Source organism: Sphingomonas sp. KR3-1, from assembly GCF_040049295.1.
GTDB lineage: Bacteria > Pseudomonadota > Alphaproteobacteria > Sphingomonadales > Sphingomonadaceae > Sphingomonas.
On sequence record NZ_JBDZDQ010000001.1, the window covers coordinates 1,393,980 to 1,450,977 of the forward strand.

Genomic DNA, 56,998 nt, shown 5'->3' on the forward strand with positions numbered 1-56,998 from the left:
GGGCAAGTCGAACGTCCTGCTCTGGGTCCAGCGCCGCCAGATCGGCCAGTTCGTCTCGGTCCAGATCGGCAACTGATACCGCCCGCATCGGGCTGACGGATGCCCGTTTCTCCTCTATCCCGGGCGCTCAACAAGGGAGTCGCGGGATGGTGGGAGAGACGGGCATCTTCATTGGCGCGGGAGCCGGCGGTGCCGACCCGCAATCGCTGGTCCTGAAGCGCGCCAACCGGCACGGGCTGATCGCCGGCGCGACCGGCACCGGCAAGACGGTGACGATCCAGGGCATCATAGAGGGCCTGTCGAACGCCGGCGTCCCCTGCTTCGTCGCGGACGTGAAGGGCGACCTCAGCGGCCTCGCCATGGCCGGATCGCCGACCACCAAGACGCACGAGATCTTCGCCGCCCGCGCCGCCGAGATCGGCATGACCGGCTGGGCCTATGCCGACAGCCCGGTGCAGTTCTGGGACCTGTTCGGCGCGCAGGGCCATCCGATCCGCACGACCATCTCGGAGATGGGCCCGCTGCTCCTCGCCCGGCTGATGGACCTCAACGAAGTCCAGGAAGGCGTGCTCACCATCGCCTTCACCGTGGCGGACAAGGACGGGCTGCTGCTGCTCGACCTCGACGACCTGCAATCGATGCTCGCCCACTGCGCCGAGCGCGCGGACGAGCTCACCGCCACCTATGGCAACATCTCCAAGCAGTCGGTTGGCGCGATCCAGCGCGCGCTGCTCCAGCTGCGCAGCCAGGGCGGCGCCAGCTTCTTCGGCGAGCCGGCGCTGTCGATGACCGACTTCCTCGGCACCGACGACAAGGGCCGCGGCGTGGTCAACATCCTCGCCGCCGACAAGCTGATGGCGAGCCCCAAGCTCTACGCCACCTTCCTGCTCTGGCTGCTCTCCGCGCTGTTCGAATCGCTTCCCGAGGTCGGCGATCCCGACAAGCCCACGCTCGCCTTCTTCTTCGACGAGGCGCATCTGCTGTTCGACGATGCCCCCAAGGCCCTTCTGGACAAGATCGAGCAGGTCGTCCGCCTGATCCGCTCCAAGGGGGTCGGCGTCTATTTCATCACGCAGAACCCGATCGACGTGCCCGACAGCATTGCCGGCCAGCTCGGCAACCGCGTCCAGCACGCGCTGCGCGCCTTCACCCCGCGCGACCAGCAGGCGGTGAAGGCCGCGGCGACCACCTTCCGCGCCAATCCGGACGTCGATGTCGAGAAGGCGATCACTGAATTGAAGGTCGGCGAGGCGCTGGTCTCGCTGCTCCAGGACGACGGGTCGCCGAGCCCGGTGCAGCGCACGCTGATCCGCCCGCCGGCCACCCGCGTCGGCCCGGTCACCCCGGCCGAGCGCGGCGTGCTGGTCCAGACCGATGCGATCGGCGCCAAGTACGACACGCTTGTCGACCGCGAATCGGCCGAGGAGCTGCTCGCCGCCAAGTCGGCCGAAGCCAGCGCCGCCGCTGCCGAGGCGCAGGCCAGGACCGAGGCCGACAAGGCCGCCGCCGCCCAGGCCAAGGAAGACGCCCGCCTCGCCAAGGAAGCCGAGCGCCAGCGCCTCGCCCAGCAGAAGGATGCCGACCGCCAGGCCCGGCTCGATGCCCAGGCGCAGAAGGCGGCCGAGCGCGAGGCGGCGAACAATCCGTGGAACCGCGCGATCACCTCCGCCACCCGCTCCGCCTCCTCGGCAGCGGGCCGCGCAGTGGCGAACGAAGTGTCGAAGGCGATCTTCGGCTCGTCGCGCGGCGCGGGCGCCGGGATCGTCGGCGGCCTCGTCCGAGGCGTGCTCGGCGGGTTGTTCAAGGGGCGGTGAAGCGCTCCTTCTCCCGCTGGGAGAAGGAAGGGGCCCGCCGCCGAAGGCGGTGGGAAGGATGAGGGTGCGCACGCCTTAAGCTGATGAGCTCGTCGAAGGTCCGCCCTCACCCAACCCTCTCAAAGGGAGAGGGCTATTCGCTCTCCGCCACCACCGCCGGCGCCAGGAACTCGCGCCACAGCATCACCAGCACCGCCATCACCGCCGGCCCGATGAACAGCCCGAGCAGGCCGAGCGTCTCGACCCCGCCCAATATGCCGATCAGCACCCAGAGGAACGGCAGCTGCGTCGCCCCGCCGATCATCGCCGGGCGGATGAAATGGTCGGCTACGAAGATGATCGCGGTGCCGATCGCCACCACCACCACCGCGCCGGCCACCGATCCCTGAAGCAGCAGCAGCAGCGCGGCCAGCGCGAACACCACCGGCGCGCCGAACGGGATCATCGCCGCGATCGCCGTCGCGCCGCCGAGCAGCAGCGGGTGCGGCACGCCCGCGACCAGATAGACCAGCGCCATCAGCGCGCCGACGCCGAGCCCGACCAGCACCAGCCCGTCGATCGTGCCGCGCACCGAGCGGATCGCCTGGGTGCCGACGCGCTCGCCGGTCGGGCCGAACAGCCGCAGCACCGCGCGGCGCCCCTGCTCGAGCAGCGCATCGCGGTCGCGCAGCACGAAGAACAGGGTTAGCAGCGTGAAGCCGAACACCACCGCCCGGTGCGCGACATTGGCGCCGATCGTGCGCGAATGGGTCAGCCAGGCGCTGCCGCTCAGCAGGCGCAATTGTTCCGCGGCATCCTCGGGCCGGGCGAGATGCGTCTGCCACCAGCCGCGCACTGCGTCGGCGCCCATCGGCAGTCGCTCCACCCAGTCGGGCACCGGCACGCCCTGTGCCTGGGCGAGCGTGATCCAGCTCGCAATGTCATGCGCCTCGCGCACCGCCTGGGTGATGCCGAAGGCGAGCGGCACCAGCACGATCAGCGCCGCCAGCGCAGTGATGATCAGCGGGATGACGATCCGGTGCGGCCCGTTCAGCCACACGCGCAACCTGAGGTGCAGCGGATCGACGGCGATCGTCAGCACCACGGCCCAGAGCAGCGCCGGCACGAAGCCGTGCGCGATCCACAGGCCGATGAGCAGAAGTGCCGCGACCAGCGCGAGACGGGCGGCGCGCTGCGCGGTTTCGGTTTTGGTATCCATCGCCGGAGCGTAGCAGCGCGCGCGCATCGCTCAACTTCTTCCAGCCGTCGTCCCCGCGAACTAGCGCTCAACCCGGCTTCAGGCTGTCATACACCGCCGCGACGAAGCGGTCCTCATCGCCTTCCATCCCTTCGCGCCAGGCCGCGGCCGGCTTGCTGGCGACAATCTGGTCGGCGCCTTGCCCGGCGGCGATGCCCTTCGCCACGGCGGCGCGCACGGCGGCGAGCATCGCGCGATACTTCGCCAGCGCTGCCTTGTCGCCGATCGGGCCATGCGCCGGCACCACCACGGTCTTGCGGTCGGCCCTGTCCAGCACCGTGCCGACTGCCGCGATCATCCCGTCGATGCTGCCGCCCGAGGCGCGGTCGATGAACGGCCAGATCCCGGCGAAATAGACGTCGCCCATGTGGACGACATCGGCGCGCTTCAACCAGACGATCGTGTCGCCGTCGGTATGCGCGGCGGGCGCGTGGCGCAGCGACACGGTCTCGCCGCCCAGCTTCACCTGATAGCGCTCGTCATACACGATCGTCGGAAGCGCCGCCGCGCTGCCGGCCGGCACGGTGACCTTGTAGGCGGGCATGTATTGCGAAACGCTGCGCCGCACGCGGACCTTGCGCTGCGCGATCACCGTCGCGCCCTGCTTCGCCAGCGCCTCGTTCCCGCCGGCATGATCCATGTGCCAATGCGTGTCGATCACGGTGGTGACCGGCGCCTTGCCGAGCTTCGCCACCGCCGCGACGATCTCCGGCGCGTCGCCCGGCCGCTCGGCATCGACGATCAGCGTGCCCCTGTCGCCCGGGACGATCAGCACGTTGCCGCTATGCCCCTCGAGCACCCAGGCCCCCGGCGCGACCTGGCGCAGCGGCGGCCCATCCGGATCGGATGCCGCGCCCGCCAGCAACAACCCTGCGATCAGCAAATATGCCATGCGCCTCTCCCTGCATCATCCTGCAGAGACGATAGCGCGACCTTGCGTTCAGTCGAGCCCCGCGGCGACGTCCTCCAGCTTGGCGAGAAACTTCGCCCAGCCATAATTCGCGCCGTTGTAATTATTGTCGTTGGTGAAGCCGGTCTGCTCCATCCGCAGCCGCGTGCCGCTGCCCACCGGCTCGATCGTCAGCGTCACCACCGATTCGAAGCGCGGCATCGCCTCCTCGCCGCCGCCGGTGTTCCAGCTGTAGGAAAGCTGGCGGCCCGGCTCGATCTCCTGCACCTCGCAGTCGATCCGCCCGCTCCAGCCGGGATAGGCCTGGCTCTGCAGCGTGAAGCGGTGCCCATGCGCCAGGGCGAAGTCGTTGGGCATCAGCCATTCGGCGATCAGGTGCGGCTGGGTGAGCGCGCGCCACAGCTTGTCCGGCGCGTGCGGAAAGTCGCGCTCCATCACCAGCGTGCGCGTCTCGGTCATTGGTCCATCCTCTTCAGCAGGTCCTCAAGCCGGTCGAAGCTACCGGCCCATAAATTCTCGTGCAGCCGCATCCAGTCGAGCAGCGGCGCCAGCCCCTTGGGGTTGGCGCGGTAATGCGTCTCGCGGCCCTGCGGCCGGTCGAGCACCAGCCCCGCGCCGCGCAGCACCGCGAGATGCTTCGAGACTGCCGGCTGCGAGATCCCCGCCCCGTCGGTCAGCGCGCGCACGGTCAGCTCGCCGCGCGCCAGCCGCTCGAACAGCGCGCGGCGCGTCGGGTCGCCCAGCGCGCGGAACAGCGAATCGGCGGTGGCGAGGGCGGCAGGCTGCATGGGCTTATTCATAACCCAATGGTTATTCAAAGCAACCGGCATGCAAAAAACGCTGTCCTACACGGCGCCGCGATGTCAGGCTCAAGCGATGACCAACCCATTCCTTACCAAGCTCGCCGCCCTGCCGGGCTCCTCGCGCGCGGGCGCACGCACGCGCGTGAATGTCGCGGCCTTTGTGACTTTCCGCGCGGGGAACTGAGCCGATGACCCCTGACAAGACTGGCGAATCGACCCGCCCGATGGCCGAGCTGACCCTGCGCGGCATCATCCTCGGCGCGCTGATCACGATCCTGTTCACCGCGGCCAACGTCTATGCCGGGCTCAAGGTCGGCCTCACCTTCGCCACCTCGATCCCCGCCGCGGTCGTCTCGATGGCGATCCTCAAGGCTTTCAAGAGCGGCACGATCCTCGAGAACAACATCGTCCAGACGATCGCGTCCGCCGCAGGCACGCTCGCCGCCATCGTCTTCGTGCTGCCCGGCCTGATCATGGTCGGCTGGTGGTCGGGCTTCCCCTATTGGACCACCGTCGCGGTATGCATCACCGGCGGCGTGCTCGGCGTGATGTTCTCGGTGCCGCTGCGCCGCGCATTGGTTACCGGCACGGACCTGCCCTACCCGGAAGGCGTCGCCGCCGCCGAAGTGCTCAAGGTCGGTTCGGGCTCGGGCGCCGGCGACAAGGAGAATGCCGCGGGGCTGCGCACGCTGATGATCGGCACGGTCTTCTCCGGCCTGTTCGCGCTGCTCGCCAAGATGAAGCTGGTCGCCGAGGAAGCCGGCAAGAACTACGCGATCGGCGGCACCGCCACCGGCTGGTCGACCAGCTGGTCGATGCTGCTGATCGGCGTCGGCCATCTCGTCGGCATCTCTGTCGGCGCCGCGATGTTCTTCGGCATGCTGATCTCCTGGACGGTGCTGGTGCCCTGGTTCGCGCATGGCGGGGATATCAGCGCCGGCGTCGATGCGCTGGTCGGCGGCACCTTCCGCGGCCAGGTGCGCTTCATCGGCGCCGGCACGATCGGCGTCGCGGCGATCTGGTCGCTGCTCAAGATCATCGGCCCGATCCTCGCCGGCCTGCGCTCCGCCCTCGCCGCCTCGCGCGCGCGCCAGGGCGGCCAGGCGCTCGATATCACCGAACGCGACATGCCGATCGGCGTGGTCGGGCTGATCACCCTCGCCACGCTGGTGCCGATCGCCTGGCTGCTGTGGACCTTCTCGGCCGGCGGCCCGGTCCACGATCACCCGATCGCCGTGATCGGCGGCTCGCTCGCCTATGTCCTGGTCGTCGGCGTGATGATCGCGGCGATCTGCGGCTATATGGCCGGGCTGATCGGCGCGTCGAACTCGCCGGTCTCGGGCGTCGGCATCCTCGCCGTACTCGGCGCCTCGCTGCTGCTCGTCGCGGTGTTCGGGCATGAGGCCGATGCGGGGCGCACCAACGCGCTGATCGCCTATGCGCTGTTCACCACCGCGATCATCTTCTCGATCGCGACGATCTCGAACGACAATCTCCAGGACCTCAAGACCGGCCAGCTGGTCGGCGCGACGCCGTGGAAGCAGCAGCTCGCGCTGGTGCTGGGCGTGGTGTTCGGCAGCCTCGCCATCCCGCTGGTGCTCGATCTGCTCAAGAACACGCTCGGCTTCGTCGGCATGCCCGGCGCCGGCCCCAACGCGCTGTCGGCGCCGCAGGCGGCGCTGATCTCGTCGATCGCCAAGGGCGTGCTCGGCGGCGATATCGACTGGGGGCTGATCGGATTGGGCGCGCTGATCGGCGCCTGCGTGATCCTGATCGACGAGCTTCTCGGCAGGGCGGGCAAGATGCGGCTGCCGCCGCTCGCCGTCGGCATGGGCATCTATCTGCCGATGGGGCTCACCTTGCTGATCCCGGTCGGCGCGGTGATCGGGCATTTCTACGATCGCTGGGCGAAGAAGCAGGCCAATCCCGAGTTCGCCGAGCGGATGGGCGTGCTGGCCGCGACCGGGCTGATCGTCGGCGAATCGCTGTTCGGCGTCGCCTTTGCCGGCATCCTCGCCTGGGCCAACCGCAATTCGCCGATCCCGCCCAACGATGCGCCGCTAGCGATCATGCCCGACAGTTTCGAGAGCATCGCGATGTGGGTCGCGCCGCTGCTGTTCTTCGGGCTGATCGCTGTCTCCTACGCGATGACGCGCAAGCTGGTCCGCGCCACGCCTGCGAGCGCGGGTCCGGAGACGCCGGCCGAGGGCGAGGCGAACTATCGGTGAGGCCGTCGAGGCGGGGGAGACCCCGCCTCAGCGCATCTGGGCGAGCAGCGAGCCGATCGGCACGAAACCGAATGCGACCGAGCTGTCCGCCACGCCGTACGGGATGAACAGCTTGTCGCCATGCTTGATGGCGCCGCAGGTGTAGACGACGTTGGGAACATATCCCTCGCGGTCCTGGTCGGCGGCGGCGAGCAGCGGCTCGGCCGAGCGGGCGAGGACCTTGGAGGGATCGTTCTTGTCGAGCAGCGCGGCGCCGATCGAATATTTGCGCATCGCGCCGACGCCGTGGGTGAGCATCAGCCAGCCCTCGTCGAGCTCGATCGGCGGGCCGCAATTGCCCATCTGGACGAGCTCCCAGGGGAATTTCGGCTTGATCAGCAGCTCGCCGCCTTCCCAGCGGGTGATGTCGTCGGAGCTGTGGAGGAAGATGTTCTCGCCGTCCTGCCGGCCGAGCATCATGTACTTGCCGTTCACGGTGCGCGGGAACAGTGCCATGCCCTTGTTACGGCTCGCGCCGCCCGACATCGGCACCAGGTCGAAGCTGCGCCAGTCGCGGGTGCGCAGCAGCTCGGACTGGATCTGCGAGCCGTTATAGGCGGTGTAGGTGCCGATCCACTCTTCCTGCCCGTCCTCGTGGCGGAAATGGGTGATGCGCAGATCCTCGAGGCCGTTGGACTGGGCCTTGGTGATCGGGAAGATGACGGTGCCGGACAGCGTGGAGTCGCGGTGGCGATAGACGGTCACAGGACCCTCGGGCACATGCTCCTCGTCTTCCTCGCGGGCATCCGCGGCGGTGGCGAAGGGCGGCTCGGGGGCGAGCGTCAGCTCGTTGTGCTCGGTGATGATGCCTTCGCGGAAGGCGACCGAGGAGATGTGCCCCTCGCCGACGGCGCGCAGGCTCATCAGGATGCGGAGCGATCCGGGCGGCATGCCGGTCTGGTCGTAGTGCGGCACGGCGCTGGGGTTCATCAGCGCGGCGGCGGCATAGCTGTACTCATGGCAGAAATAGGCGCCGATCAGCTGGCGCTTCTCGTCGCCGATCTCGCTGCCGTCGAGCCCGAGCATGCCCTCGATCTCGTCATAGCGCGTCATGAAAACGCGGCGGGTCTGCCAGTGGCGCGCCTCGAAGTCCTTGAGGACGATCTCCAGCTGCTGGCGCGCCTCGCCCGGCGACATGGCGAGCACTTCGGTCACCAGCCGCTCGCTGCGGCTCGGTCCCGACCCGTTCGATGCCCAGGCGATATGGAAAGGCCGCACCACGACGCGCGAAGGATCCGCGCGCAGCCGCAACTCATGATTGAAAAGTTCGAGCATTCGGCTCCCAGCCATTGTCCCCGCGCCGGGCGAAAGTCGTTACGCCACTGCGGCTCGAATGGGTGTTGCCACGTTTCCGGTTGCTTTTGAAAGAGCCGAAATCGCGCAATTGGCGAGCTGGAGCGCCAAAATCGACTCCGCGCCCTGGTTGCGGTTGAGCCCATGGGGCATCAGCCCGTCGAAACAGCCGCCATCCTGCGGGCTTGCGAGCGGCAGATCGAGATCGTTCACGCCAAGGTACCAGCGATAGGCGCGCAGCGCTTCCTCGTTCCAGCGCTCGTCGCCGGTCGCTTCCCAAGCCGCGACACAGGCTTCCACCGTCGCCTGCGCCTCGAGCGGCTGCTGGTCGAACTGGAGCGGCGGCGCAAATTCGCGGCCGAAGCTCTCCGAACCGACGGCGCGGAACCGCCCCTCGGGCGAGGTCTGCTGCGCGACGATCCATTCGAGCGTCTCGAGCCCGACGCTGGTGAACTCGCTCCGCCCCAGCGCAGTGCCGGCCCGCAGCAGCGCCTCGGGCAACCGGGCATTGTCATAGGCCAGCACGATCTCGAACCAGCTCCATTCGGGCCGGCGATTGCTGTCGAGCAGCTCGATCAGCTCGGCGCCGAAGCGCGAGAGGATCTCGACGCTGAGCGGATGGCCGGGATGTGCATCGAGCATCGCCGCCGCGCCCAGCATCGCAAAGGCGCGGGCACGCGGCGATCCGAGCTCGAGCGCGATCGAAGCAGTGGAGTCGAACAGCGCCGAGGCCCAGTCGCGGTGCTTGAGCGCCTTGGCGTCGCGCGCAGTGACGCCCAGCGCCCAGAGAGCGCGGCCGTTCGAATCTTCCGAGCCGACATCCTCGCACCAGGTCCGGTCGAAATTCATGAAGTTGCGGAAGCGCCGGACATCGGGATTCCAAGCATATTGGACGAAGGCGGCGTAGATGCTCGTCCACTTGTCCCGCAGCATTTCGTCGATCTCCTCGATCTTCGACATCAGGATCAGCGCCCGGGCATTGTCGTCGATGCAATAGCCGTGGCGCCGATCGGGCACCGAGAAGATCGAGTGCTGCAGCATCCCGGTCGCATCGCTCATCCGCTCAACCGCGGCGATGTTGGGCTTGAGCGCCGACAGCTCCTTCGCCGGACGGGCGAAGCGGCGCGGCTTGGCGGCAATGATGCCGGCCAGCTGGCTCATCGCGGTTTCGGCAAGGCGCGGCCACAGCATCGTGCGGCCACGGGCATAGGCACGCTTCGCGAGCGCGGTGCGCGCATCCTTGTCGGCGAGCAGCCGCGAGATCTCGCGGGCAAAGGCGCCGCTGTCGTTGAACGGCACCAGCACGCCGTGATCCTCGGCGAGGATCTCGGTCGCGTGGACATAGGGGGTCGAGACCACCGGCTTGCCCACGGCCACAGCATAGGAAAGCGTGCCGGAGGTGATCTGCGCAGGATTGGGATAGGGCGTCGCATAGACGTCCGCCGCCTGGAGATAGTCGAGCAGTTCATCCTGCTCGACGAATCCATCGACGAACGCGACATGCTCGGCCACGCCGAGCGCAGCGGTCTGCGCCTTCAGCCGGTCGCGATAGGCTTCGCCCTCATGCGCGACGAGATTGGGGTGAGTCGCGCCCAAGATCACATAGAGTGCATCGGGCCGCGCCGCGGCGATCGCCGGCATCGCTTCGATCACCGTCTCGATGCCCTTGCTCGGCGCGAGCAGGCCGAAGGTGAGGATCACTTCGCGGCCCTGCCAGCCGAAGCGCGCCTTGAAGTCCGCGGGATCGGCGAAGGGCCGGTCGGGCACGCCGTGCGGGATCATGACGATCTTCTTGTCGTCGGCACCATGGACGCGCTTCAGGATCTCGCGGCCCTTCTCGGCCATCACGATCACCCGCGACGCACGGCGCAGCAGCGCCTCCATCACCCGGCGCTGATCGGCATTGGGGTTCTCGAGCACGGTGTGCAGCGTCGCGGTGACCGGGATCGTGATCCGGTCGAGCAGCGCGATCAGATATTCGCCGGCGGGGCCGCCATAAATGCCGTACTCGTGCTGGATCCACAGCGCCTGGGCACCCGATGCCTCGATCTGGCGCGCGGTGTCGAGATAGGCGGCGCGGTCCTGCTCGGGGATCGCGCGCGTGACTGCCTCGGGATAATCATAGCGACCGGGATGGTCGTCCATCGCATAGACGTCGACCTTGAGATCCGGGAAGCGCTGCTTGAGCGCGGTATAGGTGTCGGTCGTGTAGGTGGCGAGGCCGCACTTGCGCGGCAGGAAGTTACCGATCAGCGCTATGTGGTGGACGTTCGGGGCTTTCATTGCGCCGATCTTTCCTTTCGCTGCCGCAAAAACTATTTTGCGTAGGGTTATTCCGTTCGCCTCTCCAAACTCCCTGATTTCAATAAGGTTTCATCATGCTGCAACACAGCATGATACGACTCGGACGAGCCGTTGTAAATCTGGCGTTCAGCCGCGGCCGCGATAGCCGGCAACGCCCTGATCGGGTACCCAGACACCTTCCGGCGGCGCACCAGACTGCCAGAAGACGTCGATCGGGATGCCGCCGCGCGGATACCAATAGCCACCGATCCGGAGCCATTCGGGCTGCATCTCGTCGAACAGCCGCTGGCCGATGCCTACCGTGCAGTCCTCGTGGAAGGCGCCGTGGTTGCGAAAGCTGCCCAGGAACAGCTTCAGCGACTTGGACTCGACGATCGTGTCGCCCGGCACATAGTCGATCACCAGATGCGCGAAATCCGGCTGGCCGGTGATCGGGCAGAGCGAGGTGAACTCGGGTGCGGCGAAGCGGATGAGGTAGCGCGTGCCCTTGCGGGGATTGGGCACATAGTCGAGCTCGGCCTCTTCCGGGGTAGCGGGAAGGGTCGAGGCTTTTCCGAGGTGTTTGGCGTCCATGCCCGCCATTTAGGAGCCGCACCCGGCATCGGCAACGGTTGGACGGAGCGGCCCAAGGCGTTTGCGTGCCGGTTTGCATCCTTCTAGGACGCGAACCATGGATAGCCTCGTAACGACCGATTGGCTGGCCGGCGCGCCGAACGTGCTGGTGCTGGACGCAACCTACACCTCGACGATCCCCGGATCGCCGCCGCGCAACCCGCGCGCCGAATTCGAGGCAGAGCATATCCACGGCGCGCGCTTCCTCGACCTCGATACGCTGGTCGACGACACCAGCCCGCTGCCGTCGACCGTGCCGACCGTCGCGATGATCGCCGAGCGGCTGCGCGCGCTGGGCGCGGACACCGAGACGCAGATCGTCCTCTACGACAACAGCCCGCACCACACGGCCTGCCGCGCCTGGTGGGTGCTGCGGCTGGCGGGCGTCGACGTGGCGCTGCTCGATGGCGGCATGGCCAAGTGGAAGGCAGAGGGCCGGGCCTGCGCCACCGGCCCGCACCACGCCCAGCCCGGCAGCTTCGAACCGCGCACACCCAAGGCGCAGGTCCGTACGCTCGAGCAGATGAAGGGCGAGACCGGCCAGATCGCCGACGCCCGCTCGGCCGCGCGCTTCACCGGCGAGGAGCCCGATCCGCGCGCCGAAGTCGCCGCCGGCCATATCCCCGGCTCGCGCAGCGTGCCCTATCCGCGCTTCTTCAACCCGGATGGCACCTGGAAGCATCCCGACCATATCCGCAGCGTGTTCGAGGAGAGCAGGATCGACCTTGCCCAGCCGCTGGTCACCACCTGCGGATCGGGCATCACCGCGGCGATCCTGGCGTTCGGCGCGCACCTGCTCGACAACGAGGCCGCGCTCTACGACGGAAGCTGGACCGAATGGGGCTCGCGGCCCGAGACCGCCAAGGCATTGGGCCCGGCATGAGCAAGCGCGACAAGACCAAGGTCGTCACCGCCGGCCGCCGCAAGGAATGGACGCAGGGCATCGTCAACCCGCCGGTGTGGCGCGCCTCGACGATCCTCTATGACGATGTCGCGCATCTGCGGGCGAACGGCGCGGCGGACACGCACCACAAGCTGTTCTACGGCCGCCGCGGCACGCCGACGCAGTGGTCGCTCGCCGATGCGCTGACCGAGCTCGAGCCCGGCGCCGAGGCGACCCTGCTCTATCCCTCGGGCGTCGCGGCGATCGTCACCACGCTGCTGGCGCTGCTCTCGCCGGGCGACCATCTGCTGCTGCCCGACAGCAGCTATGACCCGACGCGCAACTTCGCCAACGGCATGCTCAAGCGGCTGGGCGTCGAGACGAGCTATTACGACCCGCTGATCGGCGAAGGCATTGCGGCGCTCTGCAAGCCCAATACCAAGGTGATCTTCCTCGAAAGCCCGGGCAGCCTGACCTTCGAGGTGCAGGATGTGCCGGCGATCGTCGCAGTGGCGAAGGATCGCGGCATCGAGACGGTGCTCGACAACACCTGGGCGACGCCCCTGCTCTTCCCGGCGATCGAGTTCGGCATCGACTATACGATCCTGGCGGCAACCAAATATGTCGTCGGCCATTCCGATGTGATGCTGGGCTCGGTCACCGCGGCACAGGGCAAGTACCAGGCGCTGCGCAGCGCGACCTACCAGCTCGGCCAGACGGCGAGCCCGGACGACGCCTGGCTGGGCGCGCGCGGCCTGCGCACCATGGCGATCCGGCTCGACCAGCATGGCCGCGCCGCGCTCAAGATCGCCGAGTGGCTCAAGGCCCGCCCCGAAGTGGCGCGGGTGCTCCACCCGGCATTGCCCGATTGCCCGGGGCACGAGATCTTCCACCGCGACTTCAAGGGCGCGGCCGGGCTGTTCTCCTTCGTGCTGGACGGCGGCGACGAGGCGGCGCGCGCCGCGCTGATCGACGCGCTCGAGCATTTCGGCATCGGCTATAGCTGGGGCGGCTATGAGAGCCTGGCGATCCCGGTCGACCCGCAGCGCCACCGCACCGCGACGCAGTGGACCGCGGAAGGCCCCGCGGTGCGCCTGCAGATCGGGCTCGAGGATCCGGACGACCTGATCGCCGACCTCGAACAGGGCCTTGCCGCGTTCCGGGCGGCACGCGGATGATGCAGCGCTTCGGCGACTGGCTGGCGGGGCACAACCTCCCCTCGCCACCCGAGCTCACCGAGGCGGGCATCGCTGTCGCGCTCGCCGTCGCGGCACTGGCGCTGGGCTGGTTCGCCGGGCGGACGCTCGGCCGGCGGATTGCGGCCTTCTGGGCGCACCATGTCGAGCATGCCGAGATCTTCACCGGGCGGGTCTGCGAGATCGTGCGCCACGGCGTGGCGGCAGTGCTGCTCGGCCTGGCGCTGGCCGGCTATCCCTGGCACGTGCTCGCCGCGCTGGCGCTGGGCTTCGCCACGGGATCGGCGGCGGCGATGCTGGTGGTCGCGGTGCTGCGCGGGCTGAACCTGCCGCGCTGGCTGGCCTGGACCGTCGCCACGCTCGCCTTTGCAGCGATCCTCAGCCGGACGATCGGCCAGTTCGCCGCGGCGCAGGACGCGCTCAACAAGGTTGGCTTCCAGATCGGCGAGCGCAATATCACCCTGCTCTCGCTGCTCTCGATCGGCGTGACGGTGCTGCTGCTGTTCGCGGCGGTGCGCCTGTTCAACCGGCTGCTCGCGCACTGGATCGCCAGCGCGCGCGGCTTCGATCCGGCGCAGAAGCTGCTCGTCCAGAAGCTGACCAGCATCGCCGCGGTGATCGTCGCCTTCTTCGTCGGTATCGACCTGCTCAAGATCGACCTGACCACCTTCACCGTCTTCTCGGGCGCGTTCGGCCTGGCGATCGGCTTCGGCCTGCAGAAGACGATCGGCAATCTGATCGCCGGGATCATCCTGCTGATGGACCGCTCGATCAAGCCGGGCGACGTGATCGTGGTCGGCGAGAGCTTCGGCTGGGTGAACAAGATCGGCGTGCGCGCGGTCAGCGTCGTCACCCGCGACGGCAAGGAGCATCTGATTCCGAACGAGAATCTGATGACCCAGGAAGTGGAGAACTGGTCGTACACCGATCGCAACGTCCGCGTCCGCATCCCGGTGACCGTCGCCTATGATTGCGACCTGAAGCTCGCCCAGGCGCTGATGCTGCGCGCCGCCAAGGAAAGCCCGCGCGCGCTCAACAACCCGCCGACCAATGTGCGGCTCACCGCGTTCGGGGAGAGCGGCGTCGAGCATGAGATCCTCACCTGGATCAGCGATCCCGAAAGCGGCGTCGGCAATGTGAAGAGCGACGTGCTCAACCGGCTGTGGGTGATGTTCCAGGAGAACGGGATCAAGCTGCCGGTGCCGCGCCGCGACATCCGGATCACGTCGAGCGACGCGAAGCACGACTAGCTTCCTACAGCGAAATTTTCCGCGACTCGGCAAAATGGCCCCAGTGCGCGCCCGCAGCACGTTTTGGCCGCGCTTGGGTTGACTCACTTCGGGCAAACGCCGCGCATCTCGCAACATCCTTGCGCGCGCGGGATCCTATCGTTCCAACAAATCAAAGAGCGGCCGGCGCGCAGCACTCCGGCGACACGAGCCAAGCAGGCGAAATCCTACATTGCAAGCGCATCCGCTCCCCTTGGCCATTGCCCTTGCCCGGGGGCGCTCCTTATCTTGAGCGCGTGCCTGCCTCTCCCGTGACCGCCCGCATCGCCGACGGCGTCGCCTCGATCCCGCCGGAGGATTGGGACGCCTGCGCCGGCACCCGCAATCCGTTCGTCAGCCACGCCTTCCTCTCGATCCTTGAGCGCTCGGGATCGGTGAGCCCGCGCGCCGGCTGGCAATCGCTGCCGATCGTGATCGACGGCGCGGACGGGCGGCCCGCCGCGATCGCCCCGGCCTATGCCAAGAGCCACAGCCAGGGCGAATATGTGTTCGATCATGCCTGGGCCGATGCCTGGGAGCGCGCCGGCGGCAACTATTATCCCAAGCTCCAGGTCGCAGTGCCGTTCACGCCGGTGCCCGGCCCGCGCCTGTTGCTGCGCGACGGGGCGATGGCGCCCGGGCTGATCGCCGGGATCGAGGCGGTTACCGACCAGAACCGGTTGTCCTCGGCGCATGTCACCTTTCTCGACGACGATCAGCTGCCGCTGTTCGAGCAGGCCGGCTGGCTGATCCGTGCGGGCACCCAGTTCCACTGGGCGAACGAGGGCTATCGCGATTTCGACTCCTTCCTCACCGCACTCGCCAGCCGCAAGCGCAAGGCGATCCGCAAGGAGCGCGCCGCGGCGGTGGAAGGGCTGACCATCCGCCACCTCAGCGGCCGCGAGATCACCGAGGCGCATTGGGACGCGTTCTGGGAATTCTACCAGGATACTGGCAGCCGCAAATGGGGACGGCCCTATCTCAGCCGGCTGTTCTTCTCGCTGCTCGGGCAGGAGATGGCGGACCAGGTGCTGCTGATCCTCGCCTATCGCGGCGATACGCCGATCGCCGGCGCGCTCAACCTGATCGGCGCCGACGCGCTCTATGGCCGCTATTGGGGCTGCACCGAGGAAGTGCCCTTCCTCCATTTCGAGCTCTGCTACTATCAGGCGATCGATGCCGCGATCGCGCGCGGGCTCGCGCGGGTCGAGGCGGGCGCGCAGGGCGAGCACAAGCTGGCGCGCGGCTATGCGCCGGTCACCACCTGGTCGGCGCATTATCTCCCCGATCCGGGCTTCCGCCGCGCCGTCGCCGACCATCTCGAGCAGGAGCGCGAAGCGGTGGCGCAGGAGCAGGAATATCTCGGCGAGCTGACGCCGTTCCGCCGGGGCGGGTAGGAAGCTCAGACGACTATCCCAGCCGTTGAGTGAAACAGAAAAGGGCGGGCATCGAGCCCGACCTCTTCTAACCCACCCTAGCCCCTCCCTTGCAGGGAGGGGAATGAGTGAGGTCTTTAGTGCCTTGCCTTCCTGTGCCGTGCCTTCGCCGAGGGGCTGGGGCTCGGCGAGGGGGTCGGCGAGAGCATCGGCAGCGGCGATGCCTCCGCGTCCGGGCTCGCCTCGGGATCGGGCAGGCTGCTGCCGAGCTGATGGCCCTCGCGCAGGATGATGTCGCGCTCCCATCGCGGGATCGGCAGCTCGCCCGGCTCGATCACCGGCGCGGGCACCTTGTGATCGATCTTGAACAGCGCGCTGGCGCCATCGCGCCAGATCGGGATCAGCCCCTGCTCGAAGCGCGGGTTATAGGCCGGCGGCTCGATCATCCAGACATAGTCGAACGCATCGCGCGGGAAGCGCGCCAGCGCCCAGGCGATCGGGCGCCAATATTCGCGCGGGCACTGCACGTCGGTGACCATCTGCGAGGGATCATGGGCGAAGCGCTCGGCCGCGGCATAGCGCACCGTCATCAGCTGCCCGCCCGCCATCGACCATTGATCGTTGGTATAGGCAAGCTTGCGCTCGAGCGCGAGCGCAGGGACGTGCTGGAGGCGAGTCTGCTTCCACTCGTAGCGGCAGGTCTCGCCGACGAAGCTGATCAGCCGGGCGCCCTGGGGCAGATGATCGAGCGCCTTCAATTCGCGGTCATAGGTGCCGCTGTAGAGCGCGAAGCTCCAGGTCGTCGCCGCGATGCGCACGCAGAAGAACGCCATGCCCAGCGCCGCCATCGTCGCGGCGCCGCGGATCGACAGGCCGGGCTTGGGCCGGATCGCGAGGATGCCGATCGCCAGCAGGAACGGCACGAGGCGCATGTCCGCATAGGCCGATCCGAACACGACCCGCGGCAGGAAGATGTAGACCAGGGTCAGGAAGATGCCCGACAGCGCCAGGTTGCGCGAATATTGGATGTTCGGATCGCGCACCGCCTTGAACAGCAGCAGGAACAGCACGCCGACCGAGGCGAGGTCGAACAGCTGCCAGCGATCGCGGAACACCTGGGTGATCCACAGCATCTTGGCGCGCCAGTTGAACATGTCGAAGGTCTGGCCCGAGACATGGTCGCCCGAGCGCCACACCACCATCATCACCGCGGGCGGCGCCAGCACGATGCACTGGAGGCCGGCATAGAACCAGGGCAGCACCCAGCCGCCCCAGATGTCCTGCTTCCACGGCACATGCGGATTGCGGCGCAGATCGTGCTGGCGGATCAGCTCGGCCGAGAAGGCGAGGATACCGAGCAGGCCCCAGCCATAGGTGTGGCAGATCCAGATCAGCACCGAGATCGGCAGGAACACCATCGAGCGGAACAGCAGCTTGCCGAGGCGCGCGAGGCGCAGCCACCAGCCGAACGCGAGCAGCGCGAACGCCATCGACAGCGCGAAATTGACGAAGCCGAAATGGAAGGGGAAGGCATAGGCGAGCGGCAGCGCGATCAGCGCGGTCGCCGGAATCTTGCCGTGCACCTCGCGCGCGATCCACAGCATGCCCGCCACGGTCATCGCCGGGATCGAGATCACCACCAGCTTCACCGCCAGCTCGAGCCCGAAGACATAATGGAGCGGGATGACGAGCAGATCGACGCCGAGATTGCCCATCAGGCTCCAGCGGAAATCATACCATTCGCGCAGGAAACCATATTGATCATAGGTGAACTGGACGCGGTAGCGCCCCATATGGCCAGGCAGGTCGACCAGCGGCGGGATCGTCGGCCAGATCAGCGGAATGATGGCGATGAAGGTGCACAGCGCCACGAACCAGCGCGTCTGCCACCAATGAAGTGATGCCTCCGGATTTCCCTGCATCCGACCGCTATTACCGTTGCCCGGCGCTCCCAGACAAGCCGGCATCGTGACGAACGCGATATATTGAGGACATGCCGTTGCTCCAGGCGAGCGTCACGTCGGGTGCGAGCGCCGGCTGGGGCCGGAATCCGATCACCCAGACATGGGTGAAGACGCGGCGATCGAAGGCGCGGATCGCGGTTGCCGGATCGGTCGGGCGATAGGCGCAGCCCAGCGGATAGACGAGTTCGGACGGGTCCGAGGCATAGGGCTCGGCCTGTTCGTGGCGATGGCGGAGCAGCTGCTGGCCGGCGAGCGTCCACTGCGCGGTCTCGAAGATGTCGCGGCGGGCAAGCGCGATGCCCGAGACATGGGCGAGGCGGCGGCTCGTCCAGTCGGTCGCGCAATTCTCCTGCGCGAGCACCAGCACCGCGGCGCCGCGCGGGATGTGCGGCACGGCCTCGAGCGCCTGTTGCTGGGGCTGGGAAGCGAGCAGCATGCTGATCGTGCCCGCCACCGTGCGGATCACGAAGAAGGCGGTCGCGCCGATCGCCACCGCGCGCTCCCACTTCGCCGGCGGGCGGACCGCGACAAGCGCGATCGCCACGGCCGGGCCAAGCAGCCGCATGTCGGCATAGGCGCCCGCGGCGACGGTGAACGGGAAGATCACGAAGATCGCCAGCCCGATCAGCGCGGCGGCGCCGGCGGTCGGGTCGAAGCGCCAGCCGGGGCGGCGCAGGCAGGTGTAGAGCAGGAACGCGATGGCGAGGACGCTGGCGACGTCGAACCATTTCCAGCGGTCGCGCAGCAACGACGCGACCCAGCCGGGCTTGGCGCGCCACTGGTAATAGACCACCGAGCTGTACTGGGTCGCGACGGTGAGCAGCGCCGGGCCGCCGAGCGGAATGCAGGCGAGCACCGCACCGACCAGCGCGGCGCGCCAGCTGCGGCCGTTGCTGCGCAGCCGGGCAGTCTCGGCGGCGAAGGCGAAGAGGCCGAACATGCCCCAGCCGAAGCTGTGCGCGAGCCAGAGGACGAAGGAGATCGGCATGAACAGGCCGGCGCGCAGCACCAGCCGGTGCTGGCGGCCGAGGCGGATCCACAAGGCCAGCGCGGCGATGGCGAGGGCGCTGGCCAGCGCGAAGTTCACGAAGCCGAAGATGAAGGCGTAGTTGTAGGCGAGCGGGAACGCCGCCAGCGTCGCCGGCGACATCCGCCCGCCGCTCTCGCGCGACAGCCAGGCGAGCGCCGCGGTGGTGAGCAGCGGGATCGCCACCACCGTCCATTTCGCCGCCGCCTCGACGCCGAGCAGCGGCGCCAGCGCGTAGACGATGCCGTCGACGCCGAGATTGCCGATCAGCGCCCAGTGATAGGTCCAGTGGCGCTGGAGGTCCGCCGACCGGGCGATCGCCTCGGCGACATGGTAGCGGCCGATATGCGCGGGCAGGTCGATCAGCGGCGGCAGCGCGGGCCAGAGCAAGGGCACGCACGACGCCAGGATCGCGGCGAGCGCGAACCAGCGTGTCTCCCACCAGCGGACCGCGGCCTGCGGCATCAGTGGCGCGAGACCAGCCGATAGACGCGCGGTGCGTCGCCGGTGCCGGGCACGGGCGCGAGCCAGCCGGGCACCGCGCCGGCGCGCAGGCTCGCGGCCAGGCTGTGCGGATCGCCGTTCTCCTTCGCGAAACGGTCGAGATCGCCCGAGCAGAAGGCGACATAGTCGATGCCCCAGGCCCGCGCGATCGCTTCCGATTGCGCGGGCGGGCCCATGAAGAAGTCAGTCATGGCACGATTCCCCCGATTGTTGCGGTGATAGGGTGCCGCCAGCACCGCATGCGGCGTGGCGGCGAGCGCATAGGCGCCGAGGTCGAGCGGCGCGAGCAGATGGCCGGGCGGCAGCGCGGCGAGCCGGGCGAGGCTCTCGGGCGCGGTGCAGTCGGGCCCGGGCTCCGCCCTGGGCGGGAACAGCGCCGTGCCGGCGAGCGGATAGAGGATGCCGGTCGCGACGATCCAGGCCGGCGCGAGCAGCAGGAGGCCCCGCGCCCGTGCTGCCGCGATCGTCACCGCCAGCGCGGGGGCGGCGAGCAGCGCGCCGGCATAGGCGCCGCGCAGCTGGAAGCAGGTGATCGCCAGCGCCGCCAGCTGGAGCGCGGCGAGGAGGATCCAGCCGGGCGTGCAACGGCGCCACGCAAGGACGAGGGCGGCCACCAGCCCGGCCAGCGCCAGCCCGGCATAGGCGATGGCATTGGCCGGCGACGCACCGAACAGCAGCTGCGCCTCGCCGACCTTGGCGAGCCAGACGCGCGCGAGCAGCGGATCGACGGCGCCATAGGGGCTGAGGCACTGCGGCGCGAGCAGGAGCACCGCCAGCGCGGCGGCGGCACCGGCAATCGCGGTGGCGACGATCCGCGCCCGGAAGCCCCTCGCCGCGGAAAGATCGAGCAGCGCCAGCCCGAGCGGCGCGAGCGACGCGCACTGTGCCGCGCGCCACACGATGCCGGTGAAACCGTCACAGGCGGGCACGCCCCAGCCGCTGGTGCGGAAAAGCGCGGCTGCCCCCGCCAGGGCCAGCGGCAGCGCCATGCCGAAGCCGAACAGCCGCGCCCGGCTGCCGGGCCGGTCGGCCACCCAGAGCAGCACAAGCGCAGCGCCGGCGATCGCGAGCAGCGGCAGGGTCTCGAGGCCGATGACCAGCGACGCCGCCGTCGCCAGCGCGGCGACTGCGCCGGCTCGGAAGCTCCCGGGACCGGTTAGCGCGCGCACCAGCAGCAGGAGCAGCACCATCTGCAGCGCGTGGTGATCGATTCGCCCGGGCAGGAACAGGCTGGTCGCCGGATAGGCCAGTGCGGCGAGCAGGGTCGCGGTCGCCGCCGGCGCGCCGAGCCGCCGGGCGATGCTGCCGGTCAGCGCCAGCGCGGCGAAGAATTGCAGCGCCGGCCACAGGATCAGCGCGGCCAACGTCGCGCCGGAGATGCCGAACCAAGGAGTGAGCGTGACGATCAGCGCCGCGGGAACGAGATCGGGCAGGCGCGACCAGTGCATCTCCAGCCCCGGCGCCAGGCCGAGCCGGTGCTGGGCGAGGTCGCCGAACGCCTGCCCCGCCAGCCAGTCGCGGATCTGCTGCAGCCGCACCATGTCGTCGGTATCGGGGAGCCGGAACGCCGCCAGATCGTGCCAGCCGCGCACCGTCCAGGCGACGCTCAGCGCCACGGCCAGCAGCAGCGCGACGCCGAGGTCGCGCCACGCGGGGCGGGGCGGGCGGAATTCCATCCGCCCGCGCTAGGGCATCTTGGTTAATCCCGCGTTAGGAGGCGCTAGCGCGAAATCACCCAGCGGCCGTCGTGGAAGCGATAGACATTGGGTGACAGGCAGCGCTGCCGGCTCGCACAATCCTCGCGCACCGATTGCTTGAACTGCTCGAGCCGAGGTCCGTCGGGCATGCGACCGACAAACACATAGTCGTCCGCGACAACGGTGAGGAGAAAATCGGGGCCGGCGGTCTCGGAGACCGCTGCCCAACCCTTGGCATCGGTCAGCAGGCTCGCGAGATAGGGCTGGTCCTGATAGACGACCACGCCTCGTGCCAGCCTTGCCGGATCGGGCAACGCAGGGAGCTGTGCTCTCGTCTGCCGTAACGCCCGCATCCATGCCTGCTCGCGGTTCAAGCCGAGTTTGACCAGCGCCTCAGGCGGCACGGTGGAGACGCTATCCGGCGCATTGGAGACGAGCACGGCGAACAAATCGTCGCCAATTGGTTCAGCAACGTGCGCCGGCACATGCTTCATGTATTCCGCGCTGTGCACCGCAATGCGCAACGAAGCGACGGTCGGCGCCGGCGGCACCGGATTCCGGACGACCTTGTCGAGGAACGCGGAGCGCGTCGCGGTGCAGACCTCCACGGAAGCATGTCGACAGAAGCCATAGATGCGGTGGAAGTTGAGCGTGATTTGGGCTCGACCGCCCCCCTTGAGCGACACCGACAGCGGATCATCGCGCTGCGTCACTTCGACGCCCGGCAGCCGTTGCTTGATCTGCTCGATCATGTCCGCGACGAAGCGCTGTTTGTCGCCGACTTGCGCACTGCATCCCGTGATCGAGAGCAATGCGCCACACGCCAGCAAGATCGCTCGCCGTTTCTTCGCCATTCCGTGTCCCCTCGGTTCGATGAGAACAAAGAGATAACAGAATGAAGTCGAAACGGACGGAGACTATGTCCAGTTCGGACATAGTCCCGGCGGGCGCACGCGCACCCGCCGGGCCCCGAAAATCACAGGTCGCGGCGGCCCAGCAGACGCAGCCGCAGCGCGTTGAGCTTGATGAAGCCGGCGGCGTCGCGCTGGTCATAGGCGCCCTGGTCGTCCTCGAAGGTCACGACCTTCTCCGAGTACAGGCTGTAGGGCGACTTGCGGCCGGTGACGATCACGCTGCCCTTGTAGAGCTTGAGGCGGACGGTGCCGGTCACCTTCTCCTGGCTATGGTCGATCGCCGCCTGGAGCATCTCGCGCTCGGGGGCGAACCAGAAGCCGTTGTAGATGAGCTCCGCATAGCGCGGCATCAGCTCGTCCTTGAGATGGGCGGCGCCGCGATCGAGCGTGATCTGCTCGATGCCGCGATGGGCGAGGTGATAGATGGTGCCGCCCGGCGTCTCGTACATGCCGCGCGACTTCATGCCGACGAAGCGGTTCTCGACGAGGTCGAGGCGGCCGATGCCGTGCTTGCGGCCGAGCTCGTTGAGCGCGGTGAGCAGCGTGGCGGGCGACATCGCCTCGCCATTCAGCGCTACGCCGTCGCCGCGCTCGAAATCGATCGTGATGACTTCGGGCTCGTTCGGCGCGTCTTCCGGGTTCACCGTGCGCGAATAGACGTAATCGGGCACTTCCTCCCACGGATCTTCGAGCACCTTGCCCTCGGACGAGGTGTGGAGAAGGTTCGCGTCGGTCGAGAAGGGCGATTCGCCGCGCTTGTCCTTGGCGACGGGGATCTGGTGCTTCTCGGCGAACTCGATGAGGCGGGTGCGGCTGGTCAGGTCCCACTCGCGCCACGGCGCGATCACCTTGATGTCCGGGTTGAGCGCGTAATAGCCGAGCTCGAAGCGGACCTGGTCATTGCCCTTGCCGGTGGCGCCGTGGCTGACCGCGTCGGCATTGACCAGCTTGGCGATCTCGATCTGGCGCTTGGCGATCAGCGGCCGCGCGATCGAGGTGCCGAGGAGATACAGGCCCTCATAGAGCGCGTTGGCGCGCATCATCGGGAAGACGAAGTCCTTGACGAACTCCTCGCGCACGTCCTCGATGAAGATATGCTCGGGCTTCACGCCGGCCATCTCGGCCTTCTTGCGCGCCGGCTCGAGCTCCTCGCCCTGGCCGAGATCGGCGGTGAAGGTCACGACCTCGCACTGATATTCCTGCTGGAGCCATTTCAGGATCACGCTGGTGTCCAGCCCGCCCGAATAGGCGAGGACAACGCGGTTGATCTTGTCTGACATGGGCGACTCCGGGAACCTTCTGGGAAAACCGGGGCGCTCTAGGGTTCATGTGCCGCTTCCGCAAGTTTTGCGGCTGGGGCATGCTCGGGCGGCACGATTCGCGAGGGGAAGACGCGCCGATGGGTGCCCTGTTGCCACTGCTCCTCATGGCCGCGACGCCCTGCCCCGCCGGCGCGCGGATCGCGACCTGGCAGGGCATGACGGTGCGCCGCCGCGAGGCGCCCGAGGGGATGGACGGCGTCACGATCGCCTTTTGCCGGGGCGAGCATCTCGTCCGCCGGTTCGCGCGGCCCGACGCGCTGCGCTGGACGCGGTTCAAGGCGCTCGACCTGGATGGCGACGGCCGGCCGGAACTGACCAGCACTGCCTGGACCGGCGGCGCGCATTGCTGCTTCACCCAACTCGTCTTCCGCGCAGACGGCAGGGATGTGGTGGCGACGCAGCTGAACCAGCAGGATTTCGAAGAGAGCAGCTGGCGCCGCCTGCCCGGATACCGGCGCCCGGTGCTGCTGCTCTACGATTCCAGCTCGGCCTATGCCTTCGGCGCATTCTCCGAAACCGTCTCGATGCCCTATGTCGTCGAGATCGGCCCGCAGGGCTTCCGCCTCGCCGCGCCGCTGATGCGCGCACGCGAACCCGGCTGGGGCCCCGCGGCGCTGCGGCACGGGCCGGCCGCCTGGGCCGAATTCCTGCGCCACAATGGCGGCTATGACACCCGCCTCGCCCGCGTCGAAGCGCCGGAGAAGCGGCTCGCGGCGGTGCAGAAGCTGGCGACGGACGATCCGGGCGGCGGCGCGCTGCTCCGCGCCGCCGAGGAGCATATCAAGCTCTATTGCTATTATGATGCGCAGTGCGACGTGCCGGGCCTGGTCCGCGCGATCGAGGGGCCACAGGGCAATGCGCTGGGCGGCTTTCCGGCGCTGGTGAAGACGATGCGCGACTCGAACATCATGAAGTTGCGCCGTGCCCCGACGGGCTGGCGCTAGGAGGCAGGATGGCCGAGCTCAAGACCAGGGCGACCGAGATCGCAGTGGCGGTCTTCATCGCGGCGGTGCCCGACGAGACGCGGCGCAAGGATGCCGGAACGCTGTCCGCGATGATGGCCCGGCTGACCGGCGAGGAACCCCGGATGTGGGGGCCGTCGATCATCGGCTTCGGGCGCTATCGCTAGCGATATGACAGCGGCCGCACCGGCGAGATGTGCCGGATCGGCTTCAGCCCGCGCAAGGCCGAGCTGGTGCTCTATGTCCTCGACGGCAATGCCGACCAGGGCGAGCTGCTCGGCCGGCTCGGCAAGCACAGAACCGGCAAGGGCTGCCTCTACATCAAGAGGCTCGCCGATGTGGACGCGGAGATGCTCGAGGCGATCGTCCGCGCCAAGATCGATCGGATGGCTGCCGCCTACCCGGACTGACCCGCCTGGCGGAGTGTCACCTTGTGCGGCTCGCGCAGCTCGCGCTCCTCGTCGAACATGTAGTCGCGGGTGAGCGGCAATGCGTCGCGCGAGCGCGAGAATTGCAGCTGGTAGTTGACCAGCCCGCCATATTGGAAGCTGACATGGCAGCCGGCGAGGTAGAAGCACCACATCCGGTAGAAGCGCTCGTCATAGAGCGCGACGATCGCATCGCGCGCGGCGACGGTGCGCTCGTACCAATGCTTGAGCGTCTCGGCATAATGGAGGCGCAGCACCTCCACATCGGTCATGAAGTAGCGCAGCCCCTCATAGCCCTTGGCGATCTCCGAGAGCGCCGGGATATAGCCGCCGGGGAAGATGTATTTGAGCGTGAACGCGTCGGTGACGCCCGGCGCGCCCGCCCGGCCGATGGTGTGGAGCAGCATCACGCCCTGCGGCGTCAGCAGCTCGCGCACCTTGCGGAAGAAGGCGCGGTAGTGCGGCGTGCCGACATGCTCGAACATGCCGACCGAGACGATGCGGTCGAACTGGCCGGTGACGTTGCGATAGTCGATCAGCTCGAACTTCACCTTGTCGGCGACGCCGGCATCGAGCGCGCGCTGGCGCGCGACCTTGAGCTGCTCTTCCGACAGCGTCACGCCCAGCACCTCGGCGCCGGTCTTCTCGTGGATGTAGAGCGCCATGCCGCCCCAGCCGCAGCCGATGTCGAGCACCTTCATGCCCGGCTTGAGCGCGAGCTTGGCGACGATATGCGCCTTCTTGTCGAGCTGGGCCTGCTCGAGGCTGATGCCCGCATCGCTGAAATAGGCGCAGCTGTACTGGCGGTCGGTATCGAGGAAGAGATCGTAGAGCTTGCCCGACAGGTCATAGTGATGCGCGACGTTCCGCTTCGAGCGGCGCTGCATGTTGATCCGGCCGATGCGGAAGGCGATGGCGTCGAGCGCCTTCTTGAAGCGGCTCGGCATCAGCACCGAGTCATTGTTCTCCCAGGGATTGTTCGCCGCGAACAGGATCAGCATGTCGAGGATCTCGCCATCCTCGATCACCACATCGCCGTCCATGAAGGCCTCGGCCGCGCCGAGCGAGGGATCGCGCAGGATCCGGCGGGCTGCGCCCGCGCCGAACCGGATCGTCACCGGCTTGAGCGCCGGATCGGGCGCTCCGAAAACCGCCTGGGAGCCATCCGCATGGATGACGGTAAGTTGTCCGCGCTTCACTGCGCGTGCGAAAAAACGATCGATCAACGCCATTCAGCCGTCACCACCTGTACAGCCCCCGGGAACCACACCTTAGGACCGCCCCGGATTTCCGCAATATTTCCGCAGGTGCGAAATCAAATTCCGGCATACCATTCGTATCCGGCGATATCCTCCCAGAAGCCGCCCTTGCCGCGGCCGATCCCGGCGAGGCTCGCAACCGCCTCTATCGCCATGACATATTTGGCCTGCTTGTAGCCGAGCTGACGCTCGACGCGCAGGCGGAGCGGCGCGCCATGCCCGACGCCGAGCGGCGCATCGTTCATCGACCAGGCAAGGATGGTCTGGGGGTGGAAGGCATCGATCAGGTCGATCGATTCGTAATAGGGGATGCCGTGCGCGCCGAACCGGTCGGCGCAGTGGAAGACAATGTAGCGCGCGCCGTCCTGCAGGCCCGCCAGCTGGAGCACGCCCTCCAGCCGCGGCCCCTGCCACTTGCCGATCGCGCTCCACCCCTCGACGCAGTCGTGCCGGGTGATCTGGGCGCGTTGCGGGAGCGCGCGCAGCTGGTCGAGGCCGAGCGAGAGCGGCCTGCGGACCAGCCCGCCGACCTGCAGCCGCCAATCGGCGAAGTTGTTCGCGACCAGCGCGTTGTAGTCGGGCGTGTCCGGGTTGGCGGTGCCGTTGGTGCGGAAGCGTGGGCTGCGCTGCTCGGGGCGGAACTCGCGCGCCAGCGCAGCGCGGCCGCCGATCGAGCGCTGGAGGAACTGGTGCGCCTGCTCGGCGCTGAGCAGCAGCTTCGAATCGCTCCACGCGTCGCAGCCCGCGAGCAAGCTCGCGCCGCCGGTAGCGATCAGGCCGCGCCGCGTGATCATTCGGCAGGCACCTGCCACCAGCCGGTGATCATCGAGCGGACCTCGCCCACCGCGCCGGCAAGGATCACCAGCATGAGATGCACCACGATGAAGCCGCTGAGCAGCGCCATCGCGATGAAGTGGAGCGAGCGCGCCGATTGCCGCCCGCCGCACAGGTCCGCGATCCACGGCCACATGCCGGGCGACAGGGCGAGGCCGGTGAAGATCAGCAGCGGCAACAGCACGAACAGCACCAGCGCGTAGCTCGCCTTCTGGAAGAGATTATAGGCCCTGGGATTGGCGGGATCGTGGAAGCGCATCGCCCAATGCGCCTTGAGGTCCTGGGCGACATGCCCTCGCGTCAGCTCCGCGCGACGGAAGCGCAGGTCGCGCTGGAGGTGGCGGTTGGCGAGGCTCCAGGCGAGGTAGACCAGCAGCGCGAAGGCCAGCACCAGCGCGAAGAACAAATGCCAGTGCCGCGCGCCGGCCAGGTCATAGTGCGAGGGCAGCGTCAGCCAGCCGGGCCAGCGCGGCAGCTCGAGCCAGGCATGGTCGAAATTCGCGCCGTAATTGCCCCAATAGAGCCGCGGATGCGCGTTGAAGATCATCAGCCCGCTGGGAATCATCACCAGCACCGCGAGCGCATTGAGCCAGTGCCAGATGCGCGTGACCAGCCGGTGGCGATAGACCTGCATGCCGCCAGCCTAGCCGATTATCCGTAGGCGCGCACGAAGAAGACGAGCGTGGTCGCGCCGGTGACCAGCAAGGTCCACAGCCGCACCACGCCGTGCGGCAGCCGCTTGCCGATCCGCGCGCCGAGCCAGCCGCCCAGGATCCCGCCGAGCAGCATCGGCAGGCACGCCCACCAGCGCACCATGCCGATCGCGACGAAGACGATCGCCGCCGCGCCGTTCGCCACTGCGAGCATCAAGGTGCGGATCGAGAAGAGCGAGCGCGGGTCCGCCGCGGCGAGCAGGCCATAGACGGCGGTGGTGATCAGCCCCACCCCGCCGCCGAAATAGCCGCCATAGATGCCGAGCAGGCTCTGCGCGGTGACCAACGTCTTCGGCCCGATCGTGACGCGCGCGTGCAGCCAGTCGGAAGCGCGGCGGCCGAACGCCATCACCACGAAGGCGAAGAGCAGCAGCCAGGGGATGATCAGGTCGAATGCGCGGGTCGGCGTGAGCACCAGCAGCGTGCTGCCGACCAGCCCGCCGGCAAAGGTGATCGCGGCAAGCGCGCGCACCGGCATGCCGCCCACCGGCGCCAGCTCGTCGCGATATTCCCAGGCGCTCGCCCCCGCGCCGGGCAGCAGCGCGACATTGGAGGTGGCGTTGGCGATGTTCGACGGCAGGCCGAGCGCGATCAGCGCGGGCAGTGTCGCGAAGGTGCCGCCGCCGGCGAGCGCGTTCATCGCCCCGCCGAGCATGCCCGCGGCGGCGGGGAAGAGGAGAGCGGAGAGGTCGGGCACGCCGCTCCTTCCCGTGCCCATCCGCGCTTGTCGAGCGGTTTCTAGCCGTCCAGCGGCAGCTGCCAGTGCAGCGCGTTCGCCGCGTCGCGCTGGACAAAGCCGTTGCGGCCGAAGAAGCGGCCCGCCGCCGGATTGTCCGCCAGCGTTTCGAGCACCAGCGCGGACAGGCCGAGCTCGGCCGCCCAGCGCCGGGCTTCATCGAGGAGCCGGCGGCCGAGCCCCTGGCCGCGATGGCCGCGGTCGATCTCGAGCCGCCGCACTTCGCCGGCATCGCCGTCGCGCTGGCAGGCGAGATAGCCCGCGACGCGGCCATCGACGCGCAGGACCGCCAGCATCCGCCCGGCCCTCGGCCGCGCGAAGGCGCTGTCGAACGGGTAGACGAAATCGCACCGGGCGAGCGCCGTCGGATCGAGCGTTTCGACACGCTCGATCGCGACGCCGGGGATCACCCGAGCGCCGCCATCTTCTCTTCCGCCTCGCGGTCGAGCTGGGCGCGGCTCTTTTTCTCGGCAGCGGTCTTGAGCTGGCCGCAGGCGGCGTCGATGTCGCGGCCGCGCGGGGTGCGCACCGGGGCCGAGATCCCGGCCTCGAAGATGATGTTCGAGAATGCGCGGATCCGCTCCGGCGTCGAGCATTCGTACGGCGCGCCGGGCCAGGGATTGAACGGGATCAGGTTCACCTTGGCGGGCAGGTCGTACTTCCTGAGCAGGCGGACGAGCTCGCGCGCCTCGGCGTCGCTGTCGTTCTTGTCCTTGAGCATGACGTACTCGAAGGTGATGCGCCGGGCATTGTTGGCGCCGGGATAGTCGGCGCAGGCCTGGAGCAGCTCCTCGATCCCGTACTTCTTGTTGATCGGGACGATCTCGTCGCGGACTTCCTTGGTGATCGCGTGGAGCGACACCGCCAGGTTGACGCCGATCTCCTCGCCGGCACGCGCCATCATCGGCACCACGCCCGAGGTCGACAAAGTGATGCGGCGCTTCGACAGCGCGAGCCCGTCGCCGTCCATGACGATCGACAGGCCGTCGCGGACATTGTCAAAATTGTAGAGCGGCTCGCCCATCCCCATCATCACGATGTTGGTGAGCATGCGCCCCTCGGGCTGGCTCGGCCATTCGCCGAGCGAATCGCGGGCAAGCATGACCTGGCTGACGATCTCGCCGGCGGTGAGGTTGCGCACCAGCCGCATCGTGCCGGTGTGGCAGAAGCGGCAGTTGAGCGTGCAGCCGACTTGGCTGGAGACGCACAAGGTGCCGCGGTCCGCATCGGGGATGAAGACCATCTCGTAATCCTGGCCGTCGTCCGAGCGGAGCAGCCATTTGCGCGTGCCGTCGGTCGAGACCTGCGCCTCGACCACCTGCGGGCGGCCGATCACGAAGCGCTCGGTGAGCCAGGGGTGCTGCGCCTTGGCGATGTCGGTCATCGCCGAGAAATCGGTGGCGCCGCGATTGTAGATCCAGTGCCAGATCTGCTTGGCGCGCAGCTTGGCCTGCTTGGGCTCGAGACCGGCATCGGCGAGCACCGCGCGCATCTGGTCGCGCGTGAGGCCGATCAGGTCGGTACGGCCGTCCTCGCGCACCACCGCGGGGCGGGGCACGGGCACGGGATCGATGTGCCCGGGAATGGGCATAGGTTCGATGTGCCCGTGGACGGGCGAGGGCGCGGCCGAAGCTGTATGCATGGCCGCGCACATAGTCGATCTCGCGCGATTATTCCAGTGACCCGAGTGCCTTGAGGCTGACCCGCAGCGACTCGGCCAGCGGCGTGTGCGGCTCCTCGCCCAGAAAGGCGACCAACTCGCGATTGTCGAGCCGCACCGGGTGGTTCCAGAAGGGGCGCATCTCGAGCAGCTCGCGGATCGTCGAGTTGAAGAGGGCGACGAGCGGGAGGACCGCCCAGGGCAGTCGGACTTGCCTGGCGTCACGCCCCGCCGCAGTGGCGATCGCCGCGGGGAAGGCGCTGCCATCGGGGTCCCAATGGCCGGCGAAATGGAAGCGGGCGAAGCGGGGCAGTTCCTCCTCGCGGTCGAGCAGGCGGGCGAAGGTCTCGCCGACATCGGGGAGATAAGCCCAGGCATGCCCCACCCCCTTGCGGCCCGGATTGGTGACCTTGGTCACCGGCTTGCCGGGAGTGATCATGCCCTGCGAAAGCCAGGAGTTGCCGGGCTTCGGGCCATAATAGTCCCCTGCCCGCAGGATCACCGCGCGGACCCCGGACTCGGTGATTCGCGCCTCCATCGCCTTGCGGATATTGCCCTTTCGCGTGGCGGGCTGCTGGGGCGAATCCGCGCGCGCCACCGGGGTCTGGGCGGGATCGTAATTGTAGATCGTGCCAGGCAAAGCCAGGCGGGCGTCGTTGGCCCAGGCCGCCGCGATGCTGTTCTCGAGCATCGGCAGGACGCGCTTGTCCCATTCGCGATAGCCCGGCGGGTTGACCGCGTGGACCACCGCCGCGACGCCCTTGGCCGCAGCCAGCACGTCGCTGCGAACCATCGCGTCACCCTCGTGCCACTCGATCTCGGGGTCGAGGCCCGGGCGCAGCTGGCGGACCAGCCCGCGCACCTGCCAGCCTTTGGCGCGGAGCGCCCGCGCGGTCTCGCCGCCTACCCCGCCGCTGGCACCGAGTATCAATGCGATCCTGTTCATTCCGGTCTCCCTTGCTCGCTGTGTCACCACGGAATGAAGGACTCTCAGATAGAAGGAAATTGCCTAACCTTTGCATGTCACCTATAAGAATTTGATGAGCATTGACTGGGAGCAGCAGCGCGCCTTTCTGGCGGTGCTCGAGACGGGCAGCCTTTCGGGCGCGGCGCGGCGGCTGAACCTGGCGCAGCCGACGGTGCGGGTGCGGATCGAGGCGCTGGAGGCGGCGCTGGGTACGCCCCTGTTCACCCGCTCGCCTGGCGGGCTGACCCCTACCGAGCGCGGGCGGTCGCTGCATGAGCATGCACGCGCAATGGCGTACGCTTCGGACGCTTTTGTCCGCACTGCCTCCGCCGCGCCCGAGGAAATCGCCGGCACGGTGCGCGTCACGGCGAGCGAAGTGATCGCAGTGGAGGTGCTGCCGCGCGTGTTCGCGGCGCTGGCACGCGAACATCCGCGGCTGGTGATCGAGCTCTCCCCGAGCAACCGCAACGAGGACGTGCTGCGCCGCGAGGCCGATGTCGCGGTGCGGATGGTGCCGCCGCGCCAGGAAGCGCTGGTCGCGCGGCGGATCGGCGCGGTGCCGCTCGGCGTGCACGCGCACCCGAGCTACCTCGCCGATCGGCCCGCGCCGACTTCGGTGACCGACCTGACCGGACACCGGGTCATCGGCCCCGAGCGCGATTCGCCGATCCTGCGCACGGTGCAGGAGGCCGGCTTCCCGATTCGCCTCGCCGATCTCGCCTTTCGCAGCGACAGCGACCATGCCCAGCTCGCCGCGATCCGGGCGGGGATCGGGATCGGGATATGCCAGGTGCCGATCGGCATGCGCGACGGGCTGGTGCGGCTGCTGCCCGACTTCGAACTCGCCCTCGAGACCTGGGTGGTCTGCCACGAGGATTTGCGCGGCCTGGCGCGGGTGCGCACCGTGTTCGACGCGCTGGTGGCCGGCCTGCAGGCCTATCTCGGTTAATCCCGAGTCCGCCACGCGCCGCCGTGATCCGCTTGCCCTGTTGCATCCATGCCACGCACCCTGCGTTGACGGGGGTGACTAAGTGTTTGTTTGGAGTGCAGAAATGAAGCTCATTGGTACGATCCTCGCCGGCGCCACGCTGGCGTTCGCGCCGGCCGCGCTGGCGCAGACCGCCCCGCAGACGACGCCCGCCCCGGCAGCTCCTGCCGCCGCCCCCGCCACCTCGGCCACGGTGACCGATGCCGAGGTCTCGCAATTCGCCACCGCCGCGCTCGAGGTCGAGAAGATCCGCAAGGACACGACCGTGGCGGACGCCGACAAGGGCGCCAAGATGATGGCCGCCGCGACCGGTGCCGGCCTGACGGCGGAGCGCTTCAATGCGATCGGTCAGGCGATGGCCACCGACACCGCGCTCAACGCGCGCGTGCAGGCCGCGGCCAGCGCCAAGATGGCCGCGAGCGGCACGACGCCGGCGGCGAAGCAGAACTGACCTGTCCTCAGGCAGAAGGCGAAAGGCCGGGGCTTTGGCTCCGGCCTTTTTCACGGGTGCGGTTCGGCCTCTCCCTCACCGTCACCCCGGCCTCGTGCCGGGGCCCACGGTGCCGCACCGGATGACAGTTGGGCCTCTTGCCTGTCACTCGCCTCTTGGTGGACACCGGCACAAGGCCGGGGTGACGAAGGTTCTGGGGAATTCCGCCCCTAGCCCTTCGCGCAGCCCAGCGCGGCGGCATCGATCGCGGTGGCGGCGCCCTTGAGCGCGTAGCTGTCGGCGAAGGGCGTGCCGCTGGCGCCGACCGTCTCCACGCTCATGCTCCGCCCCGCGCGCATCGCAGTGACGATCGCGGCGTCGGTGCGGGCATCGGGCGCCCAGGCGTCGGCATCGCCGGCCTGGAGCTCGAAGCGGCGCTCGCCGATCGACAAAGTGACGCGGGCATTGGCGGCGCGGGCGCGGCTCAGGCGGATGTGGAGCTGGTTGCGCACGCCATCGCGCGGCCAGGTGGCGATGCTGGCGAACGGGCGCGCCTCGCGATATTTCTCAACCGGCTGGGCGATGGCGAAGCAGCGCAGCGGCGACGCGTCGCGGAACGCCCCCCAGCTGTCGAACGTCCCGAGCGGCGCGCGTGGTTGCGCCTGGGAGAGCAGCAGGAGCAGCGCCAGCGCGCTCATGCCGGCGCGGCGCTGCGGCCGGTGCCGGTGTGGACCACCGTCTCGACCCCGGCTTCGATCTTGACCACCGACCCTTGCGGCAGATCGGGCGCCACCGGTGCGCCGAACTGCGGCATCACCGGCAGCCCGGTCATCACTCCGCGCAGGATCCGGCTCGACATGCCGTGCATGATCACCAGCCGGTCGCCGGGATCGTCATCGGTGTCGGCGAGCCAGGACGAGACGCGCACCGCGATCCCGTCATACCATTCGCCGCCCGGCGGCGCATGGGTGTAGAGGCCGTGCTCGACATCGAGAAAGCCCGGCGCCTCGGCCAGCACATCGGCATAATAGCGCCCGCTCCATTCGCCCATGCCGATCTCGACCAGCCGGTCGTCGTGGCGGGCCTGGTGCCAGTCGAGCTCGAGATGCTCGGCGATGATCGCCAGCGTCTGCAACGCGCGGCCGGCGCTCGACGACCACATGGTCAGCCTGGGCCTGGGCCCGAGGATCGCGCGCAGCGCCGCGCCCATCTGGTCCGCCTGGGCGAAGCCGGCGCGGGTGAGCGGCGTGTGCGGATGATCGCCCTGCATGCGCCGGGCGAGGTTGAACACGGTCTCGCCGTGCCGGGCGATGAAATCGCGGCCTTTGCGGTGGTTTGTCACGGTGCCGTTGAAACCCGGACCGGCGGGGAAAGGCAATGGCGAAATTGGCGGCGGCGACTGGGCGGTGCCAACTCCCTCGTTACCCCGGCCTTGAGTCGGGGCCTCGCTGGCTTTGCTCGTTCGAAAGAAGAAGCGGGATCCCGGCTCAAGGCCGGGATGACGGGAGACGAGCACGGCGCAACTCAGTTTTGCCGTCTCGATGAGCAGTGCATCGTGCGCGACGGCTGCCCGTTCCGTAGCGTTACCTGTGACAAAAGAGCAACGGAATCAGCTGTTTATCTGAGGTTCATGAAACTTCCGACTCCCCCGCCCGGTTGAGCCGTCCGCCTGCCTGTTCGCGGGCCAGTACCCAAGGAGTAGTTATGCGTAAGCTTGTATTCGTCGCCGCCCTCGCCGCTTCCACGGCCGTCGCGGCGCCCGCCTTCGCCCAGGATTCGACCCCGTCCAACGGCGGCTTCCATGTCGGCGTGATCGGCGGCCTCGACATCCTGCGCCCCGGCAGCACCGAGGATTCGGACCTGCGCGGCGACGACCAGAGCACCGAGGGTTTCCTCTACGGTGTCGAGGCCGGCTATGACATTCCGCTCGGCGACAAGGCGTTCATCGGCATCGAGGGCGAGGCCAGCAAGGCGACCGGCAAGGTGCGCTACGACACGCCCGATCCCAACGACTTCGGCTATGGCCAGGTGAAGACCGGCCGCGACCTCTATGTCGGCGGCCGCGTCGGCTTCATGGCGAGCCCGAGCACCAAGATCTACGCCAAGGCCGGCTACACCAATGCCCAGCTCAACCTGCTGGCATCGGACGGCACCTCCAGGCTCGAGGACCGCTACAACCTTGACGGCTGGCGCGTCGGCGCCGGCGTCGAGAAGTCGATCGGCAGCAACACCTACGCCAAGCTCGAATATCGCTATTCCAACTACAAGGACGCGAATTTCGAATATGCCAATGGCGCGACGACCAACCAGTTCAACGTCGATACCGACCGCCACCAGATCGTGGCGGGCGTCGGCTTCCGCTTCTAAACTGGCTGCAGCGCATCATTTTGGTGTGCATAGAGAGGGCCGGGGCGCTTGCTCCGGCCCTTTTTGCCGTTAAGGGTAAGCGTCGGATTGGTCCCGGTACCGGGTTGGATTCGGGCACATAGCCCCGGGGGTTCTTGATGAAGGCGACGATCGAACGCGCAACTCTTTTGAGGGGCCTCAGCCACGTCCAGTCCGTGGTCGAGCGGCGCAACACGATCCCCATCCTGTCCAACGTGCTGATCGAGGCACAGTCGGGCGGCACGATGCGGCTGATGGCGACCGACCTCGACCTGCAGATCGACGAGACGATCGCGGCAGCGGTGGACCAGCCCGGCTCGGTCACCGTGCCGGCGCACACGCTGTTCGACATCGTGCGCAAGCTGCCCGAGGGCTCGCAGGTCGAGCTGACCGCGGCCGAGGGCCGGATCACGGTCAATGCCGGGCGCGCGCGCTTCACGCTATCGACGCTGCCGCGCGACGATTTCCCGATGATCGCCGAGGGCGAGCTGCCGACGACGTTCGAGCTGCCGGCCGAGACGCTCAAGCAGATCATCGACAAGACCCGCTTCGCGATCTCGACCGAAGAGACGCGCTATTATCTCAACGGCATCTATCTGCACGTGACCGAGGAGACCGCCCCGGTGCTGCGCGCCGCCGCGACCGACGGCCACCGCCTCGCCCGCGTCACCGTGGCGCGCCCCGACGGCGCCGATTCGATGCCGGGCGTGATCATTCCGCGCAAGTGCGTGGGCGAGCTGCGCAAGCTGCTCGACGAGGTCGACGGCTCGATCGGCGTGTCGCTGTCCAACTCGAAGATTCGCTTCGACCTGGGCCAGGCGATCCTGACCTCGAAGCTGATCGACGGCACCTTCCCGGATTACACGCGCGTGATTCCGACGGGCAACGACAAGCTGCTCAAGCTCGACCCGAAGAGCTTCATGGAAGGCGTCGACCGCGTCTCGACGATCGCGACCGAGAAGACGCGCGCGGTGAAGATGGCGCTCGACCGCGACAAGATCATCCTCTCGGTGACCAGCCCGGAGAATGGCGCGGCGGCCGAGGAAGTGCCGGGCGACTATGCCGCGATGCCCTTCGAGATCGGCTTCAACAGCCGCTATCTGATGGACATCCTCAACCAGATCGAAGGCGATTCGGTGGAGGTCCACCTGGCCGACGCCGCGGCGCCGACGCTGATCCGCGAGAACGACAAGTCGCCGGCGCTGTACGTGCTGATGCCGATGCGGGTTTGAGGTTCCCCTCCCTGCAAGGGAGGGCCTTGGGTTAGAAAAGGTCGGGCTCGATGCCCGGCCTTTTCTTTTTGCCGACCGGTCGCCGGGCTCGCAAACGCTCGCAACCCACCCCCGGCCCCTCCCTTGCAGGGAGGGGAGAAGGGATGTGCGCTTACCGGAGTTGATTTCCTGACCCGGCTCCTATATTGACACTATTGTCAGTAAGGGATTCGACCAGAATGGCCACGCAACCCGCGCCGCAGACCTTCAACCCCGGCATCCCGATGAAGCGGGAATGGGGCACGGCGTTCCGCGCGCTGGGGCGGCTGCTCGCCAATGGCGACGATACCGAGCAGGTGTTCCGGATCATGCGCGCGCTGAACGGCGACGTGACCCAGCGCAACTATCGCAAGCTGCTGACGCTGCCGGGCGGCGGGCGCATCGCGTTCAAGCATGTCGAGATGGCCGAGCGGCTTTCGGACCGTGCCTGGATCGACGGCTTCGCCGCGGGCACGGTGGGCGCGGCCTATCGCGAGTTCCTCGATTCGACCGGCTTCTCGGCCGACGGGCTCGTCGCGGTCAGCATGGCCGAGGGCGCGTTCCAGAATGTCGATGTCGAGCATCCCTATGCCTGGATGGGCCGGCGCGAGCGCGACATCCACGATTTGTGGCACGTGATCACCGGCTACAAGGCCGACGAGCATCTCGGCGAGGCCTGCCTGGTCGCCTTCTCCTTCGCGCAGACCGGCGGGCTGGGCTGGGGCTTCATCGCGGCGGGCGCGGCGCTGAAGAGCCTGCGCATCACTCGCAAGCTCGATTTCTTCCGCGCGGTGGTCGAGGGCTATGCCCATGGCAAGCGGGCCGGCTGGCTGCACGGCGAGGATTACGAGACGCTGCTCGCCGAGCCGCTCGACCAGGTCCGCCGCCGGCTGGCTATCGGCGACCCGGCCAAATACCGGATCGCGCAGGCGAGCCTGGCCGAGGCCGGGCTCAAGGGAATCTAGTTACGCCTGCCCCTGCCCACCTCAGGGCAGCGTCTGGATCTTGCCGCCGCCCGGCTTCATCATGCCGTCCATCGCGCTGAACAGCTCGTCCGCCGAGGTGACCGGCGCGGGCAGCTCGAAATGCTTGGGATCGATCCTGGCGGTGTCGAACGCCTTGAACTCGATCAGCGGCGCCTCGGGCTTGGCGGCGGCCTCGTCGACGGGGGTGATGCGCAGCGGCGTGCCCTTGGCGAACAGCTCGGTCAGCCGGGCCGAGAAGCCGGTCTCGGCGGGGAACATCTGGCCGAAGAAATCGGCGGCGATCGCGATCGCGCGGCGGAACACGTCGCCGACCGGGGCGAGCGCGGGATCGGCGGCGACCACTATCTCGACATGCCGCTTCTGCGACGCCTCGTCGCCCTGCACCATCATCAGGTTCCAGGTCGCGCCCTGCTGGCCGGCGATGGCGACGGCGGCACCCGGCGCGAGGCCGAAGCGCATCTCCGCCGCCTTGGGATCGCCGCCCTTGGGGATGAATCCCTTGATCAGGCTCGCCATCTCGGCGAGCTCGAAGACCTTGGGGCCATCCTTGTCGTCGATCACGACATAGTCGGTGCCCTCGCGGTGGATGATCGCGAACTTGCCGGCGACGTCGAGCCGCGAATTGCCGGCCTGGTCGGCCTCGACGACCAGCTCCTTGCCGCCGGCGGTGTAGTGCGCGGTGATGTCGGCGAGCGCGGGCATCGGCAGCAGCGCGAGCAGCGCGGCGAAGAGCAGCTTGGTACGCAACATTCGGTTCTTCCCCCTTTGAATCGGCACGATCATCCGCGAGTTCGCGCGCGGCGGCAATAGTGCGGCGGCGCAGGATCGGCTATCGGCGGGAAATGGCAGTGTCCCGCCTCGTGCTAACCGACTTCCGCAACCATCAGGACGCCGTGCTCGCACCCGGGCCGGGCTTCGTGGTGCTGAGCGGCGAGAATGGCGCGGGCAAGACCAATGTGCTCGAGGCGCTGTCGCTGCTCGCCCCCGGCCGCGGCCTACGCCGCGCGCCACTGGCCGAGATGGCGCGGCAGGGCGGCAAGGGCGGGTTCGGGGTGGCGGCGCGGCTGGGAGACGTCGACCTGGGCACCGGCACCCAGGCCGATGCGCCCGAGCGGCGGCAGGTGCGGATCAACGGCGCGACCGCGGCGGCGACGACGCTGGCCGAATGGGTGAGCGTGCTGTGGCTGACCCCGGCGATGGACCGGCTGTTCGTCGATGCCGCGGGCGAGCGGCGGCGCTTCCTTGACCGGCTGACGCTGGCGCTGGAACCCGGGCATGCGCACCATTCGACGCGCTACGAAGCGGCGATGCGCGAGCGCAACCGGCTGCTCGCGGACGACGGCGCGCCCGATCCCGACTGGCTGACCGCGCTCGAAGCGCGGATGGCCGAACATGGCGCCGCGATCGATGCGGCGCGGCGTGACATGGTTTCCGCGCTCGCCGAGCGGCTGGCGGCGCAGCCTGAGGGACCGTTCGCCCGCGCAGGACTCGCGCTTGAAGGCTGGCAGGGCGATGCCCGGACGCTGGCGCGCGAGCTCGCCGCCGGCCGCCGGCGCGATGCCGCTGCAGGGCGCACGCTGAGCGGGCCGCACCGGGCAGACCTGCTGGTCACGCATCTGGGCAAGGGCCAGCCCGCGCATCTCTGCTCGACCGGTGAGCAAAAAGCGCTGCTGCTCGGGCTCGTCCTCGCCCATGCCGAACTGGTCGCCGAGCGCGCCGGGCGGGCGCCGATCCTGCTGCTCGACGAAGTCGCCGCGCATCTCGATCCGGGCCGCCGCGCGGCCTTGTTCGCGCGGCTGGAGGGGCGCGGGCAGGTATGGATGACGGGGACCGAGCCGGCGCTGTTCGAGGCGGTACCCGGGGGAGCGACGCGGTACCGGGTGGCGGAGGGGATCGTCTCTGCCGAATAGGCCTGCATGCGAAGCGAGCCCTGCCACCAACCAAGAAAAAGCCGGGCATCGAGCCCGACTTTTTCCAACCCACCCCTGCCCCCTCCCTTGCAGGGAGGGGAGTTTAGAAGCGAATGGCCCCGCTATTTCTGGTCCGCATACGCCTTGACCAGGTCGAACAGATAGTCGCGGCCGGTGTAGAGCGACTTGATCTCCATCCGCTCGTTCAGCCCGTGGATGCCGTTGAGATCGGGATCGAGCCACATGCCCGGCACGCCATAGGTCGGGATGCCGACCGCTTCGAGGAAGATGCCGTCGGTGGCGCCGGTCGACATGGTCGGCAGCACCGGCACGCCGGGGAAATATTTCGCCGAGAGCGTCTCGGCCGGCGCGATGACCCTGGGATCGAGCGGCGGCGCCTTGGCCAGCGGGCGGATCGGCGGGACGGGGGTGATCTTGACCTTGGCATCGCCGATCGCCGCGACCAGCTCGGCCTGGACCTGTTCGATCGGATGGCCGGGGAATATGCGGCAATTGATGTTCGCCTCGGCATGCTGGGGCAGCGCGTTGTTCGCATGGCCGCCCTCGACCAGCGTGGCGACGCAGGTGGTGCGCAGCATCGAATGGAAGCTGCGATCGGTGTTGAGCAGCGCCTCGGCCGCCTTGTCGCCCGGATCCCTGGCGATCGCGACCATCGCGGCGCCCATTGCGCCGCCGCGTGCCGCGCCCGCCTTGGCAAAGAAGACGCGCGTCGTGTCCGACAGCTCGGCCGGGAATTCATGCTCGCGGATCTTCACCAGCGCATTGGCCAGCTCGTAGATCGCATTGTCGCGCACTGGGATCGAGCTGTGCCCGCCGGGATTGACCGTCTCGATCCGCCAGTTCTGCACGGCCTTCTCGCCGACCTGCATCGTCTGCACCTCGACGCCGCCATGGCCGTTGCTGCGCCCGCCGCCACCTTCGTTGAGCGCGAATTCGGCATCGATCAGGTCGCGCTTGTTGTTCGCGAGCCATTCGGCGCCGTTGAACGCCCAGGTCGTCTCCTCGCCGCAGGTCAGCGCCAGCTTGATCGTGCGCCTGGGCTTGTAGCCCGACTGGCGGAAGCGGATCAGCGTGTCGGCCCAGATCGCGGCCATCGCCTTGTCGTCGACGGTACCGCGGGCGTAATAATAGCCCTTCTCCTCGACCAGCTTGAACGGATCGCGCACCCAATCCTCGCGCTTGGCGGCGACCACGTCGATATGCGCGAGCAACAGGATCGGCTTCGCGGTCTTGGAAGTGCCCGGATAGATCGCGACCAGCCCGCCATCGTTGGGATGATCGGGGACGGCGAAGGGAATCAGCTGCGCGTCGGTGAACCCCGCCGCCTTGAGCCGCACGGCAATCTGTTGCGCCGCCTGGGTGCAGCTGCCGACATTGACCACCGTGTTGGTCTCGACCAGCTCCTTGTAGAGTTCGAAGAACTTCGCCTGATCGGGGCGCAGATCCTGCGCCGCCGCGGGCAATGCCGATGCGGCCAGGCCGAAGCCCGCCAGTGCCGTGATCCACGTCTTCATGCTGCGTCCTCCCCTGGTGCGACGCGGAGTGAAGCACCTTAAGCCGCGCGCGCCAATAGGGGGCATTTCGAGGGGCCTGCGCGCCCCTATTTTGCTTCCGTTTCGCGGGCGGCGACCCTATATGCTTGGCATGGCAAGCACTGACGACACGACTCCCGAAAACACCCCCAACGCGAACGCTTACGGCGCAGACTCGATCAAGGTCCTCAAGGGCCTGGACGCAGTGCGCAAGCGCCCCGGCATGTATATCGGCGACACCGATGACGGTTCGGGCCTCCACCACATGGTGTTCGAGGTCTCGGACAACGCGATCGACGAGGCGCTGGCCGGCCACTGCGACAAGATCATCATCCAGCTCAATCCGGACGGCTCGGTCAGCGTCGAGGACAATGGCCGCGGCATCCCGACCGGCATCCACTCCGAGGAAGGCGTGTCGGCAGCCGAGGTCATCATGACCCAGCTCCATGCCGGCGGCAAGTTCGAGAACACCAGCGACGACAATGCCTACAAGGTCTCGGGCGGCCTGCACGGCGTCGGCGTGTCGGTGGTCAACGCGCTCTCCGAGTGGCTCGACCTCAACATCTGGCGCGACGGCGAGGAGCATTGGATGCGCTTCGCCTATGGCGACGCGGTTGCCCCGCTCAAGGTGATCGGCACGGCGCCGGAGGGCAAGAAGGGCACGCGCGTGACCTTCCTCGCCTCGACCGAGAAGACCCCCGGCGACGGCGGCACCTTCAAGAACCAGATCGAATATGACTTCGAGAAGCTCGAGCATCGCTACCGCGAGCTGGCGTTCCTCAACTCGGGCGTCCGCCTGTTCCTGCGCGACGCGCGGCACGAGGAGGTCAAGGAAGTCGAGCTCTATTACGAGGGCGGCATTGCGGCGTTCGTGAAGTATCTCGATCGCAACAAGGTCGCGCTGATGCCCGATCCCGTGGCGATCGCCGGCACCCGCGACGACGTGACGATCGACGTCGCGCTGGAGTGGAATGATTCCTACTACGAAAACGTCCTCTGCTTCACCAACAACATCCCGCAGCGCGACGGCGGCACGCACCTGGCGGCGTTCCGCGCGGCGCTGACCCGCACGATCAACGGCTATGCCGACAAGAGCGGCATGCTGAAGAAGGAAAAGGTCAGCCTCACCGGCGACGACATGCGCGAGGGGCTCACCGCGATCGTCTCGGTCAAGCTGCCCGACCCCAAGTTCAGCTCGCAGACCAAGGACAAGCTGGTCTCGTCCGAAGTGCGCCAGCCGCTCGAGAGCCTGATGGCCGACAAGCTGGCCGAGTGGCTCGAGGAGAACCCCGCCAACGCCAAGATGATCATCCAGAAGGTGATCGACGCGGCGGCGGCGCGCGAGGCCGCCAAGAAGGCGCGCGAGCTGACCCGGCGCAAGGGCGTGCTCGATATCGCCAGCCTGCCCGGCAAGCTCGCCGACTGCCAGGAGCGCGATCCCGCCAAGTCCGAGCTGTTCTTCGTCGAGGGTGACTCGGCCGGCGGCTCGGCCAAGCAGGGCCGCGACCGCCATTTCCAGGCGATCCTGCCGCTGCGCGGCAAGATCCTCAACGTCGAGCGCGCCCGCTTCGACCGGATGCTGGCGAGCCGCGAGATCGGCACGATCATCACCGCGCTCGGCACCGGCATCCGCGACGATTTCAATATCGAGAAGCTGCGCTACCACAAGATCGTCATCATGACGGACGCCGACGTGGACGGCGCGCACATCCGCACGCTGCTGCTGACCTTCTTCTACCGCCAGATGCCCGAGATCATCGCGGCCGGGCACCTCTACATCGCCCAGCCGCCGCTCTACAAAGCGTCGAAGGGCCGCAGCGAAGTGTACCTCAAGGACGACGCGGCGCTCGACCAGTATCTGGTCGATGCCGGCGTGGGCGGCACCGTGCTCGATACGCAGGGCACGCAGCGCGGCGGCGAGGAGCTGCGCGAGCTGGTCGAGCATGCCCGGCGCATGCGGACCCTGATGCGCTATGTGCCGCGCCGCTACGATCCGATGATCGTCGAGGCGCTGGCGCTCGGCAACGGCTTCGACCCGAATGCCAGCCGCGAGCAGCGCGCCGCGAGCCTGACCACCGTCGTCACCCGGCTCGACGCGGCCGATGCCGATGCGCGCTGGTCGGCCCGGATCACCGAGGATGGCGGCTATCATTTCGAGCGGCTGTGGCGCGGCGTGACCGATCACCACATCGTCGAGGCGAACTTCCTGGTCTCGGCCGAGGCGCGCAAGCTGCACGCGCTCGCCGCGGAGCAGAGCGCGCAATATCTGCTGCCCTCCAAGCTGGTCTCGTCCAAGGCGACCGCCGCGGCCGAAGCCGCCGAGGCGCCGGCCCCGACCGAGGGCGAAGAGGATGTGCCGGTCGTCGCCGGCAAGGGCGAGGCGCTGGTCTCGCGCCCGAGCCAGCTGCTCGACGCGATCCTGGCGTTCGGCCGCAAGGGCCTGGCGATCCAGCGCTACAAGGGCCTGGGCGAGATGAATGCCGAGCAGCTGTGGGAGACCACGCTCGACCCGACCAACCGCTCGATGCTGGTGGTGCAGGTCGACCAGGCCGATGTCGCGGACGAGATCTTCACTCGCCTGATGGGCGACGTGGTCGAGCCGCGGCGCGAGTTCATCCAGGACAATGCGCTGAGCGTGGCCAACCTCGACGTCTGAAGCGGCCTGACAGCAAGGGAAACGGAAAGACCGGGCGGTGGCGACACCGCCCGGTCTTTCAATTGCCGGGCTTCGCCATCGCGCGCGAGATCTGGTGCGCCTGGCCGGTGGCATAGCCGGTGCCCTCGATCGCATAGAGGCCCGCGAGCAGCCGCGCGTCCATCTCGGTCATCGCCCTGGGCGGAGCGCCGGCCTGGGGATCGAACAACGTCAGGATGGTATTGACCGCGGCGCCGTCCCTGGGCGGATGCGCGCCGGCGAGCGTGCGCATCACGACATAGTCGGCGATCTGGGCGATCGTCTTGTCGAGCACTACCCGCTTGTCGAGCACGACCACGGCGTTGACCGTCGCGGCCTGGGTCGGCTGGCCGAACACCGAGCTGCTGTGGCTGTCGCTGAGCGCGGTCTTGGGGGCGCCATCCTCGTCGCGTTCCTCGATCAGCCGCCAGGCATGGACCGGGCCCTTGGCGAAGGCATCGCGCAGGTCGACATCCTGGAGATCGTCGAAAAAGGTCGAGTGGCGCTTGCGCATCATCGCGATGAAGCCGTCGGCATCGGCGGCGATCACCAGGACCAGGTTGGGCTCGCACCCGGCCGCGCCGAGCCGCACCTTCGCACCCTCGGCATCGCGGCGCAGGCGATCGGCGATCGCATCGGCCTTGGCGGCGGGCACGCCGAGCACGAGCGGGCAGACCGGCTCGAGGAAGCGCGCCAGCTGGCCGGTGTCCAGCGCGACCAGCTGGCGGACGAAGCGCTCGGCCTGCTTGACCGGGGGCTGCTGCTTGCCGGTGACGGTGATCGCGGCGTCGGGCTTGTCCTGCGCCCATGCAGCGGGCGCGGCGAGCGAAGCAGCAAGCAGCAGCGCGGGGGTGATGAAGCGCATCGACCGGACTCCCCCTACTCGGCCAGTGCCCCGGCGGCGCGGCGGCCGCGGCGGCGACGGCGGCGGCCTTCGGGCGGCGCGTCGGCAGCGGGGGCAGGCTCAGCGCCGGGCGCAGCCGCGGAAGGGGCATCGGACCCCTCGCCTTCGCCGGCACCCTTGCGCCCGGTCTGCACCACCACCGGCTTGCCGCCGGCGATCATCGTGCGGACATTGTCGAGCTGCGGATCCTTGGTGCGCACCATCTCGGCGAGCAGCGCGTCGCGCATGTGGGCGATCCGCGCGGCATGCTCGGGCGCGTCGATCAGATTGACGCGCTGGCCCGGATCGGCCTGCTTGTCGTAGAAGGAGATCGGGATGCCGAAATGGCATTGCCGCGCGCGCTCGGCGATCCGCGGATCGCTCTCGCCGGCGCGGACCAGCGCCTTGAAGGTGAGCCCGGTGAGCGAATCCACCGCCAGCTTGCGCTCGCCGTCCGACCAGATCTGGTAGATCAGCGCATAGCGGTGGTCCTGGATCGTGCGCACCGGGAAGAGCAGCCCGTTCGACACGCCGTTGACATAGGTGACGACGAACTCGGGATCGGCGACCTTCTCGCCCCGCATCCGCGGCAGCCACGACTTGCCGTCGATCCCCCTGGGCACCGGCATGCCGAGCAGCTCGAGGATGGTCGGCATGATGTCGACGTTGCAGCACAGATTCTCGAAGCGCTGCGGCTTGCCCATGCCGGGATAGTGGAGCAGCGCCGGCACGCGCGTGCCATGCTCGTAGCCGGTCGCCTTGGAGAAGGGGAAGGGCATGCCGTGATCGTTGCAGAACAGCACGATCGTGTTGGCTTCCTCACCGGTCTCCCTGAGCGCCTTGAGGATCTGGCCGATCGCGATGTCGGCGCGCTGGACGCTGTTCCAATATTGCGAGAGCTCGGTGCGGATCTCGGGCAGGTCCTCGAGGAAGGGCGGCACCTCGACATCGGCCGGGCCGAGCTCGCGCGGAATCTTGAACGGGCCCTGGTTGTTGTTGTCCTTCTTGAGGCCGCCGGGGCTGCCGTAGAACGGACGGTGCGGATCGTTGACGTTGCAGTTGATGAAGAAGGGCGCGCCCTTCGCCTTGGCGTTGCCGACGGCGCGGTGGACCTCGGCGGCGTGCGAGAGGACGTTGCGGTCGCTGCCGCCGATCATGTCGTCCCAGGGGAAGGAGCTGCGCGGCTGCATGTGCTCGAGCTTGTGGCTCGCCGCGCTGTACCAGCCCGCCTGGGTGAGGATCGAGCAGAGCGAAGGCGTGCCCTCGTACATCGGATCGAAGCCGCCGGGGCCGTTGCGGTGGGGGACTAGGCCACTCATGAACGCCTCGCGCGAGGGCATGCAGATCGGCGCGGCGCCGCGGCAATTGGCGAAGATATGCGCGCGTTTGGCGAGCGCATCGAGGTTCGGCGTCAACCCGTGCGTATTGCCCATGTAACCGGGCATCGACACGTCCATGTCGTCGACGGTGATGATCAGCACGTTCATCCGCTTCGCCGAAGCGGGCAGCGCCGGCTTGGCCGTGCTCGCCTTGGCCGGCATCACAGCGGCGGCAGCGGCGGCCAGGAAGGTGCCGCCCAGGAACTCGCGCTTGCGCATCATTCGCCATCCTCTCCAGTGGGTGCGCCGGCGCCGCGCTTGTTCAGCGGCTCCTCCTGCGCATAGGGGAAATGCCCCTTGGTCGCGTCCTTGGGCATCGCGACGTGGTTCAGGTCCTCGCCCTGGCTGACCATCCACGCCTCGAGCCGGGTCCGCAGCTCCTTCTCGGTCGCGGCATAGGCCGGCCGGCCGGCGAGATTGTCCAGCTCGTACGGGTCCTTCTGCAGGTCGTAGAGCTCGACCGGCTTGCGGTGCTGGAAATGGTCGACCACCGCCGCCGCCCTGGGATCGGTCTTCGCCGCCGCGAGCCAGGACAGCCAATAGGCGTTGTCGCGCTTCTGGGTGTTCTCGCTGATCGCGTTCCTGAACTCGATCTCGGGATGATAGTTGACGATCAGCTTGTACTTGTCGGTGCGGATCGTGCGCATCGGCGCGATGTTGGTGCCGTCGCCGGTGTGCGTGGCATAGACCGAATCGCGGACGCGCGCCGCCTTGCCGGTGAGCAGCGGCACCAGGCTCTTGCCGTCGATCCCGGCGGGCGCCGGACCGCCGGCGACTTCTTCCATCGTCGGCAGCAGGTCGACCAGCGAGACCAGCGCATCGCTGCGCTTGCCCGCCGCGACATGGCCCGGCCACACCGCGAGCAGCGGGGTGGCGATGCCGGCGTCGTAGAGGTTCCACTTGGCGAAGGGGAACTGCGCGCCCTGGTCGGCGGTGAACAGGAACAGCGTGTTCTTCGGATCGCCATACTTCGCCATCGACCTGCGCACCGCGCCCAGCTCGGTATCGGCCAGCGTCACCTTGGTGAGGTAGCGGGTGCGCGCCTCGCGTAGCTCGGGCGTGTCGTAGAGATAGGGCGGCACGCTGAGCTTCCTGGCGTCATAGCCCTGATTGTCGGGCCAGGGCACGTGCGAGGCGAAGCTCGCCACGATCAGCGCGATCGGCTTCGAGCGGTCGCGCGTCGCCAGCAGCCGATCGATCGGGCCGGTCTGCAGCTTGCCGTTCAGCCCCTTGCCGATCACCGACTCGGGGAAATATTCGAAGGGGAAGTTGGCGCGCTCGCCGAAATCGGTCTTGCCCGCGATCACCACGCGGTAGCCGAGCTTCTGGAGGTACATCGGCAGCGTCTCGATGCCGTCATGCACCGCGCTGTGATTGGCGTGCGCGCCGTGGCGGATCGGATAGTCGCCGGTGAGGATCGACGAGCGCGACACGGTGCAGGTCGGCGAGGAGGCGAAGGCGCGGTCGAAGCGCATGCCCTCGCGCGCCATCGCATCCATGTTGGGCGTGCGCGCATCGGGGCTGCCATAGGCGCCGACATCCTCGCGGCTGAGATCGTCGGCGATGAACAGCACGATATCGGGCTGGCGCGCGCCCTTGGCGGGTGCCGACTGGGCCTGCGCCGCGCCGGCCATGACCGTGCCCGCGGCCACCAATGCCGTCGCCGCGAGCAGCCGCGCGGCCCCGCCGATCGAACGCATGCGCTTCATCCCTCTACTCCCTAAGTTACTGTTTTCATTGTCGAGGCCTGCGCTAGCCCGAACTTGTCGCTAATCTTTGTCAAACAGCGGGGCGTGGATCTTTTTGAAGGTTTCCGCCGGCAATTTGCTGACCTCGCGGTCATAGGTGAGCAGCCCGTTGATCTCGCCCTCGACATCGGTGGTCTGGGTGTAGACCGCCGCGCTCAGCCCGACCGCCTTGGCCTGGCGGATCACCTCGGCATATTTGCGCCGATAGCGCGCCTCGTAGTCGGCGGCGTCCTTGGCGCCCTGGTATCCCCAGCTGCGCTTGTCGCCGCCGAACCAGAGATGCCCCTCGACCGGCAGGCCGATGCCGCCGAACTCGCCGATCACGATCGCGCGCTTGCCATTGGCGGCCGGCACGCGCGGCACGTCTTCATAGGTGTGGATGTCGAACAGGTCCGAGCCGGCATCGCCGGTATCCATCCAGCCGCTTACCTTGTTGACCACGCGGCTGGGATCGAGATCCTTGACCATCTTCGCCAGCCGGGTCGAGGCGTACTGCCCCCAGCCCTCGTTGTTGACCACCCAGGTGACGATCGCGGGGTGGTTGCGCAGCTCGGCGATCATCCGGGTGAGCTCATATTCGAACTCGTTGGTGACATCCTGCGGCATCGTCGCTTCCTGCTGCGACTTCTCGCGCAGGAACTGGTCGTGGAGATCGTCCTCCTCGCCCGAGGGCATGTCCTGCCAGATCAGGATGCCCTGGCGATCCGCCTCGTAATAATATCGGGCGGGCTCGACCTTGATGTGCTTGCGCAGCATGTTGAAGCCGGCGCTCTTGAGATAGCCGATCTCCCAGCGGATCGCCTCTTCGGACGGCGGCGTCAGCAGCCCGTCAGGCCACCAGCCCTGGTCGAGCGTGCCGTTCTGGAAGAGCGGCTTGTTGTTGAGCAGCATCTGCGGCTGGCCGGCGATCCGGCCAGGGCCGATCGAGCTCTTGCGCATCGCGAAATAGCTGTCGACCGTGTCGCTCGCCGGGCCGGCCACCGCGGCGGCCGCATAGCGCGCGCTTTCCGCCGGGGTCTGCAGCTCCTGCCAGCGCTCGCGCTTCGCTCCCTGCTGGCCTTCGGGCGCCTTGTACGGGTTCGCCACCTTCACCAGCTCGACCTTGAGATCGTAGAGGAAGGGATCGTCGGGCGACCAGAGATGCGCGTTCGGGATCGCAAGCGCCGCCGGGCGATTGGCGCGGGCGATGGTGGTCGCCACCGCCTTGCCCTTGCTCGACGCGGTGATCCGCACGGCATCGTCGTCGCCGGCGCTGTGGTTGAGCGCGACGGCGACGGCGAGCACGCCCTTGTCGATATCGGGCGTGATCTTCATGTCCTGGATGCGCAGCCGCGGCACCGGCTCGAGCCACACCGTCTGCCAGATGCCGCTGACCGGCGTGTACCAGATCGACTTGGGATCGAGCTGCTGCTTGCCGCGCGGCTGCATGCCGGTCGAGGTCGGGTCGAGCACCTGGACCTCGACGCTGTTGGCGCCGGGCTTCAGATAGTCGGTGACGTCGAATTCGAAGGCGTCCGAGCCGCCGCGGTGCGAGCCGACCAGGCTGCCGTTGACGAAGACATGCGATTCATAATCGACCGCGCCGAAATGGAGCAGCACGTCCTGTCCCCGCCAATCGGTGGGCAGCGTGAAGCTGCGGCGGTACCAGATCCGGTCCTCGGGCCCGACATGGCGCGCCACGCCCGACAGCTTGGCCTCGACCGCGAAGGGGACGAGGATCTTGCCGTCCATCGCATCGGGGCGCGGATCGGCCTTGGGCCGGATCGCATAGTCCCATTGGCCGTTGAGATTGAGCCATTTGCCGCGCTGCATCTGCGGGCGCGGATAGCTGCGCCAGGCATTGTCGGGCGTCACACCCCTGCCCCAGCGCGTCATCAGGTCGCTGGTATAGACATGGCCGGGGGCCGGCGGCGTGGCCGGCGCGCGCTGGGCCAGGCCCGGCTCGGCGGCAACCAGGGCGATCAGCGCCGCGGCGCATCCGAGCAGGGTCCTGTTCAACGCTTCACTCCATCCTCGGGCGAGCCGCCGGCCCGCCTTTTCCTTGGTCAGAACTGGGCCCGCACGCCGAGCGTGAACTGGCGGCCCGAATAGATCACGTTGCGCGGGATGCCATAGGCGTCCGGGAAGCGCGCATCGACCTGGGTCGAGTAGATATGCGTCTTGGTGAGGTTGCGGATCGAGCCGATCAGGCGCAGCCCGCGCTGCAGCGTGATGCTCGTCGTCGCATCGAGCGTGCCGCCCGGACGGCTCTGATAACCGTTCGAATTCTCGCGCATGTAGGGCGAGTAATAGCGATAGGCGAAACGCAGATCGAAGCCGCGGCTCGAATAATAGAGCTGGCCGTTGATCGTTTCCTTGGTGAAGTTGTTCGGCGTCAGGTAGATCCGACCGCCATTGGTGGTCTGATAGTCCTGCGTCGCATCGGTCCAGTTGTGCGAATAGTCGAACCGCACGCCGAGGTTGCGCAGCACGCCGGGCAGGAAGTCGAAATCGCGGCGTGCGATCACCTCGACGCCGTAGAAGTGGCGCACCGTCGGGTCGTTGACGCTGGTGGTGAAGGTCACCGGGATCGTCGAGCCGTCGGGCAGTTGCAGATCGCCGTCGAGCGAGCCGTCGGTGATGAAGTTGTCGACCTGCTTGTAGAAGCCCTGAACCGCGAACGACGTCGCCTTGTTCGGGTACCATTCGACGCTGAGATCGACGTTCTTCGACGTGTAGGGCTTGAGATCGGGATTGCCGCGCGTAACGGTGCTGCCGGCAGTGACCTTGGTGAAGTCGATCGCCGAGCCGATGCGCACCGCCGAGAAGATCGGGCGCGACACGGTCTTGCTCAGCGAGAAGCGGCCGATCAGCGTGCGGGTGAACGCATAGCGCAGGTTGAGCGAGGGCAGCCAGAAATCATAGCTGTGCGCGACCTGCTCGGGGACCGGCGTCGCCGTGGCGTTGACCAGCGCGAAGCCGTCCACCGTCACATCGGTCTTGAACCAGCGCACGCCGATATTGCCCTTGAGCGGGCCGGCATCGATGTTCGCCTGATAATAGGCCGCATAGGTGTCCTCGGTGACGGTGGAGTCGCCGCGGACGTCGTTCACCGGCATCGAATTATATGCCGCCACCGCGCTGTTTTCGAAGGCGCGCAGCTTGTTGAGGTCGAAGATCGGCACCGTGCCCGCGCTCGCGCCGCCGAGCCACTGCGCCGCATCCGACAGCGGCCGGGGCCGGCTGATCAGATAGCTCGCGTCGAGCGCCGGATTGGTGGCGAGGCCGCCGAAGGTATAGGCGTTGCCGTCCGGCTGGTTGTCCTTGACGCGGTTGTCCGCGCGGACGCCGAACTCCATCGAGCCGATGAAGCCGAGCGGGCGATCATATTTGAAGTCGAGGCGCCCGGCCTTGGCGGTGTCGGTCAGGTACGGATTGTTCTCGTCGATCTCGGTCAGCATGTAGTCGCTGGGCGACTGGGCGCCGAAATCGAAGATGACGTTGTGCGGATCGGTGGTGTCGTATCCGAACGGCCGGATCTGGGTCGCGGCGGTCGGCTTGGGATAGTTGGTCGGCCGCGTCTTGATGATCGCGCTGGCATTGTGGCCGCTCACCTTGGCCCGTGCCCAGGAAAGATCGAGCACGGCCTGGAGCGGGCCGCCATTGTCCCATTTCAGGTTGAAGCCGCCCTGGATCTGCTGGCTCCGCTGCTCCGAGATGTTGACCGTTTCCTGGTAGAGCGTGGTGTAGCCCACATATTTGCGGACCAGGCTGTCCTGCGAGACGACGCTGGTCGGCGGGGTGGCGACCGTGTCGTTGGTCGTCGCGATGAAGTTGATCGGCGAGCTCTGGCCGCCATTCGAGATATAATAGCCGTCGAGCGTCGCGGTGAGCGATGAGGCCGGGCGCCACTGCACCGTGGCGATCACCGAATCGCGCACCTGCGTGCCCGAGCCCATGTTGATGCCGGCATTGCCCGCGACGATGTCGAGCTGCTTGTCGCCATCGGCGTCGAGCCCGGTGCGGGTGCGCGGGTTGACCAGCTGGGTCGAGGGCGCGGCATTGGTCTGGCGGACATGCGCATAGCTGACCGCGACGCCGAAATTGTCGGCGAGGTGGCCGACATAGCTCGCCTCGGTCCGGTAGCCCCAGGGCTTGAAGCCATAGACGTCCTTGAGCGCACGGGCGACGTCGTCGGTCATCCCGCGGGCGACCAAGGTGAAGCCGCTGCGGCGCGTCTCGAGCGGGTGGATCGATTCGAGGCCGATCGTGCCGCCCAGGCCGCCTTCGATCGTGCCGGCGTCCGAGGTCTTCTGGACATAGGCGCGCGCGACGCCCTCGGTCGGCAGGTCGCCCAGGTCGAGACGGCGGCTGTCGAGCCGGGTCGAGGGCAGGATGCGGCCGTTATAGGTGGTGTTGGCGAGATCGGGGCCGAGGCCGCGGACCGAGACTTCGCTGAAGCCGTTCTCGTCGTCGTTCGCGGTCAGGCCGGGGATGCGGACGAGCGAGTCGGCGATCGATTCATCGGGTAGCGCGCCGATATCGTCGGCGCTGATGCCGTCGACCAGCACATCGGAATCGCGCTTGAACTTCTCGGCATTCTCGAGCGAGCCGCGGGTGCCGGTGACGATGATATTCTCGTCGCGCCTGGTGTCCGGCTCGGACTGCCCCGCTGCGTCCTGCGCATGGGCGGAATGCGCCGCGAGCGCCAGCGACGAGGCGGCAAGCAACGCGCTCGCACGGATAAATGCTTTCGCCATTCTCTCTCCCCTTTGGCCATTTTTCAGTGGCTTGCGCGACTGTCCGCCCCCGAGCGGCATGGCCTACTTATTAAATAAGTTTGTATTATTTAATGAGGTTTATAAGATAAATCCGAGGGTGTCAACGACGGCGGGACGCCGGCGCAACCAGGATCAAAAACCTCTTTGAATCAGCCACATATCTACATTTCCGCCCCCGAATCAGCCGAGTCCAGGCCGACACCTCGGGCGCGCGATATGGCCGGATCGCGCCGAAGTGGCTGGTCATGGACTGGCGCCGATCGGGCGGATTGGGTAGGCAATCCTGGTTTCTGCCCTGCAACAACAACTTGCGGCGCGCGCCTGCGCGCCCGCGCCGAGGTGAACCCAACCGCATGACGATCGCCGCCCCTCGTGACCGCCCCCGCCTCTCGGGCACCAACCTGGAGCGCGCGGCCGATCACAACCAGCGCGTCACGCTGCATGCGATCCGCGTCTCGGGCTCGCTCACCCGCGTCGAGCTGGCCGAGATCACCGGGCTCACCGCGCCGGCGATCGCCAACATCACCAAGCGGCTGCTCCAGGACGGGCTGATCGAGGAAGCCGGCCGGCGCCTCGGCGGGCGCGGCCAGCCGCCGACCAAGCTCGTCATCCGCCGCGACGCCTGCCACGCGATCGGCGTCAACATCGACCGCGACCACATCACGATCGTGCTCGTCGACTTTGCCGGCCAGACGGTGGCGCGCGTCTCGCGCGACATGGACTATGCGCTGCCCGGCGACGTGCGCACGCTCTATCGCCAGTCGATCAAGACGATGCTGCGCCGCGCCGGCGTGTCGATCGAGAGCGTCGTCGGCCTCGGCATCGCGATGCCCGACGACCTCGGCAAGATCGAGCTGCCCGGCCGCCCCCAGGCCTATTCGAGCTGGGAGGACGTCAACCTGGCCGATTTGTTCGCCGAGCCGTTCGCGCTGCCGGTCTTCACCGAGAACGACGCCGCCGCCGCCGCGATGGGCGAGATGCAGCTCGGCCTCGGCCAGCAGTTCAACAGCTTCTTCTACATCCTGATCTCCGCGGGCCTGGGCGGCGGGCTGGTCGTCGACGGCAATTATGTGCGCGGCGCGACCGGGCGCAGCGGCGAGATCGGGCTGATGCGCAGCGCCGGCGCGGACATGCCCGGCGAGCAGGTGCAGACCCTCGTCTCGCTCTCCGCGCTCGCCGACCGGCTCGGCGCGCAGGGCTTCGGGCTCGACGCAGTCAAGGCGGGCGAATGGCCGCCGGCGCTCGCCGCCTGCATCGACACCTGGATCGAGGATGCCGCCGACCGGCTCACCGGACCGCTCGAGGCGGTCAACTGCCTGATCAACCCGGCGACGATCCTGCTCGGCGGGCGGCTGCCGCTGGTCCTGCTCGACCGCCTCGCCGCGCGGATCAACACGCGGGTGCAGGCGGTGGCGGGCTTCCTGCCCACGGTCGCGCCGGTCGCGCGCGCCGCGCTGTCGGACGACGCACCCGCGGTGGGCGCGGCGATCCTGCCGTTCAGCCACTATCTGCTGCCGACCCCGGGCGCGCTGTGGAAGGTGCCGAACGAGGGCCAGAGCGAGCCGCTCGTCGCCTGAGCGTCACGCCGCGCCGGGCAGCTGCTCCAGCGTGCGGATGGTGTGGCCGAGCAGCTGGCGCATCGCCTTGCGCGCGGCATCGGGCTCGTACGCCGCGATCGCTTCATAGACCACGGCATGGCCGACGATGTCGGTCGGCCGCTGCGAGACGCGGTGGACGAAGCGCACCGAGGCGGGCAGCACCGCCGCCAGGATCGCGCGGAACTGGCGGAAGAACGGATTGCGCGAGGCATCGAGCAGCGCGAGGTGGAACGCCACTTCCGCCGCGATCGGATCCTCCTGGCCTAGATCGGCGGCGCGCATCCGCTCGAGCGCGGCGCCGATCGGTGCGATCTCCTCGGGCACCGCGCGCATCGCCGCCAGCTCCGCCGCCTCGGGCTCGATCGCCCGGCGCAGCTCGTTGAACTCGAGCAGCAGCCGCAGCGGCGGCGCGCGATCGACATGCCAGCGCAGCACATCGGTATCGAACAGGTTCCAGCTCTTGTCGGGCAGCACATAGGTGCCGGTCTTGGGGCGGCCGTCGACCAGCCCCTTGGCGCAGAGCATCTTCACGGCTTCGCGCGTCACCGAGCGGCTGACCCCGAACTGCCTGGCGAGCTCGCCCTCGGTGGGGAAGTCCTGGTCGTACTGGCCGGTGACGATCCCGCGCCCGAGCAGTTCGAGCAGGCCATAGGTGAGGTTGCGGCCGAGCTCCGGATGCTCGCTCGCGGTGAGGGGCAGCCCCATGTTCATGCGTGCCGCTCCCGATCAGTAAAGATGGCCATAGTCCTTGGGATCCCATGCGAGCACGGCGAAGATCTGGAGCATCGCACCCTGGTCGATCAGCAGCGTCTCGCCGCGATGCGGAGTGCTCTGCCGGACGAACAGCCCGGTCTGCGAGTCGCGGCCGTCGCGCCACATCCGCCCGGCATAGTCGCGCATCGCATCGCGGTAGCGCGTGCCGCCGGTGACCGATTCGAGCAGCAGCAGGTTCTTGAACCAGATCGCGTTGAACGGCATCGCGTGGCGATCGAGCCGCTTTTCGGTGACGAAATGGGCGAAGCTCGCCTCGGCGATCCGCTCCGCCTCGGCGAGATATTTGGCCTCGCCGGTCGCTTGGAAGAGCAGCACGTTGACGCCGATCGGCACGCCCTGGTTGTAGCTGAACACGCGCGTATCGACGCGGCCCGCGGCATCGAGATGATCGAGATAGAGCCCGTCGGGCCGCTGCAGCGCGTCGTTCGCCCAGCCATAGAAACGCAGCGCATCGTCCAGATAGGCCTTGTCGCCGGTCGCCTGGTAGAGCCGCACGCCGAGCTGCGCGGCGGGCATGTTCGACACGGTGTTGCGATCGCGGTTGCCGGGCTGCTGCGTCCAGAGCAGCCCGCCGGGATGGGGGCGGCCGGGAGTGTCGTCCCAGGCAGCGCGGACCAGCGCGAAGATCGCCTTGGCCAGGTCGAGCGAGGCTGCGTCGCGGTGCAGCCGCCAATGCTGGATCGCGGCGAGCCCCACCCAGTCATTGTCGTCATAATAGAGATCGCCGCCGCGCCCGAGCGGCGGGCCGACGCGCGAGGCGAAGCCAGGCAGCCCGGTGGCGCTGCGATCGATCCAGTAGCGCATCTGCGCCGCGCGGTGCGCCTGCAGCAATGCCGCGAAGCGCGCGCCGCCCGGGACGTTGCTCAGGTCGAGCACACCGATATGCACCTGGGAGAAGGGCCATTCATCGGCATGCGCGCCATCGGGCGAGCGGGCGGGCCAGGCTTCGCGGTAGAGGCCGGTGCCGTCGTCGCTGGCGAAATAGCGGCGCGTCGCCGCGAGCGTTGCCTCGGCACGCGCGAGTTGCACCGCCGCGTCCTCGGCCTGCACGGCACCCGGCACGGCGCGCGCCGGCAGCGCAGATCCCTGCACCGCCCCGCATGCCACCATTGTCGCCAACCAGCCGGCGCGCCGCATCATCCCTCCAGCCAAAGCTTTTATGCTATTGAGCATATAAATCGCCTTGACTTGATCGGGTGACAATACAAAAAATAAATTTCATTAAAGAAAACTGCCGAACGGGGCGGAGGAGAGATGCGATGCGGGGCATGACGCGCAGGGAAATCATGGGCAGCGCCGGCGCGCTGGCCGCCACGGCCGCTGTGCCCAAGGCGCTTGCCGCGCCCGCGTTCGAGACGCGCCGGCCGCCGGTCGGCCAGCGGCATTTCACCAGCCCGGTGGTCGAGGCCGAGATCGCCCGCGTGAAGGCGCGGATCGGCGATGCCAAGCTCGCCTGGATGTTCGAGAATTGCTATCCGAACACGCTCGACACCACCGTCACGCCGGGCATGCTCGGCGGCAAGCCCGACACCTTCGTGATCACCGGCGACATCGACGCGATGTGGCTGCGCGACAGCTCGGCGCAGATCAATCCGTACGTGCACCTGACGCCCAGGGACGCGAGCCTGCGCCAGCTGTTTCGCGGCGTGATCGGGCGGCAGGCGCGCTGCATCCTGATCGATCCCTATGCCAATGCCTTCACCCGCGATCCGACCGCATCGACCAACCATGATGCGGCGAAGCACGACCAGACCGAGATGAAGCCGGGCGTCGCCGAGCGGAAATGGGAGATCGATTCGCTCTGCTATCCGATGCGGCTGGCGCACAGCTACTGGATGGCGACCAGGGACAAGGCGCCGTTCGACGCCGAATGGGCCGAGGCGGTGCGCGTCTCGATCGACACGTTCCGCGTCCAGCAGCGCCTGCACGCGCCCGGCCCCTATCATTTCCAGCGCCGCGCCGACACGCCGACCGAGACGCTGATGCTCAAGGGCTATGGCGCGCCGACGCGCAAGGTCGGGCTGATCCATTCGGGCTTCCGCCCCTCGGACGATGCCTGCACCCTGCCCTTCCTGATCCCGTCGAACCTGTTCGCGGTGAGCGCGCTGCGCAAGATCGCGCTGGTGCTGCGCGAGGCGCGTGGCGACGCGAAGCTCGCCGCCGAGGCGGAGGCGCTTGCCGCGCAAGTCTCTGCCGCGCTGGTCAAGTACGGCCGGCTGCGCGACGAGGCCGGCCAGCCGATCTGGGCGTTCGAGGTCGACGGGTTCGGCGGCGCGCTGTTCATGGACGACGCCAATGTGCCGAGCCTGTGCGGCCTGGCCTATCTCGGCGCGGTGCCGCGCACCGATCCGGTCTGGCGCCGCACCGCCGCGCGCGCGTGGAGCGCGAACAACCCGTTCTTCTTCAAGGGCAAGGCCGCCGAGGGGATCGGCGGTCCGCATGTCGGGCTCGACATGATCTGGCCGATGTCGCTGATTATGCACGCGCTCAACAGTGACGACGACGCGACGATCCGCCGCCTGCTCGTCCAGCTCAAGGCAAGCGAGGCCGGCACCGGCTTCATGCACGAGAGCTTCGACAAGGACGATCCGACCAACTTCACCCGCCCTTGGTTCGCCTGGGCCAATGGCCTGTTCGGCGAGCTGATGCTCGATCTCGCCGCGCGCAAGCCGCACCTGCTCGGCTGAGCGCCAGAGCGCATGGATCGGGGGGATCGGCGATGACGGGGAC

48 protein-coding genes and 1 pseudogene (2 of these 49 only partly in view) are annotated in these 56,998 nt (G+C 68.1%); 19 read left to right on the forward strand and 30 right to left on the reverse strand.

Going from position 1 to position 56,998, the window contains the following annotated elements:
- Positions 1-76, forward strand: the 3' portion of a protein-coding gene (locus ABLE38_RS06875; RefSeq protein ID WP_348973413.1) for a Do family serine endopeptidase. 1,424 nt of this gene lie to the left of the window's left edge; 76 of the gene's 1,500 nt are visible here — the last part of the coding sequence; its start codon lies off the left edge, out of view; its stop codon occupies positions 74-76.
- A gap of 70 nt (positions 77-146) precedes the next feature.
- A complete protein-coding gene (locus ABLE38_RS06880) occupies positions 147-1,814 on the forward strand; it encodes a helicase HerA-like domain-containing protein (protein WP_348973414.1) in 1,668 nt (555 codons plus the stop codon).
- Positions 1,815-1,947: 133 nt separating this feature from the next.
- Here ABLE38_RS06880 and ABLE38_RS06885 read toward each other — a convergent pair whose 3' ends face one another.
- From ABLE38_RS06885 to ABLE38_RS06900, 4 genes are all read right to left on the reverse strand, one after another.
- Positions 1,948-3,012, reverse strand: a complete 1,065-nt coding sequence (locus tag ABLE38_RS06885) for an AI-2E family transporter (RefSeq protein ID WP_348973415.1) — start codon at positions 3,010-3,012, stop codon at positions 1,948-1,950.
- A 67-nt stretch (positions 3,013-3,079) separates the two neighbouring features.
- Positions 3,080-3,943 (reverse strand): MBL fold metallo-hydrolase, encoded by an 864-nt coding sequence (locus ABLE38_RS06890; protein WP_348973416.1) that lies wholly within the window; start codon positions 3,941-3,943, stop codon positions 3,080-3,082.
- Positions 3,944-3,991: 48 nt separating this feature from the next.
- Positions 3,992-4,420 carry an SRPBCC domain-containing protein gene (locus tag ABLE38_RS06895; RefSeq protein ID WP_348973417.1) on the reverse strand — a complete coding sequence of 143 codons (429 nt, stop codon included), beginning with the start codon at positions 4,418-4,420 and terminating at the stop codon, positions 3,992-3,994.
- Positions 4,417-4,749, reverse strand: coding sequence for a metalloregulator ArsR/SmtB family transcription factor (locus tag ABLE38_RS06900; protein ID WP_348973418.1), 333 nt, complete (start codon positions 4,747-4,749; stop codon positions 4,417-4,419). The genes ABLE38_RS06895 and ABLE38_RS06900 overlap by 4 nt, the downstream gene beginning before the upstream one ends.
- A 203-nt stretch (positions 4,750-4,952) precedes the next feature.
- Here ABLE38_RS06900 and ABLE38_RS06905 point away from each other — a divergent pair, with 203 nt between their 5' ends.
- Positions 4,953-6,992, forward strand: a complete 2,040-nt coding sequence (locus tag ABLE38_RS06905; protein ID WP_348973419.1) for an oligopeptide transporter, OPT family — start codon at positions 4,953-4,955, stop codon at positions 6,990-6,992.
- A gap of 27 nt (positions 6,993-7,019) precedes the next feature.
- On the opposite strand, the gene ABLE38_RS06910 is transcribed toward ABLE38_RS06905, so the two are convergent.
- From ABLE38_RS06910 to queF, 3 genes are all read right to left on the reverse strand, one after another.
- A complete protein-coding gene (locus ABLE38_RS06910) occupies positions 7,020-8,306 on the reverse strand; it encodes a glycoside hydrolase family 130 protein (RefSeq protein ID WP_348973420.1) in 1,287 nt (428 codons plus the stop codon).
- Between the two features lie 39 nt (positions 8,307-8,345).
- A complete protein-coding gene (locus ABLE38_RS06915; RefSeq protein ID WP_348973421.1) occupies positions 8,346-10,607 on the reverse strand; it encodes a glycosyltransferase in 2,262 nt (753 codons plus the stop codon).
- Between the two features lie 147 nt (positions 10,608-10,754).
- The gene (queF, locus tag ABLE38_RS06920; RefSeq protein ID WP_348973422.1) at positions 10,755-11,201 is read right to left on the reverse strand and encodes a preQ(1) synthase; all 447 of its coding nucleotides are present in this window, start codon (positions 11,199-11,201) and stop codon (positions 10,755-10,757) included.
- 97 nt (positions 11,202-11,298) lie between these two features.
- Here queF and ABLE38_RS06925 point away from each other — a divergent pair, with 97 nt between their 5' ends.
- The 4 genes from ABLE38_RS06925 (at position 11,299) to ABLE38_RS06940 (ending at position 15,984) form a co-directional block, all read left to right on the forward strand.
- Positions 11,299-12,123 (forward strand): sulfurtransferase, encoded by an 825-nt coding sequence (locus tag ABLE38_RS06925; protein ID WP_348973423.1) that lies wholly within the window; start codon positions 11,299-11,301, stop codon positions 12,121-12,123.
- Positions 12,120-13,301: a cystathionine beta-lyase gene (gene metC, locus ABLE38_RS06930; RefSeq protein WP_348973424.1), complete on the forward strand. Its 1,182-nt coding sequence runs from the start codon at positions 12,120-12,122 to the stop codon at positions 13,299-13,301. Before ABLE38_RS06925 ends, metC begins: the two co-directional genes overlap by 4 nt.
- Complete coding sequence (locus ABLE38_RS06935) at positions 13,298-14,569, forward strand: mechanosensitive ion channel domain-containing protein (RefSeq protein WP_348973425.1); 1,272 nt, start codon at positions 13,298-13,300, stop codon at positions 14,567-14,569. The genes metC and ABLE38_RS06935 overlap by 4 nt, the downstream gene beginning before the upstream one ends.
- Before the next feature lie 275 nt (positions 14,570-14,844).
- Positions 14,845-15,984, forward strand: a complete 1,140-nt coding sequence (locus ABLE38_RS06940) for a GNAT family N-acetyltransferase (protein ID WP_348973426.1) — start codon at positions 14,845-14,847, stop codon at positions 15,982-15,984.
- 116 nt (positions 15,985-16,100) lie between these two features.
- Here the strand turns inward: ABLE38_RS06940 and ABLE38_RS06945 are convergent, their stop codons facing one another.
- The 5 genes from ABLE38_RS06945 to ABLE38_RS06965 form a co-directional block, all read right to left on the reverse strand.
- Complete coding sequence (locus ABLE38_RS06945) at positions 16,101-17,885, reverse strand: hypothetical protein (protein ID WP_348973427.1); 1,785 nt, start codon at positions 17,883-17,885, stop codon at positions 16,101-16,103.
- Between the two features lie 10 nt (positions 17,886-17,895).
- On the reverse strand, positions 17,896-19,419 hold the full coding sequence (locus ABLE38_RS06950) for a hypothetical protein (RefSeq protein WP_348973428.1): 1,524 nt from the start codon (positions 19,417-19,419) through the stop codon (positions 17,896-17,898).
- On the reverse strand, positions 19,419-21,134 hold the full coding sequence (locus ABLE38_RS06955) for a hypothetical protein (protein ID WP_348973429.1): 1,716 nt from the start codon (positions 21,132-21,134) through the stop codon (positions 19,419-19,421). Before ABLE38_RS06955 ends, ABLE38_RS06950 begins: the two co-directional genes overlap by 1 nt.
- 44 nt (positions 21,135-21,178) lie before the next feature.
- Positions 21,179-22,009 carry a hypothetical protein gene (locus tag ABLE38_RS06960; RefSeq protein WP_348973430.1) on the reverse strand — a complete coding sequence of 277 codons (831 nt, stop codon included), beginning with the start codon at positions 22,007-22,009 and terminating at the stop codon, positions 21,179-21,181.
- 122 nt (positions 22,010-22,131) lie between these two features.
- Entirely contained in the window at positions 22,132-23,349 is a 1,218-nt protein-coding gene (locus ABLE38_RS06965) for an argininosuccinate synthase (RefSeq protein WP_348973431.1), read from the reverse strand.
- Positions 23,350-23,480: 131 nt separating this feature from the next.
- Between ABLE38_RS06965 and ABLE38_RS06970 the strand changes: the two genes are divergently transcribed.
- A complete protein-coding gene (locus ABLE38_RS06970; RefSeq protein WP_348973432.1) occupies positions 23,481-24,335 on the forward strand; it encodes a hypothetical protein in 855 nt (284 codons plus the stop codon).
- A gap of 8 nt (positions 24,336-24,343) precedes the next feature.
- Positions 24,344-24,763: pseudogene (locus tag ABLE38_RS06975) on the forward strand (DUF1801 domain-containing protein).
- On the opposite strand, the gene ABLE38_RS06980 reads toward ABLE38_RS06975, so the two are convergent.
- The 7 genes from ABLE38_RS06980 to ABLE38_RS07010 all read right to left on the reverse strand — a co-directional run bounded on the left by ABLE38_RS06980 (position 24,751) and on the right by ABLE38_RS07010 (position 30,929).
- Positions 24,751-26,013: a cyclopropane-fatty-acyl-phospholipid synthase family protein gene (locus ABLE38_RS06980; protein ID WP_348973433.1), complete on the reverse strand. Its 1,263-nt coding sequence runs from the start codon at positions 26,011-26,013 to the stop codon at positions 24,751-24,753. The pseudogene ABLE38_RS06975 and the gene ABLE38_RS06980 sit on opposite strands and share 13 nt — an antisense overlap.
- 83 nt (positions 26,014-26,096) lie before the next feature.
- Positions 26,097-26,834: a molybdopterin-binding protein gene (locus ABLE38_RS06985; protein WP_348973434.1), complete on the reverse strand. Its 738-nt coding sequence runs from the start codon at positions 26,832-26,834 to the stop codon at positions 26,097-26,099.
- Positions 26,831-27,508, reverse strand: coding sequence for a cytochrome b/b6 domain-containing protein (locus ABLE38_RS06990; RefSeq protein WP_348973435.1), 678 nt, complete (start codon positions 27,506-27,508; stop codon positions 26,831-26,833). The genes ABLE38_RS06985 and ABLE38_RS06990 overlap by 4 nt, the downstream gene beginning before the upstream one ends.
- A 17-nt stretch (positions 27,509-27,525) precedes the next feature.
- Positions 27,526-28,284: a sulfite exporter TauE/SafE family protein gene (locus ABLE38_RS06995; protein ID WP_348973436.1), complete on the reverse strand. Its 759-nt coding sequence runs from the start codon at positions 28,282-28,284 to the stop codon at positions 27,526-27,528.
- A gap of 41 nt (positions 28,285-28,325) precedes the next feature.
- Positions 28,326-28,733: a GNAT family N-acetyltransferase gene (locus ABLE38_RS07000; RefSeq protein WP_348973437.1), complete on the reverse strand. Its 408-nt coding sequence runs from the start codon at positions 28,731-28,733 to the stop codon at positions 28,326-28,328.
- Positions 28,730-29,965: a 23S rRNA (adenine(2503)-C(2))-methyltransferase RlmN gene (gene rlmN, locus ABLE38_RS07005; protein ID WP_348973438.1), complete on the reverse strand. Its 1,236-nt coding sequence runs from the start codon at positions 29,963-29,965 to the stop codon at positions 28,730-28,732. The genes ABLE38_RS07000 and rlmN overlap by 4 nt, the downstream gene beginning before the upstream one ends.
- A gap of 28 nt (positions 29,966-29,993) precedes the next feature.
- Positions 29,994-30,929, reverse strand: coding sequence for an NAD(P)H-binding protein (locus ABLE38_RS07010; RefSeq protein ID WP_348973439.1), 936 nt, complete (start codon positions 30,927-30,929; stop codon positions 29,994-29,996).
- Positions 30,930-31,023: 94 nt separating this feature from the next.
- On the opposite strand from ABLE38_RS07010, the gene ABLE38_RS07015 reads away from it, so the two are divergent.
- Together ABLE38_RS07015 and ABLE38_RS07020 are read left to right on the forward strand one after the other, a co-directional pair.
- Complete coding sequence (locus ABLE38_RS07015; RefSeq protein ID WP_348973440.1) at positions 31,024-31,899, forward strand: LysR family transcriptional regulator; 876 nt, start codon at positions 31,024-31,026, stop codon at positions 31,897-31,899.
- A 103-nt stretch (positions 31,900-32,002) separates the two neighbouring features.
- Positions 32,003-32,389, forward strand: a complete 387-nt coding sequence (locus ABLE38_RS07020; protein WP_348973441.1) for a hypothetical protein — start codon at positions 32,003-32,005, stop codon at positions 32,387-32,389.
- A 209-nt stretch (positions 32,390-32,598) separates the two neighbouring features.
- On the opposite strand, the gene ABLE38_RS07025 is transcribed toward ABLE38_RS07020, so the two are convergent.
- On the reverse strand, positions 32,599-33,066 hold the full coding sequence (locus ABLE38_RS07025) for an invasion associated locus B family protein (RefSeq protein ID WP_348973442.1): 468 nt from the start codon (positions 33,064-33,066) through the stop codon (positions 32,599-32,601).
- The gene (locus ABLE38_RS07030) at positions 33,063-33,746 is read right to left on the reverse strand and encodes a histidine phosphatase family protein (RefSeq protein WP_348973443.1); all 684 of its coding nucleotides are present in this window, start codon (positions 33,744-33,746) and stop codon (positions 33,063-33,065) included. Before ABLE38_RS07030 ends, ABLE38_RS07025 begins: the two co-directional genes overlap by 4 nt.
- 326 nt (positions 33,747-34,072) lie before the next feature.
- Here ABLE38_RS07030 and ABLE38_RS07035 point away from each other — a divergent pair, with 326 nt between their 5' ends.
- From ABLE38_RS07035 to ABLE38_RS07045, 3 genes are all read left to right on the forward strand, one after another.
- Positions 34,073-34,735: an outer membrane beta-barrel protein gene (locus ABLE38_RS07035; RefSeq protein WP_348973444.1), complete on the forward strand. Its 663-nt coding sequence runs from the start codon at positions 34,073-34,075 to the stop codon at positions 34,733-34,735.
- Positions 34,736-34,872: 137 nt separating this feature from the next.
- Complete coding sequence (dnaN, locus tag ABLE38_RS07040; RefSeq protein ID WP_348973445.1) at positions 34,873-35,985, forward strand: DNA polymerase III subunit beta; 1,113 nt, start codon at positions 34,873-34,875, stop codon at positions 35,983-35,985.
- A 218-nt stretch (positions 35,986-36,203) separates the two neighbouring features.
- Positions 36,204-36,968: a Coq4 family protein gene (locus ABLE38_RS07045; RefSeq protein WP_348973446.1), complete on the forward strand. Its 765-nt coding sequence runs from the start codon at positions 36,204-36,206 to the stop codon at positions 36,966-36,968.
- Between the two features lie 21 nt (positions 36,969-36,989).
- Here ABLE38_RS07045 and ABLE38_RS07050 read toward each other — a convergent pair whose 3' ends face one another.
- Positions 36,990-37,739: a hypothetical protein gene (locus ABLE38_RS07050; protein WP_348973447.1), complete on the reverse strand. Its 750-nt coding sequence runs from the start codon at positions 37,737-37,739 to the stop codon at positions 36,990-36,992.
- Positions 37,740-37,831: 92 nt separating this feature from the next.
- On the opposite strand from ABLE38_RS07050, the gene recF reads away from it, so the two are divergent.
- On the forward strand, positions 37,832-38,899 hold the full coding sequence (gene recF / locus ABLE38_RS07055) for a DNA replication/repair protein RecF (RefSeq protein ID WP_348973448.1): 1,068 nt from the start codon (positions 37,832-37,834) through the stop codon (positions 38,897-38,899).
- 122 nt (positions 38,900-39,021) lie between these two features.
- Here the strand turns inward: recF and ABLE38_RS07060 are convergent, their stop codons facing one another.
- Positions 39,022-40,434, reverse strand: coding sequence for a M20/M25/M40 family metallo-hydrolase (locus ABLE38_RS07060; protein WP_348973449.1), 1,413 nt, complete (start codon positions 40,432-40,434; stop codon positions 39,022-39,024).
- A 121-nt stretch (positions 40,435-40,555) separates the two neighbouring features.
- Here ABLE38_RS07060 and gyrB point away from each other — a divergent pair, with 121 nt between their 5' ends.
- Complete coding sequence (gyrB, locus tag ABLE38_RS07065; protein WP_348973450.1) at positions 40,556-43,108, forward strand: DNA topoisomerase (ATP-hydrolyzing) subunit B; 2,553 nt, start codon at positions 40,556-40,558, stop codon at positions 43,106-43,108.
- Between the two features lie 58 nt (positions 43,109-43,166).
- On the opposite strand, the gene ABLE38_RS07070 is transcribed toward gyrB, so the two are convergent.
- From ABLE38_RS07070 to ABLE38_RS07090, 5 genes are read right to left on the reverse strand one after another with little or no spacing between them, the layout of a single operon-like run.
- Positions 43,167-43,991: a hypothetical protein gene (locus ABLE38_RS07070; protein WP_348973451.1), complete on the reverse strand. Its 825-nt coding sequence runs from the start codon at positions 43,989-43,991 to the stop codon at positions 43,167-43,169.
- 14 nt (positions 43,992-44,005) lie between these two features.
- The gene (locus tag ABLE38_RS07075) at positions 44,006-45,610 is read right to left on the reverse strand and encodes a sulfatase (RefSeq protein ID WP_348973452.1); all 1,605 of its coding nucleotides are present in this window, start codon (positions 45,608-45,610) and stop codon (positions 44,006-44,008) included.
- Positions 45,607-47,097, reverse strand: coding sequence for a sulfatase (locus ABLE38_RS07080; RefSeq protein WP_348973453.1), 1,491 nt, complete (start codon positions 47,095-47,097; stop codon positions 45,607-45,609). Before ABLE38_RS07080 ends, ABLE38_RS07075 begins: the two co-directional genes overlap by 4 nt.
- Positions 47,098-47,157: 60 nt before the next feature.
- A complete protein-coding gene (locus tag ABLE38_RS07085) occupies positions 47,158-49,134 on the reverse strand; it encodes a sugar-binding domain-containing protein (protein WP_348973454.1) in 1,977 nt (658 codons plus the stop codon).
- Between the two features lie 47 nt (positions 49,135-49,181).
- Positions 49,182-51,875: a TonB-dependent receptor gene (locus ABLE38_RS07090; RefSeq protein WP_348973455.1), complete on the reverse strand. Its 2,694-nt coding sequence runs from the start codon at positions 51,873-51,875 to the stop codon at positions 49,182-49,184.
- A 374-nt stretch (positions 51,876-52,249) separates the two neighbouring features.
- Between ABLE38_RS07090 and ABLE38_RS07095 the strand changes: the two genes are divergently transcribed.
- Entirely contained in the window at positions 52,250-53,473 is a 1,224-nt protein-coding gene (locus ABLE38_RS07095; RefSeq protein WP_348973456.1) for an ROK family transcriptional regulator, read from the forward strand.
- A 3-nt stretch (positions 53,474-53,476) separates the two neighbouring features.
- Here the strand turns inward: ABLE38_RS07095 and ABLE38_RS07100 are convergent, their stop codons facing one another.
- Positions 53,477-54,205 carry a FadR/GntR family transcriptional regulator gene (locus tag ABLE38_RS07100; protein WP_348973457.1) on the reverse strand — a complete coding sequence of 243 codons (729 nt, stop codon included), beginning with the start codon at positions 54,203-54,205 and terminating at the stop codon, positions 53,477-53,479.
- A 15-nt stretch (positions 54,206-54,220) separates the two neighbouring features.
- Positions 54,221-55,378 (reverse strand): glycoside hydrolase family 76 protein, encoded by a 1,158-nt coding sequence (locus ABLE38_RS07105; RefSeq protein WP_348973458.1) that lies wholly within the window; start codon positions 55,376-55,378, stop codon positions 54,221-54,223.
- A gap of 158 nt (positions 55,379-55,536) precedes the next feature.
- On the opposite strand from ABLE38_RS07105, the gene ABLE38_RS07110 reads away from it, so the two are divergent.
- Both ABLE38_RS07110 and ABLE38_RS07115 read left to right on the forward strand, forming a co-directional pair.
- A complete protein-coding gene (locus tag ABLE38_RS07110; protein WP_348973459.1) occupies positions 55,537-56,955 on the forward strand; it encodes a glycoside hydrolase family 125 protein in 1,419 nt (472 codons plus the stop codon).
- A gap of 32 nt (positions 56,956-56,987) precedes the next feature.
- Positions 56,988-56,998: the start of a sugar porter family MFS transporter gene (locus ABLE38_RS07115; protein ID WP_348973460.1), read on the forward strand. Its footprint extends 1,288 nt past the window's final position; the window shows 11 of its 1,299 coding nt (coding positions 1-11); its start codon is at positions 56,988-56,990; its stop codon lies off the right edge, out of view.

Coding starts and splice junctions, on each gene's coding strand:
- ABLE38_RS06880 (WP_348973414.1), top strand. CDS start 147: ATGGTGGGAGAGACGGGCATCTTCATTGGCGCGGGAGCCGGCGGTGCC.
- ABLE38_RS06885 (WP_348973415.1), bottom strand. CDS start 3,012: ATGGATACCAAAACCGAAACCGCGCAGCGCGCCGCCCGTCTCGCGCTG.
- ABLE38_RS06890 (WP_348973416.1), bottom strand. CDS start 3,943: ATGGCATATTTGCTGATCGCAGGGTTGTTGCTGGCGGGCGCGGCATCC.
- ABLE38_RS06895 (WP_348973417.1), bottom strand. CDS start 4,420: ATGACCGAGACGCGCACGCTGGTGATGGAGCGCGACTTTCCGCACGCG.
- ABLE38_RS06900 (WP_348973418.1), bottom strand. CDS start 4,749: ATGCAGCCTGCCGCCCTCGCCACCGCCGATTCGCTGTTCCGCGCGCTG.
- ABLE38_RS06905 (WP_348973419.1), top strand. CDS start 4,953: ATGACCCCTGACAAGACTGGCGAATCGACCCGCCCGATGGCCGAGCTG.
- ABLE38_RS06910 (WP_348973420.1), bottom strand. CDS start 8,306: ATGCTCGAACTTTTCAATCATGAGTTGCGGCTGCGCGCGGATCCTTCG.
- ABLE38_RS06915 (WP_348973421.1), bottom strand. CDS start 10,607: ATGAAAGCCCCGAACGTCCACCACATAGCGCTGATCGGTAACTTCCTG.
- queF (WP_348973422.1), bottom strand. CDS start 11,201: ATGGACGCCAAACACCTCGGAAAAGCCTCGACCCTTCCCGCTACCCCG.
- ABLE38_RS06925 (WP_348973423.1), top strand. CDS start 11,299: ATGGATAGCCTCGTAACGACCGATTGGCTGGCCGGCGCGCCGAACGTG.
- metC (WP_348973424.1), top strand. CDS start 12,120: ATGAGCAAGCGCGACAAGACCAAGGTCGTCACCGCCGGCCGCCGCAAG.
- ABLE38_RS06935 (WP_348973425.1), top strand. CDS start 13,298: ATGATGCAGCGCTTCGGCGACTGGCTGGCGGGGCACAACCTCCCCTCG.
- ABLE38_RS06945 (WP_348973427.1), bottom strand. CDS start 17,885: ATGCAGGGAAATCCGGAGGCATCACTTCATTGGTGGCAGACGCGCTGG.
- ABLE38_RS06950 (WP_348973428.1), bottom strand. CDS start 19,419: ATGCCGCAGGCCGCGGTCCGCTGGTGGGAGACACGCTGGTTCGCGCTC.
- ABLE38_RS06955 (WP_348973429.1), bottom strand. CDS start 21,134: ATGGAATTCCGCCCGCCCCGCCCCGCGTGGCGCGACCTCGGCGTCGCG.
- ABLE38_RS06960 (WP_348973430.1), bottom strand. CDS start 22,009: ATGGCGAAGAAACGGCGAGCGATCTTGCTGGCGTGTGGCGCATTGCTC.
- ABLE38_RS06965 (WP_348973431.1), bottom strand. CDS start 23,349: ATGTCAGACAAGATCAACCGCGTTGTCCTCGCCTATTCGGGCGGGCTG.
- ABLE38_RS06980 (WP_348973433.1), bottom strand. CDS start 26,013: ATGGCGTTGATCGATCGTTTTTTCGCACGCGCAGTGAAGCGCGGACAA.
- ABLE38_RS06985 (WP_348973434.1), bottom strand. CDS start 26,834: ATGATCACGCGGCGCGGCCTGATCGCTACCGGCGGCGCGAGCTTGCTC.
- ABLE38_RS06990 (WP_348973435.1), bottom strand. CDS start 27,508: ATGCAGGTCTATCGCCACCGGCTGGTCACGCGCATCTGGCACTGGCTC.
- rlmN (WP_348973438.1), bottom strand. CDS start 29,965: ATGCATACAGCTTCGGCCGCGCCCTCGCCCGTCCACGGGCACATCGAA.
- ABLE38_RS07010 (WP_348973439.1), bottom strand. CDS start 30,929: ATGAACAGGATCGCATTGATACTCGGTGCCAGCGGCGGGGTAGGCGGC.
- ABLE38_RS07015 (WP_348973440.1), top strand. CDS start 31,024: ATGAGCATTGACTGGGAGCAGCAGCGCGCCTTTCTGGCGGTGCTCGAG.
- ABLE38_RS07020 (WP_348973441.1), top strand. CDS start 32,003: ATGAAGCTCATTGGTACGATCCTCGCCGGCGCCACGCTGGCGTTCGCG.
- ABLE38_RS07025 (WP_348973442.1), bottom strand. CDS start 33,066: ATGAGCGCGCTGGCGCTGCTCCTGCTGCTCTCCCAGGCGCAACCACGC.
- ABLE38_RS07035 (WP_348973444.1), top strand. CDS start 34,073: ATGCGTAAGCTTGTATTCGTCGCCGCCCTCGCCGCTTCCACGGCCGTC.
- dnaN (WP_348973445.1), top strand. CDS start 34,873: ATGAAGGCGACGATCGAACGCGCAACTCTTTTGAGGGGCCTCAGCCAC.
- ABLE38_RS07045 (WP_348973446.1), top strand. CDS start 36,204: ATGGCCACGCAACCCGCGCCGCAGACCTTCAACCCCGGCATCCCGATG.
- ABLE38_RS07050 (WP_348973447.1), bottom strand. CDS start 37,739: ATGTTGCGTACCAAGCTGCTCTTCGCCGCGCTGCTCGCGCTGCTGCCG.
- recF (WP_348973448.1), top strand. CDS start 37,832: ATGGCAGTGTCCCGCCTCGTGCTAACCGACTTCCGCAACCATCAGGAC.
- ABLE38_RS07060 (WP_348973449.1), bottom strand. CDS start 40,434: ATGAAGACGTGGATCACGGCACTGGCGGGCTTCGGCCTGGCCGCATCG.
- gyrB (WP_348973450.1), top strand. CDS start 40,556: ATGCTTGGCATGGCAAGCACTGACGACACGACTCCCGAAAACACCCCC.
- ABLE38_RS07070 (WP_348973451.1), bottom strand. CDS start 43,991: ATGCGCTTCATCACCCCCGCGCTGCTGCTTGCTGCTTCGCTCGCCGCG.
- ABLE38_RS07075 (WP_348973452.1), bottom strand. CDS start 45,610: ATGATGCGCAAGCGCGAGTTCCTGGGCGGCACCTTCCTGGCCGCCGCT.
- ABLE38_RS07080 (WP_348973453.1), bottom strand. CDS start 47,097: ATGAAGCGCATGCGTTCGATCGGCGGGGCCGCGCGGCTGCTCGCGGCG.
- ABLE38_RS07090 (WP_348973455.1), bottom strand. CDS start 51,875: ATGGCGAAAGCATTTATCCGTGCGAGCGCGTTGCTTGCCGCCTCGTCG.
- ABLE38_RS07095 (WP_348973456.1), top strand. CDS start 52,250: ATGACGATCGCCGCCCCTCGTGACCGCCCCCGCCTCTCGGGCACCAAC.
- ABLE38_RS07100 (WP_348973457.1), bottom strand. CDS start 54,205: ATGAACATGGGGCTGCCCCTCACCGCGAGCGAGCATCCGGAGCTCGGC.
- ABLE38_RS07105 (WP_348973458.1), bottom strand. CDS start 55,378: ATGGTGGCATGCGGGGCGGTGCAGGGATCTGCGCTGCCGGCGCGCGCC.
- ABLE38_RS07110 (WP_348973459.1), top strand. CDS start 55,537: ATGACGCGCAGGGAAATCATGGGCAGCGCCGGCGCGCTGGCCGCCACG.